Annotated in this window: 53 protein-coding genes (1 of these 53 only partly in view); 31 read left to right on the top strand and 22 right to left on the bottom strand. The window is 57.7% G+C overall.

What is annotated here, in order from left to right:
- Positions 1 to 244: the 3' end of a methyl-accepting chemotaxis protein gene (locus tag AO242_RS10470; protein WP_099268643.1), read on the top strand. It extends 1,238 nt beyond the left edge of the window; only the last 244 of its 1,482 coding nucleotides appear in the window; the start codon falls outside the window, past its left edge; the stop codon is at positions 242 to 244.
- 361 nt (positions 245 to 605) lie between these two features.
- On the top strand, positions 606 to 830 hold the full coding sequence (locus tag AO242_RS10465; protein WP_099268642.1) for a hypothetical protein: 225 nt from the start codon (positions 606 to 608) through the stop codon (positions 828 to 830).
- Positions 831 to 838: 8 nt separating this feature from the next.
- Here the strand turns inward: AO242_RS10465 and AO242_RS10460 are convergent, their stop codons facing one another.
- From AO242_RS10460 to AO242_RS10435, 6 genes are all read right to left on the bottom strand, one after another.
- Positions 839 to 1,633 (bottom strand): acyl-CoA thioesterase, encoded by a 795-nt coding sequence (locus tag AO242_RS10460; protein WP_099268641.1) that lies wholly within the window; start codon positions 1,631 to 1,633, stop codon positions 839 to 841.
- Positions 1,634 to 1,903: 270 nt separating this feature from the next.
- Positions 1,904 to 2,668 (bottom strand): CHAD domain-containing protein, encoded by a 765-nt coding sequence (locus AO242_RS10455; RefSeq protein ID WP_099268640.1) that lies wholly within the window; start codon positions 2,666 to 2,668, stop codon positions 1,904 to 1,906.
- Between the two features lie 10 nt (positions 2,669 to 2,678).
- The gene (locus AO242_RS10450) at positions 2,679 to 4,691 is read right to left on the bottom strand and encodes a transglutaminase TgpA family protein (RefSeq protein WP_099268639.1); all 2,013 of its coding nucleotides are present in this window, start codon (positions 4,689 to 4,691) and stop codon (positions 2,679 to 2,681) included.
- Positions 4,688 to 5,644 carry a DUF58 domain-containing protein gene (locus tag AO242_RS10445; protein WP_099268638.1) on the bottom strand — a complete coding sequence of 319 codons (957 nt, stop codon included), beginning with the start codon at positions 5,642 to 5,644 and terminating at the stop codon, positions 4,688 to 4,690. The genes AO242_RS10450 and AO242_RS10445 overlap by 4 nt, the downstream gene beginning before the upstream one ends.
- Positions 5,641 to 6,558: an AAA family ATPase gene (locus AO242_RS10440; RefSeq protein ID WP_099268637.1), complete on the bottom strand. Its 918-nt coding sequence runs from the start codon at positions 6,556 to 6,558 to the stop codon at positions 5,641 to 5,643. The genes AO242_RS10445 and AO242_RS10440 overlap by 4 nt, the downstream gene beginning before the upstream one ends.
- Before the next feature lie 221 nt (positions 6,559 to 6,779).
- Positions 6,780 to 7,058, bottom strand: coding sequence for a hypothetical protein (locus AO242_RS10435; RefSeq protein ID WP_027901763.1), 279 nt, complete (start codon positions 7,056 to 7,058; stop codon positions 6,780 to 6,782).
- Positions 7,059 to 7,244: 186 nt separating this feature from the next.
- On the opposite strand from AO242_RS10435, the gene AO242_RS10430 reads away from it, so the two are divergent.
- The gene (locus AO242_RS10430; protein ID WP_099268636.1) at positions 7,245 to 8,303 is read left to right on the top strand and encodes a patatin-like phospholipase family protein; all 1,059 of its coding nucleotides are present in this window, start codon (positions 7,245 to 7,247) and stop codon (positions 8,301 to 8,303) included.
- Positions 8,304 to 8,473: 170 nt separating this feature from the next.
- Here AO242_RS10430 and AO242_RS10425 read toward each other — a convergent pair whose 3' ends face one another.
- The 6 genes from AO242_RS10425 to kdpF all read right to left on the bottom strand — a co-directional run bounded on the left by AO242_RS10425 (position 8,474) and on the right by kdpF (position 16,473).
- Entirely contained in the window at positions 8,474 to 9,163 is a 690-nt protein-coding gene (locus AO242_RS10425; RefSeq protein ID WP_099268635.1) for a response regulator, read from the bottom strand.
- Positions 9,164 to 9,194: 31 nt separating this feature from the next.
- Positions 9,195 to 11,855 carry a sensor histidine kinase gene (locus AO242_RS10420; RefSeq protein WP_099268942.1) on the bottom strand — a complete coding sequence of 887 codons (2,661 nt, stop codon included), beginning with the start codon at positions 11,853 to 11,855 and terminating at the stop codon, positions 9,195 to 9,197.
- A 9-nt stretch (positions 11,856 to 11,864) separates the two neighbouring features.
- Positions 11,865 to 12,437 carry a potassium-transporting ATPase subunit KdpC gene (gene kdpC, locus AO242_RS10415; RefSeq protein ID WP_099268634.1) on the bottom strand — a complete coding sequence of 191 codons (573 nt, stop codon included), beginning with the start codon at positions 12,435 to 12,437 and terminating at the stop codon, positions 11,865 to 11,867.
- Positions 12,438 to 12,583: 146 nt separating this feature from the next.
- Positions 12,584 to 14,665 (bottom strand): potassium-transporting ATPase subunit KdpB, encoded by a 2,082-nt coding sequence (kdpB, locus tag AO242_RS10410; RefSeq protein WP_099268633.1) that lies wholly within the window; start codon positions 14,663 to 14,665, stop codon positions 12,584 to 12,586.
- 10 nt (positions 14,666 to 14,675) lie between these two features.
- Complete coding sequence (gene kdpA / locus AO242_RS10405; RefSeq protein ID WP_099268632.1) at positions 14,676 to 16,370, bottom strand: potassium-transporting ATPase subunit KdpA; 1,695 nt, start codon at positions 16,368 to 16,370, stop codon at positions 14,676 to 14,678.
- A 13-nt stretch (positions 16,371 to 16,383) separates the two neighbouring features.
- Entirely contained in the window at positions 16,384 to 16,473 is a 90-nt protein-coding gene (gene kdpF, locus AO242_RS10400) for a K(+)-transporting ATPase subunit F (RefSeq protein ID WP_080237935.1), read from the bottom strand.
- 1,164 nt (positions 16,474 to 17,637) lie between these two features.
- Here kdpF and AO242_RS10395 point away from each other — a divergent pair.
- The 13 genes from AO242_RS10395 to AO242_RS10335 all read left to right on the top strand — a co-directional run bounded on the left by AO242_RS10395 (position 17,638) and on the right by AO242_RS10335 (position 31,328).
- Entirely contained in the window at positions 17,638 to 18,852 is a 1,215-nt protein-coding gene (locus tag AO242_RS10395) for a PepSY-associated TM helix domain-containing protein (protein WP_027902426.1), read from the top strand.
- Complete coding sequence (locus tag AO242_RS10390) at positions 18,849 to 19,391, top strand: hypothetical protein (RefSeq protein WP_027902425.1); 543 nt, start codon at positions 18,849 to 18,851, stop codon at positions 19,389 to 19,391. The genes AO242_RS10395 and AO242_RS10390 overlap by 4 nt, the downstream gene beginning before the upstream one ends.
- A gap of 47 nt (positions 19,392 to 19,438) precedes the next feature.
- Positions 19,439 to 19,741 (top strand): hypothetical protein, encoded by a 303-nt coding sequence (locus AO242_RS10385; protein WP_099268941.1) that lies wholly within the window; start codon positions 19,439 to 19,441, stop codon positions 19,739 to 19,741.
- Positions 19,738 to 20,313, top strand: a complete 576-nt coding sequence (locus AO242_RS10380; protein WP_099268631.1) for a DUF6162 family protein — start codon at positions 19,738 to 19,740, stop codon at positions 20,311 to 20,313. Before AO242_RS10385 ends, AO242_RS10380 begins: the two co-directional genes overlap by 4 nt.
- A gap of 36 nt (positions 20,314 to 20,349) precedes the next feature.
- On the top strand, positions 20,350 to 21,276 hold the full coding sequence (locus tag AO242_RS10375) for a metal ABC transporter substrate-binding protein (protein WP_027902422.1): 927 nt from the start codon (positions 20,350 to 20,352) through the stop codon (positions 21,274 to 21,276).
- Positions 21,273 to 22,037: a metal ABC transporter ATP-binding protein gene (locus AO242_RS10370; protein ID WP_099268630.1), complete on the top strand. Its 765-nt coding sequence runs from the start codon at positions 21,273 to 21,275 to the stop codon at positions 22,035 to 22,037. The genes AO242_RS10375 and AO242_RS10370 overlap by 4 nt, the downstream gene beginning before the upstream one ends.
- A complete protein-coding gene (locus AO242_RS10365) occupies positions 22,037 to 22,936 on the top strand; it encodes a metal ABC transporter permease (RefSeq protein ID WP_099268629.1) in 900 nt (299 codons plus the stop codon). The genes AO242_RS10370 and AO242_RS10365 overlap by 1 nt, the downstream gene beginning before the upstream one ends.
- Positions 22,937 to 23,848, top strand: a complete 912-nt coding sequence (locus AO242_RS10360; protein ID WP_099268628.1) for a metal ABC transporter substrate-binding protein — start codon at positions 22,937 to 22,939, stop codon at positions 23,846 to 23,848.
- A 395-nt stretch (positions 23,849 to 24,243) separates the two neighbouring features.
- Positions 24,244 to 25,773 carry a histidine ammonia-lyase gene (gene hutH, locus AO242_RS10355; RefSeq protein ID WP_099268627.1) on the top strand — a complete coding sequence of 510 codons (1,530 nt, stop codon included), beginning with the start codon at positions 24,244 to 24,246 and terminating at the stop codon, positions 25,771 to 25,773.
- Positions 25,774 to 25,926: 153 nt separating this feature from the next.
- The gene (locus tag AO242_RS10350) at positions 25,927 to 26,208 is read left to right on the top strand and encodes a hypothetical protein (RefSeq protein WP_099268626.1); all 282 of its coding nucleotides are present in this window, start codon (positions 25,927 to 25,929) and stop codon (positions 26,206 to 26,208) included.
- A gap of 303 nt (positions 26,209 to 26,511) precedes the next feature.
- Positions 26,512 to 27,813: an Nramp family divalent metal transporter gene (locus tag AO242_RS10345; RefSeq protein ID WP_099268625.1), complete on the top strand. Its 1,302-nt coding sequence runs from the start codon at positions 26,512 to 26,514 to the stop codon at positions 27,811 to 27,813.
- A 294-nt stretch (positions 27,814 to 28,107) separates the two neighbouring features.
- A complete protein-coding gene (locus AO242_RS10340) occupies positions 28,108 to 29,433 on the top strand; it encodes an MFS transporter (protein WP_099268940.1) in 1,326 nt (441 codons plus the stop codon).
- 125 nt (positions 29,434 to 29,558) lie between these two features.
- Positions 29,559 to 31,328: a sensor domain-containing diguanylate cyclase gene (locus AO242_RS10335; protein WP_099268624.1), complete on the top strand. Its 1,770-nt coding sequence runs from the start codon at positions 29,559 to 29,561 to the stop codon at positions 31,326 to 31,328.
- Between the two features lie 26 nt (positions 31,329 to 31,354).
- Here the strand turns inward: AO242_RS10335 and AO242_RS10330 are convergent, their stop codons facing one another.
- Together AO242_RS10330 and AO242_RS10325 are read right to left on the bottom strand one after the other, a co-directional pair.
- Positions 31,355 to 31,537: a DUF6021 family protein gene (locus tag AO242_RS10330; RefSeq protein ID WP_099268623.1), complete on the bottom strand. Its 183-nt coding sequence runs from the start codon at positions 31,535 to 31,537 to the stop codon at positions 31,355 to 31,357.
- A 92-nt stretch (positions 31,538 to 31,629) separates the two neighbouring features.
- Complete coding sequence (locus AO242_RS10325) at positions 31,630 to 32,139, bottom strand: SgcJ/EcaC family oxidoreductase (RefSeq protein ID WP_231666232.1); 510 nt, start codon at positions 32,137 to 32,139, stop codon at positions 31,630 to 31,632.
- Positions 32,140 to 32,321: 182 nt separating this feature from the next.
- On the opposite strand from AO242_RS10325, the gene AO242_RS10320 reads away from it, so the two are divergent.
- From AO242_RS10320 to AO242_RS10305, 4 genes are read left to right on the top strand one after another with little or no spacing between them, the layout of a single operon-like run.
- The gene (locus AO242_RS10320; RefSeq protein WP_099268939.1) at positions 32,322 to 33,506 is read left to right on the top strand and encodes a sensor histidine kinase; all 1,185 of its coding nucleotides are present in this window, start codon (positions 32,322 to 32,324) and stop codon (positions 33,504 to 33,506) included.
- A complete protein-coding gene (locus tag AO242_RS10315) occupies positions 33,503 to 34,171 on the top strand; it encodes a response regulator (RefSeq protein ID WP_027902411.1) in 669 nt (222 codons plus the stop codon). The genes AO242_RS10320 and AO242_RS10315 overlap by 4 nt, the downstream gene beginning before the upstream one ends.
- The gene (locus AO242_RS10310) at positions 34,168 to 36,480 is read left to right on the top strand and encodes an ATP-binding protein (RefSeq protein ID WP_099268621.1); all 2,313 of its coding nucleotides are present in this window, start codon (positions 34,168 to 34,170) and stop codon (positions 36,478 to 36,480) included. Before AO242_RS10315 ends, AO242_RS10310 begins: the two co-directional genes overlap by 4 nt.
- Positions 36,477 to 36,953 carry a response regulator gene (locus AO242_RS10305; RefSeq protein ID WP_099268620.1) on the top strand — a complete coding sequence of 159 codons (477 nt, stop codon included), beginning with the start codon at positions 36,477 to 36,479 and terminating at the stop codon, positions 36,951 to 36,953. Before AO242_RS10310 ends, AO242_RS10305 begins: the two co-directional genes overlap by 4 nt.
- A gap of 123 nt (positions 36,954 to 37,076) precedes the next feature.
- Here AO242_RS10305 and AO242_RS10300 read toward each other — a convergent pair whose 3' ends face one another.
- The gene (locus AO242_RS10300) at positions 37,077 to 39,881 is read right to left on the bottom strand and encodes a PAS domain-containing sensor histidine kinase (RefSeq protein WP_257153411.1); all 2,805 of its coding nucleotides are present in this window, start codon (positions 39,879 to 39,881) and stop codon (positions 37,077 to 37,079) included.
- A gap of 247 nt (positions 39,882 to 40,128) precedes the next feature.
- Between AO242_RS10300 and AO242_RS10295 the strand changes: the two genes are divergently transcribed.
- From AO242_RS10295 to AO242_RS10285, 3 genes are all read left to right on the top strand, one after another.
- Positions 40,129 to 40,641, top strand: coding sequence for a GNAT family N-acetyltransferase (locus tag AO242_RS10295; RefSeq protein ID WP_099268619.1), 513 nt, complete (start codon positions 40,129 to 40,131; stop codon positions 40,639 to 40,641).
- 431 nt (positions 40,642 to 41,072) lie between these two features.
- On the top strand, positions 41,073 to 42,497 hold the full coding sequence (locus tag AO242_RS10290) for a sugar porter family MFS transporter (RefSeq protein WP_027897872.1): 1,425 nt from the start codon (positions 41,073 to 41,075) through the stop codon (positions 42,495 to 42,497).
- A 122-nt stretch (positions 42,498 to 42,619) separates the two neighbouring features.
- A complete protein-coding gene (locus AO242_RS10285; protein WP_027897871.1) occupies positions 42,620 to 43,825 on the top strand; it encodes a sugar transporter in 1,206 nt (401 codons plus the stop codon).
- Between the two features lie 147 nt (positions 43,826 to 43,972).
- Here AO242_RS10285 and AO242_RS10280 read toward each other — a convergent pair whose 3' ends face one another.
- Genes AO242_RS10280 through AO242_RS10265 form a run of 4 tightly spaced genes read right to left on the bottom strand, consistent with a single transcriptional unit; the run spans position 43,973 to position 46,666 of the window.
- Positions 43,973 to 44,338 (bottom strand): hypothetical protein, encoded by a 366-nt coding sequence (locus AO242_RS10280; RefSeq protein WP_049826681.1) that lies wholly within the window; start codon positions 44,336 to 44,338, stop codon positions 43,973 to 43,975.
- A 10-nt stretch (positions 44,339 to 44,348) separates the two neighbouring features.
- The gene (locus AO242_RS10275) at positions 44,349 to 45,098 is read right to left on the bottom strand and encodes a phosphatase PAP2 family protein (RefSeq protein ID WP_099268618.1); all 750 of its coding nucleotides are present in this window, start codon (positions 45,096 to 45,098) and stop codon (positions 44,349 to 44,351) included.
- Between the two features lie 12 nt (positions 45,099 to 45,110).
- Entirely contained in the window at positions 45,111 to 45,980 is an 870-nt protein-coding gene (locus AO242_RS10270; protein ID WP_099268617.1) for a phosphatase PAP2 family protein, read from the bottom strand.
- Positions 45,977 to 46,666: a histidine phosphatase family protein gene (locus AO242_RS10265; RefSeq protein ID WP_099268616.1), complete on the bottom strand. Its 690-nt coding sequence runs from the start codon at positions 46,664 to 46,666 to the stop codon at positions 45,977 to 45,979. Before AO242_RS10265 ends, AO242_RS10270 begins: the two co-directional genes overlap by 4 nt.
- A 322-nt stretch (positions 46,667 to 46,988) precedes the next feature.
- Between AO242_RS10265 and AO242_RS10260 the strand changes: the two genes are divergently transcribed.
- Both AO242_RS10260 and AO242_RS10255 read left to right on the top strand, forming a co-directional pair.
- Positions 46,989 to 48,629, top strand: a complete 1,641-nt coding sequence (locus tag AO242_RS10260) for a phosphoethanolamine transferase (RefSeq protein WP_099268937.1) — start codon at positions 46,989 to 46,991, stop codon at positions 48,627 to 48,629.
- Between the two features lie 61 nt (positions 48,630 to 48,690).
- Positions 48,691 to 49,365 carry a response regulator transcription factor gene (locus AO242_RS10255; protein ID WP_027897862.1) on the top strand — a complete coding sequence of 225 codons (675 nt, stop codon included), beginning with the start codon at positions 48,691 to 48,693 and terminating at the stop codon, positions 49,363 to 49,365.
- Positions 49,366 to 49,394: 29 nt separating this feature from the next.
- On the opposite strand, the gene AO242_RS10250 is transcribed toward AO242_RS10255, so the two are convergent.
- Positions 49,395 to 49,661: a hypothetical protein gene (locus tag AO242_RS10250; protein WP_141562204.1), complete on the bottom strand. Its 267-nt coding sequence runs from the start codon at positions 49,659 to 49,661 to the stop codon at positions 49,395 to 49,397.
- Between the two features lie 286 nt (positions 49,662 to 49,947).
- Here AO242_RS10250 and AO242_RS10245 point away from each other — a divergent pair, with 286 nt between their 5' ends.
- The gene (locus tag AO242_RS10245; protein WP_241154042.1) at positions 49,948 to 50,661 is read left to right on the top strand and encodes an ABC transporter ATP-binding protein; all 714 of its coding nucleotides are present in this window, start codon (positions 49,948 to 49,950) and stop codon (positions 50,659 to 50,661) included.
- Positions 50,658 to 51,452, top strand: coding sequence for an ABC transporter permease (locus AO242_RS10240; protein ID WP_099268614.1), 795 nt, complete (start codon positions 50,658 to 50,660; stop codon positions 51,450 to 51,452). Before AO242_RS10245 ends, AO242_RS10240 begins: the two co-directional genes overlap by 4 nt.
- Before the next feature lie 198 nt (positions 51,453 to 51,650).
- On the opposite strand, the gene AO242_RS10235 is transcribed toward AO242_RS10240, so the two are convergent.
- Positions 51,651 to 52,532, bottom strand: coding sequence for a LysR family transcriptional regulator (locus tag AO242_RS10235; RefSeq protein ID WP_257153410.1), 882 nt, complete (start codon positions 52,530 to 52,532; stop codon positions 51,651 to 51,653).
- A gap of 119 nt (positions 52,533 to 52,651) precedes the next feature.
- On the opposite strand from AO242_RS10235, the gene AO242_RS10230 reads away from it, so the two are divergent.
- Positions 52,652 to 53,500: an SDR family oxidoreductase gene (locus tag AO242_RS10230; RefSeq protein WP_099268613.1), complete on the top strand. Its 849-nt coding sequence runs from the start codon at positions 52,652 to 52,654 to the stop codon at positions 53,498 to 53,500.
- Positions 53,501 to 53,561: 61 nt separating this feature from the next.
- Complete coding sequence (locus AO242_RS10225; protein ID WP_141562203.1) at positions 53,562 to 54,335, top strand: hypothetical protein; 774 nt, start codon at positions 53,562 to 53,564, stop codon at positions 54,333 to 54,335.
- A 167-nt stretch (positions 54,336 to 54,502) separates the two neighbouring features.
- Here the strand turns inward: AO242_RS10225 and AO242_RS10220 are convergent, their stop codons facing one another.
- Positions 54,503 to 55,087, bottom strand: a complete 585-nt coding sequence (locus tag AO242_RS10220; RefSeq protein ID WP_099268934.1) for a TetR/AcrR family transcriptional regulator — start codon at positions 55,085 to 55,087, stop codon at positions 54,503 to 54,505.
- 213 nt (positions 55,088 to 55,300) lie between these two features.
- On the opposite strand from AO242_RS10220, the gene AO242_RS10215 reads away from it, so the two are divergent.
- Positions 55,301 to 55,978 carry a type 1 glutamine amidotransferase domain-containing protein gene (locus tag AO242_RS10215; RefSeq protein WP_099268611.1) on the top strand — a complete coding sequence of 226 codons (678 nt, stop codon included), beginning with the start codon at positions 55,301 to 55,303 and terminating at the stop codon, positions 55,976 to 55,978.
- A 139-nt stretch (positions 55,979 to 56,117) separates the two neighbouring features.
- Positions 56,118 to 57,254, top strand: coding sequence for an alkene reductase (locus tag AO242_RS10210; protein ID WP_099268610.1), 1,137 nt, complete (start codon positions 56,118 to 56,120; stop codon positions 57,252 to 57,254).
- Positions 57,255 to 57,435 lie beyond the last annotated feature (181 nt).

The raw sequence follows: 57,435 nt of genomic DNA, 5'->3' as shown, positions 1-57,435 counted from the left end.
GGCAGGCGAAGCGCTGGCGGCCATTGCCGATGCGGTGGCGCAAATGCGCGAAAGCAACACCCAGATTGCCGTGGCCGCACAGCAACAAAGCCAGGTCGCCGAGGAAATGAACCGCGCCGTGGTCAGCATACGCGACGTGACCGAGCGCACCGTCAATCAGACGGTGGACTCGGCGAGTACCAGCGACGAGCTTGCGACCTTGGCGGGTGAACTGAGCAAAGCGATTGGGCAGCTTAAGCTTTGAAGCGGACTCGCTGCCCCTTCATTTGCCCAGGTCCTGTGCCATACCAGACTCTGTGGGAGATTCTATGTTGGCCTGCAAACAAAAATCCGTGGGAGCGAATTCATTCGCGAAGGGGCCGGTACATTCGATGTATCCGTGCCGTCAGGAATGCCGCCTTCCCGAATGAATTCGGCCCCACCGGGATCAGCGCTTGCAGGCAACCATAGAATCTCCCACATGTGGATCGCATTCCAATCCACAAACGGGGTTTTGAAACTTAATAATTTAGCGCCTATCACACCGATAGTCAGACTTGATTCGCCGCCACTGCGAGTCGGGCCTACTCTTCAGGCATTCATAGTGTTTGAAGAGGAATGCAGTCATGGCCAAGCGCTTACTCAATCTCCACATAGGGCAATGGCGCGGCAACGCGGAAAATCATAAGCGCTCGACCCAGCATATGATCGCCGTACCGTTATTACTTCTGGCTACGCTGCTGATTCTGGACGGGATATTTTCCATGAGCGTTATCTCGTTGGCCGTTGGCATCATCGGGATGATCGCCGCGTCGGGCATTGAGCGTCACGGGCAATCGCTAGCGGCGTGACAACGGGCTCATCCAAACACCGTCACCGTCTGCCGACTGATCGCAATCAGCTCCCCTGTCGACGACCATAGCATCGCGGCGGTATGTCCGTAACCATCGCGAGCATGCTCGATCACCGCTTTGTAAGAACACCAGTCATGCGTGCTCAAGACAGGCATTGGCTGGACAAACTCAATGGTCCACGTCAGTGAACTGCCCGGCGCGGGTTTGTTCAGGTGAGGCAACAGCGCCGGTGGCCAGGCGTCGACCAGCGCCAGCATGTGGGCTTCGCTGGAAGGCCCTTCTTCGATATCGCGAAACCGCACATAACCGCCAATGGCCGGGGAAGGCGTGTTGCTGAAGGGCAAACCGCCCAACGCCCAACGCAGCTCCATAAAGCGCAGGTACTCGGGCATCATGCCGCTGACGAAGGGCAATTGCGGACACGCTTCCAGCGGCTTGAGCGTTGGCGCGGGATCAGCCTTGACCGAAATCACCGACTCACGGGACGCACCGAAGCTGCCCTGAATCAGCGTCATCACCTGACCATTTTGCGTGGCTCGCCCCAGCAACTGGCTGACGGCTTTGCCCTCGCGCAATACCTCTACTTCGAAAGCAATCGGGACGCCAGGCTCGGCCGGGCCGACAAAGGTGATCGCCAGTGAGCGCACCGGCCTTCCCTCAGGCACTTTGGCGCGCATCGCTTCATATTGCAGCGCTGCCATCAAACCACCAAAACTGGCGCGGCCTTGCGCCCATTCAGCCGGGATAGTCACGGCCAGCGGGTTACGCTGCACCGCGTCGATCAGCTCGGAAAACTTCATGTATACCCCGTAGTACCGGTAATAAAAAACCCGCGCGGTGGCGAGTCAGCAAACAGGTGTTGATCTTAACCAGCCATCATGGATAGCGCATACGTCATATTGGCCATATTTGCGGCCGGATCAACGCCATGATGCCTCTAAGCGAATATTGAATCTGTAGGAGCTGCCGAAGGCTGCGATCGCGGTATCACAGGATGAATGCTTCGCAGCCTTCGGCAGCTCCTACAGAAAGTGCATTCAATCTGTGATTTATGTGTTCCGTTATGCGCGTCAACCGAAGCAGGTCTTGCTCAAACGCAGCAGCGCAACGTCAGCCTTCTTCTCGGCACGTACGATGCCGGTTTGCCAGGCGGCGATGCAAGGCGCCAGATCGCGCTCCTGTCCGGCCTGAGCCAGCCATTGCAGATGATCATGCCAATCGCCCAGCGCACCTTGAGCGGCCTTCAGACGCGACTGCATTTTCTTCGGCTGATGACTCAACTCGGGATAAGCGTCCGCGGCGTAGCGCACGCGTTTGATCAACAAGCGCAGACGATGCCGGTCATGAGCCGGATCGGCGATGGCTTCGCGAAGTTTTTTCCACTGCTTGTCCATGCCTTTCTCGATGGTCTTGCGCAGGCCTCGCAGCAATTGCTGGCGTTGTTGCACCCGCAAAAATCCCGGAAACTGGTCCAGGGTGCTGAACAGTCGAGCGAGCTCAGCCGATGTCGCAACCTGCCCGTAAGCTTTGCTGACCTTATTGATGCGCACGGACGCAGCCTCGGCCAGGCCCTGCTCGGCCAAGTGTGCGGCAAGTACTTCCATGTCCAGCAGCGGCGTGGTCAATTCCCCTACCGCCTTGGCTGCCGCTTCCAGCTGCTCGACACCTGATACGCCGCGAAGGGGGCGCAACAGGCTGCGCAGACGCCGGACCGTGGTGCGCAGGTCGTGCAACGCCTCGGGGTCGGTGGACGCGGCAAGGCGCGCCTGACAAGCCAGCAACTTGACGTGCAGGCCCAGGACTTGTGCGACCAGATGGTCAACCATCGATGACATGAACTCATCCTTATCGTGAATCGTGGGTTTCTTTGACTGGCGATAAACGCCATGGCAAACGTCGCCGTAATTGCTTCAAACGCCGCCGCAGTTCGGCCGGTGAAGACGAGCTACCCGCATAACGCTGAGCCTGAAACTCTAGGGCGAAGGCGACAATTGCGTCGGCATGCCCCGGCAATACCAGCGCAGCACGACGCGAGAACTCCTCGGCGCCCTCCCCCGGCAAACGCCGCAGGCCATGACGTGCCAGCAGTCTTTCGAACGCGCCGAACAGGCGAAGTTGCGAATCACTTTCGCGCTGCCAGGGTTTGAACACCCATAACGCGATCAACCCCATAAACACGCACAGACCCACGATGAACGCCGGAGCCTCCAGGCCGGAGAACCAGCGATTCAGCACCCGCAACTGCTCTTGCCCCTGATAGCCAAGCACCCACCGCTGCCAGCCGTAATTGAGATTATCCCAGCTGAGGCGCAGCGAATTGAGCCACGGTACATGGCGATAGCGCAGCGCCGACATGGGCGAGTCCGCTAGAAACGCCTCGTCCGCCGCCAACGCCTGCTCCAGTCCTTGTTCTATACGTTGCGGCGCCACCGCGGCGGTGGGATCGACGCTGCGCCAGCCAACACCGGGCTGCCAGTACTCAACCCAGGCGTGAGCATCAAACTGGCGTACCGTCAGGTACTGGCCGTCCGGATTGAGTTCGCCGCCCTGATAACCGGCCACCACCCGCGCCGGAATACCCGCCGCACGCAACACGAAAGTCATCGCCCCTGCGTAATGCGCGCAAAAACCACGGCGGCTTTCAAACAGGAAGTCATCAATGCTGTCTGGTCCCAGCGTCGGTGGTTTGAGGGTGTAGTGATAAGGCTCGCGGGCAAAGTAATCGAGCATCGTCTGCACCAGCTCATCGGGCTGTGGATGACGGCGCAACAGATCGCTGGCCCACTGCCGTGCCTGAGGGTTGCCCTTGGCGGGTAATTGCAGGTCCTGTCGCTGAATGTTCTCGCTGAGTTGCGCCTCACGGGTCGCGTCCGGCCAGGAGATGACGTTGTAGAGCAACGACTGCTCCACCGGCCGACGTCGCTGCAAGCGGAAATCGTTCATCTGGCGCACATCACCCAGATTGCTTTCGGCTACGTCCAGGCTCGACAACCAGGGTCGGCCGCTGGGCTCCATGACGATGCTGTAACTCAGGGAATCACCACGTTTCTGCCATTGCGGCATCTGCACGGTTTGCGCGCGCGGCGACTGCGACCAGCGTCGCCCGTCAAATTGTTCAAGGGTCAGGGAGCGCCAATACAGCTGATTCCGAGCCGGAATCGGGCCGTCAAAACTGGCACGAAATACCAACGCCGCTGACTTGCTCAACTCAGCCATGTCCCCCGGCGCCATGTTGTCGGAAAGCCCCGTCTGGCCTTTATTACTCGGCTGCGGCAATGACCAGAGCGGCTCCAGACGCGGGAAGAACAGGAACAGCAGAAGCATCAGCGGCACCGCCTGCACCAGCAATTTGAGCGCCAGCTTGAGGCTGCCGGGCTGACTGCTGGAATGACTGGATGACTGCAAGCCGATCAACGCCGCCAATAATGTGCTGACGGGTAACAAGGTGAACGCCGCCCACAGCAGGTTGTCCTCGAACAAGTAGCCGACCGTGATGCAAAAGAAGCCGAGGAAGATCAATACCAATGCATCACGCCGACTCTGCATCTCGAGCATTTTCAGCACAAAAGCCGCCACCAACAGCGCAGCGCCCGCCTCCAGCCCGACCAGGCTGCCACGGGCCAGATACACCCCGCCCGCCGTGCCCACCAGCAGCCCGCCTTTTATCCATGCACCGGGATGGCGAGCACGCATGCGGAAGATCTGCACGCGCCATAGCATGCAGGCCAGCCACAAAATGATGATGGTTCCAGGAATGTGCTGAATAAACGGCACGATGACCAGCGCTTGTGCCAATAGCAGCCAAAGCAGACTGGTACGCGGAATCGGCCCGCTCAGGCCGGACGCGACGGCGCTCATTGCCGCACGCCATACAACGCAAGTGCCCGAAGGCAGGTTTCACGATGTAGATTGCCACTGTCCACGGCTGACAGATAACCCGGCAAACGCAACGCAAACGGTTGCTGACGCTGGGACAGAATCACCACCCAGTAGCACAGGCGCGACAGCCGCTCTTCGATATCACCGCCCAACGCCATGAAATCCAGGCAAAAATCCTGGCCACTCAGATCAGTGAAGTCTTTGAGCAGCAGCCCTTGGCCCCTTGAATACGCCTTCCAGTGCAGGCGTCGCCGATTGTCTCCGGGCTGATAAGTACGCAAGCCCTGGTAGTCATCGACGCCGGGGCCCTGAGTGGCCACGCCGTGATCTTCGGCATGAGGTTGAACGCCCTTTAGCAGTGGCATTGCACCCGCCACCGGCCGAGGGTAAATCAGCGCAGTCTGCTCCAGGTCCAGCCAGCTCCAGGTGCGCAAAATGCTTAACGGAAAGACGCTTTCAACCCGCAGCCTTGGCGCCCGCAGCCAGCCTCGATTATGCGCAGGCAAGCTCAGCTCAACCTCGATCCGCGCCTCGGAAGCAATATCGACCTGCTGTAACTGCTCGGCGTCCCAGCCCAGCGAGATCGCCTGATGAGCGTGATGATCACTTTCCAGGCGCAGGCTCAGATGCACGGTCTCACCGACAAACACCGGCCGCGCCGTGCCTGCGCTAATCACCAGACCACTCAAGTTTCGGTAGGTGTGCAGTATCCCCAGAATAGCCATCGACAGCAGCAGGAATGTCAGACCATACGCCAGGCTGTTCTGATAATTGATCGCCACCAGCAACATCAAAAACAGCACCAACGCGAAACTGCCACCCGTGCGGGTGGGCAGAATGAAAATGCGCCGGTGGTCGAGTTTGACCCGCGACGCGGGGGGTATACGTCGCGCTAGCCAGCGCTGCCAGAACGGTTTGAACTGTTCGATCAAAGCGCCGGCACCTCACGCAACAGCCATTGGACCAAGGCCCCACCGCCGTGCCCGGTGGGATCGGTCCGCTCACGAAGACGATGGCCGACCACCGAGGGCAAAATCGCCTGCACGTCTTCGGGGATCACATACTCGCGTCCCGCCAGCAAAGCCCAAGCCCGCGCTGCACTTAGAATCGCCAGACTCGCCCGTGGCGACAACCCATAAGCGAACTGCGGCTGGGCACGGGTTGCGTCCACCAGCCGCAAGACGTAATCCACCAACGCATCACTGACCCGCACTTGCCGGGCCTGCGCTTGCAGTGCGCCCAGCTCGGCGTGATTAAGCAGCGGCTGTAAACGGGGTAACAGGTCCCGACGTGATTCGCCCAGCAATAGGGCTTTCTCGGCAGAGCGTGCGGGATACCCCAGAGAAAGACGCATCAGGAAACGGTCCAGCTGCGACTCGGGTAACGCGAAAGTGCCGCCTTGGCTGAAGGGGTTCTGGGTGGCGATGACAAAGAATGGATCCGGCAACAGACGCGTCGCGCCTTCGATAGTGACCTGCCCTTCTTCCATGGCTTCAAGCAAGGCGCTCTGGCTCTTGGGCGTGGCGCGATTGATTTCGTCGGCCAGCACCAGCTCAGCAAAAATCGGCCCCGGATGAAAGGTGAACTGCCCGGTTTCCCGATCGAACACCGAGGTGCCGAGAATGTCACCTGGCAACAAGTCCGAGGTGAACTGAATCCGCTGAAAGCTCAGGCCCAGCACCTTGGCCAAGGTATGGCTGAGAGTGGTTTTGCCCATGCCGGGCAAATCTTCGATCAACAAATGGCCGCCACCGAGCAGGCAGGTCATTGCCAACCGGACTTGCGGCTCCTTGCCTAACACCACCTCATTAATGGCGTTGAGGCACTCATCGAGTTTTCTGCCCATCGAAAACACTCTCCAGGCGACTGCCTATGGCTAAAAACAGGACTGCTGTGCAGTCACAATAAAGTTAGCGTAGGTGTTTTCGCCAGAGAGAAGAGGAAATTGCTTAGGTTGAATCGACAGATAAAGATCTGTAGGAGCTGCCGAAGGCTGCGAAATCGATTCGCCTGAACAGACGGCTTCGCAGCCTTCGGCAGCTCCTACAGGGGAGTGGTGGGAATTAATCAGCGACCTGCGCGGGATTCGCGAATATAGAAGCGGGCTTTTTCGGCTTTCTCGGTGCAACCTTCGAAGGCTTCGAATTGTTGCTGGGTCTTGGCGCCGGTCAGCAAGGACAAGGCCTTGGAGTAGCTGACAGTGCCGGCGAAGCCTTCAGCCTTGGCCAGATCGAGCTCCTTCCAGGCCGAATCAAGCTGCGTCCCGCAACTTTCGCGATAACCGGTTTTACCCGCGCAACCAGTGAGAACCAGAGCAAACAAGGGCAGGACAATCCAGGCTTTCATCGGTGTTACCTCAAGAAGAAATATCAATGGTGCAGCTTTGACGGTGTCACTTGCTGAAAGTGCCATCACCGGGGCCGCAAGGGTAACTGTTTTTTTGCTGAATCAGAGCCTTCACATCGCGCAAATGAACGATAAAAATAGCCCGATTCAAGCGTATGGTGGATCAATCTGATTCGGAGGTCGTTCATGAAAAAACGTATAGCACTGGTGCTCGGTTCTGGAGGCGCTCGGGGTTATGCGCATATCGGTGTCATTGAGGAGCTGGAGCGCCGCGGTTACGAGATAGCCTGCATTGCGGGTTGCTCCATGGGCGCAGTGGTTGGCGGTGTCTATGCGGCAGGGAAACTCAGGCAATACCGGGAATGGATTGAGAGCCTGGACTATCTGGATGTGCTGCGTCTGGTGGACGTCAGTTTCCGCCTCGGTGCGATTCGGGGCGAGAAGGTATTCGGTCAGATCCGCGAGATCGTCGGCGAAATCAACATTGAAGACCTGCGCATCCCCTACACCGCCGTGGCGACCGACCTGACCCATCAGCAGGAAATCTGGTTTCAGGAAGGCTGTCTGCATCAGGCCATGCGCGCCTCGGCGGCAATCCCCAGCCTGTTCACGCCAGTGATGCAGGGTAATCGCATGCTGGTGGATGGTGGCTTGCTCAATCCGCTGCCCATCGTGCCGGTGGTGTCCAGCCATTGCGACCTGATCGTGGCGGTCAATCTCAACTCGACCACCCAAGGGCATTATCAATTACCGGTGATCGAGCGTCCGCCTGCGGTGAAACGGCGCTTCGATCACATGATCAGTTCACTGGGTTCGCGCCTGCCGTTCCGTCGCAAACTGGACGCCGCTGGCAACGAGGTGTTGCACCTGCCGCAGAACAGCCCCAAGGCCAGCGCGGCGATGATTGACAATCCGTGGCTGGAATCTGCCGACCCTCAAGGTCAGCAACCCGCTGCAGCCCCTCAAGGCGAGAGCGCGCCAAAGTCCGCCACAGGATCAGTGATCATCGACAACGTCGGCCCGGCATCACTGCTGGACCTGATCAACCAGAGTTTTGAGGTGATGCAAACCTCGCTGGCGCAGTACAAGATAGCCGGGTATCCGCCGGATATCCTGATCAATGTGCCAAAACGCGTGTGCCGTTTTTTCGAGTTTTATAAGGCACCGGAACTCATCGCTCTGGGCCGGGAAATCGCCAGCGATACGCTGGATCGGTATGAGGCGGAGCATCGAAGCGGCAGTTGAAATGTAGATTTTGAGCCTGGCGCACCGTCAATATTCAGGATCGTAACTCTCGTTGGAGCGAGGCTTGCCCGCGAAAGCGTCAAGTCAGTCGATACATGTGCTTGCTGAAAGGACGCATTCGCGGGCAAGCCTCGCTCCAACAGATATATATTCCAATTACAAAAAACTGTTCAGCTCTCCCGCAACCGGTCCCCCCCCCCCGCCTCTGTCACGATAAACCTTGGTGCAGTTGGGTCATCCGCCAGCTTCTGGCGCAGGTGACCGACCACAATTCGCAGGTAATGGCTGTCTTCGGTGTGGGTCGGGCCCCATATATCCTTGAGCAGTTGCTGCTGGGTGATAACCCGTCCCGGATGCCGCGCCAGTTGGGCCAACACCGCGTACTCCTTGCGGGTCAAGGCCACTTCTACTCCATCCAGCAGCACCCGGCGATACGCCAGATCCACGGTGAGCGGACCGAACACCAATGCCGCGCCCTGCTGTTCGCCCGAGGGAGCCTGACGCAACAAGGCGCGAATACGAGCCAGAAATTCCTGAATACCGAACGGTTTGGTCACGTAGTCATTGGCACCACCATCCAGCGCCTCGACCTTCTGTGCTTCGCTGGCCCGCACCGAAAGCACCAGCACCGGCACGCTGGACCACTCGCGAAAATCGCGTAGCACTTGCTGGCCATCCATGTCCGGCAAGCCCAGGTCCAGCACCAGTAAGTCGGGTTTGTTCAGCGCGGCCTGATTCAGGCCTTCAACTCCGGTCCCGGCCTCCAGCACCTTGTAACCTTGAGACGCGAGGCTGATGCGCAGAAACTTGCGAATCTGCGGCTCATCATCGATCACCAGAATGGTTGCGGTCTGACTCATGATCACCCTTATTCTTTAACGTAAAACGGAATCAAGACAGCAGTTCCGCTTCGCTTTCGCCTTGAGGCTGGGCCTGCAACGGTAAATATAAAGTGATGCATGTGCCATGGCCATCAATCCCCTGACCAACACTGATCCGGCCACCATGCGCGCCTACCATGCCCTGACAGATGGCTAACCCCAATCCCGTGCCCTGCCCGCCGCGATCACCTCGTGCCGCGGTATAAAACATGTCGAAAATCTTTGCCCGCTCTTCTTCCGGGATGCCCGGTCCTTCATCACTGACGGCGAAAAACAACTCGCCATCGATGGCCCCGGCTTCCAGTTCAAGCCGCCCATTCACGGGCGAAAAGCGCGCCGCGTTTTCCAGCACGTTGACCAGTGCCTGCTCGATCAACGCGGCGTGCACATAGAGCAGCGGCAGTTCGCCGGGCAGCAAGGTCTGGACTTGCAGCGGCGCCATCACCGCACGCAGCCGGTTCAGGGCACTGCCGACGATATCCCCCGGCGAGACCCAGTCCCGCGCCAGTTTCAACGCGCCGTGACCAAGGCGGGTCATGTCCAGCAGGTTCTGAATGTAGCGATCCAGACGTTCGGCTTCGTCGCGAGTGCCTTCGAGCAGTTCCCGCCGATCTTCAAGGGGAATGGCTTCACCCAGTGCCAACAGACTGTCGATGCTGCCGCGCATGGCGGTCAGCGGCGTGCGCAGATCATGGGACACAGACGCCAGCAATGCGCTGCGTAACTGTTCGGTTTCGCCATGTAACCGCGCCGCCTCCAGATCATCCGCCAGCTGCGCCCGCGCCAGGGCCTGGGCCAGCGGCTGGGTCAGCGCGATCAATAGCCGACGCCTCTGCGCGCTAAAATCTTGGCCTGCCCGCGCACTGACGCCCAGCAAAGCCAATGGCCCCTCTTCGCCTGACAAGGGGTACCACCACCAGCGACTGGAGGGCAGCGTGCCGGTGCCCTGACCCGCTGGCTGATCATGTTGCCAGGCCCAGTCAGCCGCTGCGCGCTCGGGCTCGGAAAGCCGCGCGATACCACTTTGTACCTTCCAGCCATTCGCGCCGTCACGGTCTAGCAGGCAAATTTCCAGTTCCTGCCAGCCGCTCAGGTGCTGCTCGGCAGCGCTGATCACCGCCTGGCGATCAGTGGCCGCAGTCAGCTTTCGCGACAGGTCGAGCAGTTCACTGGTTTCTTCCTGTGTTTCGCGCAAGGCCTGCATCTGTCGGCGCTGGCGGGCCGCAAGGTTGCCGGTCAACGCTGACATCAGCAGGAAAAACAGCAGAGTCAGCACGTCTTCTTCGCGCTGGATACTCAGGGAAAAGCTCGGCGTTATGAATAAAAAGTCATAGGCCAGAAACGACAGAATTGAAGAGGCCAGCGCCGGTCCCGTGCTGGTCCGTACGGCCACTAACAGCACGGCGGCCAGAAACACCAACGAGATGTTCGGTAGATCCAGCGCGCTGGACACCACCCAAGCCAGAGCACTGGCCAAAACCGTGGCCACAACCGCAAGTAGATAGTCCTGCCAACGGGCAGGATGCGAAGAACGCACCCGGGGTTGATCCGGCAACGGCTCGCTGTCCAGCACGCTGATTTCAAGACCGTGGGCTTCGCGCAGCAGTCGTTCCGCCACCCCGCCGCCCAACCAGCGACGGCGCAGTCGCGGCTGTGACTGGCCGACCAGCAAGACACTGGCGCGACGTTCACCCGCGTGCTGGATCAAGGTTCTCGCCACTTCACCGGCCCGCAACAGCACCACTTCACCGCCCAGCCGCTCGGCCAGTTGCTGTGCACTCTGCAGGCGAGCGCGATTTTGCTCATCGAACGGCCGACCATTGTCGACATGCACCAGGCTCCACGGCAGATGTCGCCGTTGAGCGACACGGCTGGCGTGGCGTACCAGACGATCGGCGTGCGCATCGCCATCGACGGCCACCAACAGGCGACCGCGAACGGCCGGTGCAGCCTGCCCCAACTGGCGATACCCCTGAGCCAGATCGTCGTCGACCTGGGCCGCAGCGGTCTGCATCGCCAACTCACGCAAGGCGGTCAGGTTGGTCTGAGTGAAGAAAGCGTCGATAGCCGCGCGCGCCTGCTCCGGCACGTACACCTTGCCGTCGCGAAGACGCTCCAGCAGTTCCCGTGGCGGCAAGTCGATCAGCACCAGTTCATAAGCTTCCTGCAACACCCAGTCCGGCAAGGTTTCCCGGACCTGCACGCCGGTGATCCCGCGCACCTGATCGTTGAGGCTTTCCAGATGCTGGACGTTGACCGTGGTGTACACGTCGATGCCCGCGGCCAACAGTTCCTGAATATCCTGCCAGCGTTTGGCATGGCGACTGCCGGGGGCGTTGCTGTGAGCAAGCTCGTCCACCAGGACCAGTTTCGGCTTGAGCCTGAGCAGACCGTCGAGGTCCATTTCTTCCAGGGTCACACCGCGATATTCCGAGCGAACCAACGGCTGCTGCGGCAAACCGCTCAGCAACGCTTCGGTCTCGGCGCGACCGTGGGTTTCGACGACCCCAGCGATCAGCGCCACACCCTGGCGCAATTGAGTGTGAGCAGCCTGCAACATGGCGTAGGTCTTGCCCACACCCGGCGCAGCGCCGAGGAACACCTTGAGCCGACCGCGCCCGTCTCCGGGCATCTCGGCTAGTAACGCATCGGCACGGCCGGAATCACTCATATTGCTCACTCAAAGCTGTGCTTGTTGTTGCGCAGACGTTAACTCATTCAGGCTGCGATTCAAGTTCAAAACGTTAACCACTGGCGGGCCAATCAACGGCCGCGAGGTATTGGCCTCGATCAAACCCTGGACTTTCTCCAGAGGCAGCTTGCGCGCAGCAGCAACCCTTGCAGTCTGGTATGCAACGGCCTCGGGTGAAAGGTGCGGATCAAGACCGCTGCCGGAAGTCGTCAGCAGCGCCAGCGGCACCGGGCCCTGACCTGGCACGACTTCTTTCGCAGCGTCTTCGCTGATCCGCGCAGCGAGCGCCGGATTGCTCGGAGAAAGGTTGCTGGCACCACTGGCGACCGTGGCAAAAGCGCCTGCAGAAGGACGCGAGTGGAACCACTCGTCTCCCGTGAAGGACTGGGCGATCAGCTGCGAGCCGCGAACCTTGCCGTCGGCATCATGAATCAGGCTGCCATTGGCCTGATCAGGGAAAGCGACCTGAGCAACGCCGGTCACAACCAGCGGATAAGCGACGCCGGTGATGAGGGTCATCAAGACCAGAAGACTCAGGGCGGGACGGATGATGGTGGACATGGTGAGAATCCTCTACAAAAAATGTGCGCCGATCCGTAGGACCGGCTTTAGCCGGGAGAGCGATATTCTTGCCAATACAAATGCTGCGAATGAACCGGCCTCCTCCCGGCTAAAGCCGGTCCTACAGACCTCCGTTTTTTCTTCAGTTAAACCAGGTGCAGCCCAACCAGAATCATGTCAATCAACTTGATCCCCACGAACGGCACGATAATCCCGCCCAGCCCGTAGATCAGCAGGTTACGACGCAGCAACTGCGCAGCATTGGCCGCCTGGACACGCACACCGCGCAGGGCCAGCGGGATCAGCACCACGATGATCAAGGCGTTGAATACGATGGCCGACAGGATCGCGCTCTGCGGGCTGGCCAGTTGCATGATGTTCAGCACGCCCAGTTGCGGATAAATCGCGGCGAACAACGCAGGCAATATCGCGAAGTACTTGGCAATATCGTTGGCAATGGAAAAAGTCGTCAGCGCACCGCGGGTCACCAGCAACTCCTTGCCGATCTGCACCACGTCCAGCAACTTGGTAGGGTCACTGTCGAGGTCGACCATGTTGGCCGCTTCCCGGGCAGCTTGCGTGCCGTCATTCATCGCCATGCCGACGTCGGCCTGAGCCAGTGCCGGCGCGTCGTTGGCACCGTCACCACACATCGCCACCAGACGGCCGTCGTTCTGCTCGGCACGAATGCGCTCAAGCTTCTTCTCCGGCGTGGCTTCAGCCAGCACATCATCAACCCCGGCTTCAGCGGCAATCGCCGCAGCGGTCAGCGGATTGTCTCCGGTCACCATCACAGTACGAATGCCCAGCTTGCGCAGCTCGGCAAAGCGTTCACGGATGCCTGGCTTGACCACGTCCTTGAGGTGAATTGCGCCGATCAATTTCTTGTCGACACACACCAGCAGCGGCGTACCGCCAGTCTTGGCGATGCCGTCGATTTCCCGGGCCAGCGACGCGGGCAAATCACTGCGTTGCATGTCGACAAAAGCCAGCAGCGAATCCACTGCGCCTTTGCGATACACACGGTTCTGATAGTCCACGCCAGACAAACGGGTTTCAGCGCTGAACGGCACACCGGTAACGTCGGCAGGTTTTGGCTCAACCATCGGGTGCAGATTGCGCAGGTACTCGACGATGGATTTACCTTCCGCCGTGTCGTCGGCCAGGGAAGCCAGCAGCGCGGCTTCGCTGAGTTCTTTCGGGGTGACGCCCGGAGCGGCATACAGCGCACTGCAACGACGGTTACCGAAGGTGATGGTGCCGGTCTTGTCCAGCAGCAGCACATGCACGTCCCCCGCCGCCTCCACGGCACGCCCGGATTTGGCGATCACGTTAAGCCGCACCAGACGATCCATCCCGGCAATACCGATGGCCGACAGCAGGCCGCCAATCGTCGTCGGAATCAACGTAACCAGTAGCGCCACCAGAAACACCAACGGTAAGCTCCCGCCCGCAAAATGGGCGAACGGTTGCAGGGTTACTACCACCAGCAGGAAGATCAGCGTCAGGCCGATCAGCAGGATATCCAGCGCCACTTCGTTGGGGGTTTTCTGCCGTTTGGCGCCTTCCACCAGAGCGATCATGCGGTCCAGCGTGGATTCGCCAGGGTTGCTGCTGATGCGCACCAGCAACCAGTCCGAGACCAGCCGGGTATTGCCGGTAACCGCCGAGCGATCACCACCCGACTCACGAATCACTGGTGCGGATTCACCGGTAATCGCCGCTTCGTTGACCGCAGCAATACCTTCGATGACCTCGCCATCGCCGGGAATCATTTCCCCGGCCTCGACTCGCACCACATCACCTTTACGCAGGGCGCTGGCATTGACTTCGCTGAAACGCCCCGACTCATCACGACGGCGCGCTTTCAGGCCTTCACTGCCCGCTTTGAGACTGTCTGCTCGTGCCTTGCCGCGACCTTCCGCCAAAGCCTCGGCGAAGTTGGCGAACAGCACGGTGAACCACAACCACAAGGCGATCTGTACCGCTACGCCAGTGGAAACAGCCGGATCGGGAATCAGGCACAGCACGGTGGTAAGGATCGCGGTCAGTTCCACCACCAGCATGACGGGCGAGCGTGCCAACTGCCGAGGGTTCAGTTTGACGAACGCCTGAATCAGCGCCGGGCGCCACAAGGCGGAGAAACCGGTTTTCACCGTCTCGGGGGCTGGCTGTGCTTGCACAGGCTTTGGTTCGGGCGATGCGGGTTTAGCGATAGGCATATTCATGGTCGGCTCCTCAGAAACCCAGACTCAAATGTTCGGCAATCGGTCCCAGTGCCAGGGTCGGCAGGAACGTGAGGCCGCCGACAATCAGGATCGTCATGGTCAGCAGGGTGACAAACAGCGGGCCGTGGGTCGGGAAGCTGTTCAGGCCCAGTGGCGCGCTCTTCTTCATCGCCAGGCTGCCAGCCAGTGCCAGCACCGGCAGGATGTAGCCGAAGCGGCCGATGAACATCGCGAGGCTGAGCATCAGGTTATGGAACACAGTGTTGGCGCTGAAACCGCCAAATGCCGAGCCGTTATTGGCCGTCGCCGACGTGTAGGCGTACAGCAACTGGCTGAAACCGTGCGGGCCGGGATTACTTACCGACGCTATCGAGGCAGGCAAACTTGCCGCGATGGCACCCAGCACCAATACGCCGACCGGCATCACCAGCAACGTAGCCACCAGCAACTTGACCTCATTGGCCTGCAGTTTTTTACCGAGGTATTCGGGGGTACGGCCGATCATCAATCCGGCGAGAAACACGGCGATCAGCACGTTGAGCAGCATGCCGTTCAGACCAACACCGACACCACCGAAGATCACTTCGCCGACCATCATGTTGGCCAGCGCCACCATCCCGCTCAGCGGGTTGAGGCTGTCATGCATGCCATTCACAGAACCGTTGGACGCGGCCGTAGTTGCGGTCGCCCACAACACGGTGCCGGTGGTACCGAAACGACTTTCCTTGCCTTCCAGCGGAGCGGTCTGTTCCACATTGGCGACATTCAGTGTCGGATTAGGCTGATATTCGGCCCACATCGACACCGCACCGCCAATGATCAGCAAGGTCAGCATGCAGGCCATGATTGCCCGGCTCTGACGCATGTCTTTAACGTAATGGCCGAAGGTGAATACAAGAGCCGCCGGGATCAACAGAATCGACGCCAGCTGAAACAGGTTGCTCCACGCGGTCGGGTTCTCGAACGGGTGCGCCGAGTTGACACCGAAGAAGCCGCCACCGTTGGTGCCCAGTTGCTTGATCGCGATCTGGCTGGCAGCCGGACCCATGGGCAGGCTTTGATCAGCGCCTTGCAGGGTCAGCGCATCAATGTAGTGAGCGAAGCTTTGCGGCACGCCCTGCCAGACCAGCAACAACGCCAGCACGATGCACAATGGCAGCAAGCCATAAAGCGTGACGCGGGTCATGTCGGTCCAGAAGTTACCGAGGTTCTGTGTCGAGCGACGGCTGATGCCACGGCAGAGCACCAACAGCACGGCGATACCAGTCGCGGCGCTGACGAAGTTCTGCACGGTCAGGCCGACCATCTGGCTCAGGTAACTGAGCGACGCTTCACCGCTGTAGGCCTGCCAGTTGGTGTTGGTGACGAAGCTCATGGCGGTGTTGAACGCGAGTGACCATTCCATGCCCGGCAATTGTTGCGGGTTAAGCGGCAGAGCGCCCTGCCCCAGAAGCATCGCGAACAGCAGGACGAAACCGGCGAGGTTGAATGCCAGCAAGGCCCAGAGGTAGGTTTTCCAGTTCTGCTCGACAGCCGGGTCAACGCCCGACAGGCGATAGCAGAGGTTTTCCACCGGTCGCAGAACCGGCGTCAGCCAGGTGCGTTCACCTTCCACCACTCGGTAGTAGAAACGCCCTAACAATGGCGCGGGCAGCAGCACCAGTACGAGGAAGGCCAGAATCAATAGATAGTCATAGCTGTGCATGGCGACTCCACTCCTAGTTCTGGCCAGCGCGTAATAGCGCAACCAGCAAATAGATGAATAACCCTGCGGCCAATAACAGTGATACCCCGTCTACAGCGCTCATCGAATTACTCCGTCTCTACGGCGATTGCCGTGTGTGGAGTAATTGTCGTGAGAGTGGGTGTAAAGGAACGAGAGCGAGGGGTGGGGAGCGGCGTAAAGATGGCGTAAAGATGGCGGTTTTTGTGTGTATATCCGTTGTCGGGTAACGGCTGGTATTGGTTGCGCTTTTACAGCGCCTCACTTTTGTTCCGGAAGCCGGCCCAGCCAAAAGTAAGCAAAAGGCTCTTGCCCCACCACTAGGTGCCTCGCTGTCGCTCGGTGTACCCGCCCGCAGATCCTGAACCGTGGGCCGCCGCAATGGGCCATCCATGGCCCGGTGCGGCTAACCCGGCGTCCTGCCGGGTTGCCCACGCTTCAGATCTGCGTTCGGCCAGCGTGGTTTAACGGGTCGCCCAAGATCAAAATCAAAAGCGCGGCGGCCTGACAGCCGACCTGATTGTGTGGATTTGCCGGGCATCTGTAGGAGCTGCCGAAGGCTGCGAAGCGGTGTGTCAGACGAAACCTGTGTTGGATGTGCTGACGTCTCGCGAACAAGTTCGCTCCTACCGGTCCGAGGCGCTATCGCCGTTTTCGCTCTGCTTTTGATCTGCTTTTGATCTGCTTTTGATTTTGATCTTAAGCGCCCCGTTAAACCACGCCGGCCGGAATTCGATATTGCTGTGTGGGGTGAACCGGCAGGGATGCCGGTTTAGCTGCCTCAGGCCATGGATGGCCGGTGGCAGCGGCCCCGCGCAGCAATGTCGGATTACGGGTATGCCGAGCGACAGCGAGGCACCCAGTGGTGGGGCAAGAGCGTTTTGGTTACTTTTGCGCTCCATCAAAAGTGACGCGCTGTAAAAGCGCAACCAATATCAGCCTTAAACGCGGTAACGGATATGCACACATAAATCATTAATGTACAGATACCTATGCTTTTGCCGTCCTACGCCCCCCGCAACTGCCGACATCCCCACATCCCCCAGCCATCCTTACCCACTCAAGAAAAACACATCCAGATACATCTTTTAAATATGTAATGAGAATTAACACTGGGAGTATTTGATTCTCATCCGTCCTAGTAATATGCAGCAGTCCCGATGGCAACAGCCATAACTGCTTTTTATCGACACCCCTAGCCCTAAAGATAATCGGGCTGCTCCACACCGTGAATCGAGACCGTTACTCCATGTCCAAGAAGTCCCGTTCAAAAATCTGGTTTCTCGTCCACAGCTGGCTGGCCCTGCCCATCTGGTTCTTCGTCCTGATCGTCTGCTTCACCGGGACGCTGGCAGTGGTGAGCAAAGAAATCATGTGGCTGGTCAACCCGGAAATGCGCGCCAACCCACCGTCCGCGGATGCCCCGCGCCTGAGCTTCGAAGCAGTCAAAGCGACCATAGAGCGTAACGACCCGCAGATAAAAGTCGGCAGGATCTCGGAACCCGATGGTGACTACTTCGCCTTGAACGTTCGCGCCACTTATCCAGGTGGCCGCGCCGTTGTCGCCTATGCCAACCCGTACACCGGGGTGCTTCAGGGGGTTGCGCCGTCGTTCGACTTCCCGGCCTTCACCCGTGCCCTGCATGGCTGGTGGCTGGTGCCCTTCACCAACGGCTTCTCCTGGGGCTGGTACATGGTGTCGCTGTTGAGTATTCCGCTGCTGGCCTCATTGGTGACCGGCCTCGTGGTCTACAAGAAATTCTGGAAAGGCTTTTTCAAGCCCACCCTGCGCATTAGCCAGGGCGCGCGTATTTTCTGGGGCGACTTCCACCGCCTCAGCGGAATCTGGTCGATCTGGTTCATCGCTGTCATTTCCATCACGGGCATGTGGTTCCTGATTCAGGCCATCCTGTTCGATAACCAGATCAGTATTTCCAGCCAGTCGCCCATCGCCTCGGTCATTCCCCACGCCAGCGTGCCGCTGACGGCAGACGGCAGCCCGGCGCCCATGATCAGCCTTGATAAAGCTGTGGAGATTACCCGCGAGAAGATTCCCGGCTTGGAACCCAGTTCCATCAGCATGCCGCTCAACGCCTACAGCAACATCAGCGTGGCAGGCCGCAGCTGGTATCCGTTGATGTTCCAGACTGCGGAAATCAACCCCTATAGCGGTGAAATCGCCACCTCGCACCTGTTGTCGGATCGCTCGGCCCTGGAATTTGTCACGGAATCCATGCGTCCTCTGCACACCGGAGATTTCGGCGGTATCTGGATCAAGCTGATCTGGACCTTCTTCGCGCTGATCCTGAGCATGATGGTCCTCAGCGGCCTGCTGATCTGGACCAAACGTACTGCTCAGGCCACCGTCAACGCCCTCAAACGCAGTGAAAAACTCGAACGTGCCAGCCCCCGGCAACAAACGCTCGGACCCGTGGCCACCAGGATTCCGGAGAACACCCTGTGAGCAAGGCTACCGTGGCAACACAACCGTCGACCCTGGGCCGTTTCTGGCACAAATGGCGTTTTCACATAAACATCTTGCTGGTGCTGATCCCGTTGGGATTCATGCCCAAGTACTTCACCGAAATGGCCCTGTTCCGCGGTGACAGCGGCCTTGGCCAGCGCGAGATCGGCGAGGTTCAGGTCGGTCCGTGGAGCATCCGCATGGCGGAGTTCTTCGATGAAGCGCCGCGCCTGGAAGGTGCCTCCGGTTACACCAAAACGTTTAACGCCGCGCTCTGCGCCGAATGTGCGAACAAGGTCAAGGCGACCTATCTGCGCATCGGCAAGCCACGCAGCCTGCGTGCCGCCGGGGTGATTTTCTTTGGTTCGCCCTATCGCATGAGCGCCTTTATGCAGATTCCTGAACGCACCGACCCCGACGCTGACCTGTGGATCACCATGGAAGGCTGGGACGGTTCGATGCATCAGGCGTCCATTCCGTTATCACAGGCGTCCCCCGCGACCGTCGCCTGGCTGAAAAAACAAGGAGTCAAACCATGATCGGCAGACCTTATCTGCGCTGGCTGGGTGTCAAAGCACTGCCCTTGATGACAATGGGCCTGATTGGCCTGGGTCTGAGCAGCAATGCGCTGGCCCATAACCCGATGTGCGAGTGCAAACAGATCGATAACGAACAGATTCGCTGCACCGGCGGCTTTTCGGATGGCAGCGGCGCGCCGGGCGTGACCCTTGACGTGATCGGCTACGACGAAACCATTCTGGTGCCCGGCAAGCTGGGTGAAGACTCGACAGTCACCTTCAAAAAACCCGCTTCCGAGTTTTATGTCCTGTTCGACGCGGGCCCTGGTCACGTGGTGGAAATCGACCAAGCGGATATCGAAGCCCCATGAGTACGCCGACCCATCAAGTCGTCCGTCCGGCAGGGGCCGGTCACGAAACGCTTTATGTATTGGCGTTGTGCCTGATCATTCTGCTGGTTGCCGGGACGGTCATAGGCTGGCACGGGGAACGCCAGGACGTGCAAAGCGTGGCAGCCCATGAGCTGGATGCCCGGCGAGACCTGACGGCGTCCGAACAAGGTATCTATGCCGACCTGCGCGTCACGCTGGACGAAATTCGCCTGTTGGCCCCCGAGCAAGTCACGCCGGTGACGCCGCAGCAACTCAGCGAGGAAGGTCTCGCCCCGTTTGTCGAGGACGCGAGTTCGGTCAGCCGTGGCGGTCATGCCTGGCGAATGATCGACAAGTCTTACCTCGGATTGAGCCAGAACCCCACCGTTGCAGGATCTTTTCTGTTGCGTATCGGAGCGACTGACGATGCTCAAGCTGACATCTGGATCAATCGCAGTCCTTCGTTGAGCCAGGACATTACCGATGTCAGCGACAAGGCCCTGATCGCTTCGGGCTGGAAGCAAGTCGTCGCCCAGTTCGATGCAGGCGTGACTCGCCAGCACAAACACTGACCCCCTCGCACTCATTTGAAAGAAGACTGCTTGCCCATGCCTATTTCTCTGAAACGCCGCCCACTGCTGCGCGTGGTACTGGTCGGCCTACTAGCGACCCTCCTCTCGCCACTGGCCCATGCCGACGCGAAGCGCTTGCGCATTGGTATCACCCTTCATCCTTATTACAGCTATGTCGCCAATATCGTGGGTGACAAGGCCGAGGTCGTGCCATTGATTCCGGCAGGCTTCAACCCACACGCTTACGAACCACGTGCCGACGACATCAAGCGCATCGGTTCGCTCGACGTGGTGGTGCTCAACGGCGTAGGTCACGATGATTTCGCCGACCGCATGATCGCTGCCAGCGAAAAACCGGATATCCCGGTGATCGAAGCCAACGCCGACGTGCCGTTGCTGGCCGCAACCGGCGTGGCTGCTCGGGGCGCCGGCAAAGTGGTCAACCCGCACACCTTCCTGTCCATCAGTGCGTCCATCGCGCAGGTCAACAACATTGCCCGGGAGCTGGGCAAGCTTGACCCCGACAACGCCAAAACCTACACCACCAACGCCCGCGCCTACGGCAAACGCCTGCGCCAGATGCGCGCTGATGCACTGGCCAAACTGACCAAAGCACCCAACGCCGATTTACGGGTGGCTACCGTGCATGCCGCTTACGACTACCTGCTGCGTGAGTTCGGTCTGGAAGTGACCGCAGTGGTTGAACCCGCTCACGGCATCGAGCCGAGCCCGAGCCAGTTGAAGAAAACCATCGATCAACTGCGCGAACTGGACGTGAAAGTGATTTTCTCGGAGATGGACTTTCCGTCCACCTACGTCGAAACCATCCAGCGCGAGTCCGGTGTAAAGCTCTATCCGCTTTCGCACATTTCCTACGGTGAATACACCGCCGACAAGTATGAGAAGGAAATGGCAGGCAATCTGGATACCGTTGTGCGCGCCATTCAGGAGTCCGGGGCATGACCGCTGCTGAAAAAATCACGCTTACCGGCAACGGACCGGGCGTGGAGTTCGCCGATGTCAGCCTGACCCTGGGCCGCACGGTGATTCTCGATCGCGTCAGTTTCAAGGTCAGCCCTGGCAGCATTCATGCACTGGTTGGCCCGAATGGTGGCGGCAAAAGCTCGCTGATCAAAACCATGCTCGGCCAGATGCCCCACCAGGGACAGTTGAGCCTGCAATGGCCTGGCTCGCCGGGACTGATCGGCTATGTGCCCCAAGCACTGGAGTTCGACCGCGGCCTGCCGATCACCGTCGATGATTTCATGGCCGCCATGTGTCAGCGTCGTCCGGCGTTTCTCGGTCTGTCGAAACATTACGCAGCGGCCATCGGTGAAGCGCTGGAGCGGGTCGGCATGCAAGACAAACGCAAGCGACGCATGGGCGCGCTGTCCGGTGGTGAACGCCAGCGCGTGCTGCTGGCTCAGGGCCTTATCCCGGCGCCACAACTGCTGGTGCTCGATGAACCCATGTCAGCTCTGGATGAAGCGGGCATTCAAGTGTTCGAACGTCTGCTGGGTGACTGGCGCAAGGCAGGTATCACCGTGCTCTGGATCGAGCACGATCTGGAAGCGGTGAAACGGCTGGCGGATAACGTCACAGGCCTGAATCGCCGGGTGCTGTTCGACGAACCGGCAGCCACCGCGCTGACCCCGGATCGTCTGCTGACCCTGTTCTCTGCCCATCCTCGCGCTGTTGAAACAAGCAAAGGGAGCGCTGCCTGATGGACTACGAGCAGTTTCGTCTTTTCATTCAAGGACTGGCGTCGTCCGGTTATCTGCCGGAAGCATTGGCCTACGGCTTCGTGGTCAACGCATTGCTGGCCGGGTTGTTGATCGGTCCGGTCCTCGGTGGTCTGGGTACGCTGGTGGTGGTCAAGCGCTTCGCGTTTTTCTCCGAAGCCGTGGGCCATGCTGCGCTGACCGGTGTCGCCGTCGGTATCCTGCTGGGTGAACCCTACACCAGTCCGTACGGCGCGCTATTTGGCTATTGCCTGTTGTTCGGCATCGTCCTCAATTACTTGCGTAATCGCACCGGTCTGGCACCGGATACACTGATCGGCGTGTTCCTCTCGGTATCGCTGGCCTTTGGCGCCAGCCTGCTGTTGATTCTGGCAGGCAAGATCAACATCCATATTCTGGAGAACGTGCTGTTCGGCTCGGTACTGACCGTCAACAGTGGCGATCTTCTGGTGCTGGCGGTGGTGGGTTCACTGGTCATGGGCCTGAGCCTGCCGCTGTACAACCGGATCATGCTGGCCAGCTTCAACCCGCAGCTCGCGGCGGTGCGCGGCGTTGCCGTCAAAACGCTGGATTACCTGTTTGTGATTCTGGTGACGCTGATTACCGTCGCCGCAGTCAAGGTCATCGGCGCAATTCTGGTGGGCGCATTGCTAGTGATCCCGGCCGCTGCCGCCCGCCTGCTCAGTCAGTCGCTGAAAGGCTTCTTCTGGATATCGGTGGCCATCGCTACCGTCAGTACCTTGTGCGGCATTCTGTTGCCGATCATTTTCGACCTGCCTGTACCGTCCGGCGCGGCGATCATTCTGGTCGCCGGTATGGCGTTCGCTCTGGCTGCCATCGCTCGCGGCACGGTACCGAGCCTCAAAGGGAATATTGGATAAATGTTGCGTAAATTGACCCTGGCACTCGCTGTTACCGGCCTGTTTGCCGCCAACGCTCACGCCGCATCCACTGCGCCTGAGAATCAGAAACCTGTGCGCGTGCTGGCCAGCCTGCCTATCACCTTTGGCCTGGGGCAGATTCTGCTCAAGAACAGCGGCGTGGTACTCGAACGCGCCGCAGCAGCCAACCTGCCTGGCTCACGCCAGACGGCGTACTTCACCGGTCGCGGTGTCGAGGCATTGCGTAAATTGTCGGTGGATGCCGATGCGGTGATCGGTCTACGTTCGATCTGGGCCGATGATCCGCTGTATCCCAATGCACGACGCAGCAATATCCGCATCGTCGAAATCGACGCCGCACGCCCAGTGGACGGCGGCTTGCCGGGTATTGCCGTGCAGCCGGGCCAGGGCGTGGATGGGCTGAACAGCCAACCGTGGCTTTCCAGCAACAATATGGGCCGCATGGCGGATGTCATGGCTGCCGATCTGGTGCGCCTCGCCCCCGCCGCCAAACCGCGCATCGAAGCCAATCTGTCGACCCTGAAACAGCAACTGCTGAAACTGACTGCCGATAGCGAAACGAGCCTGGCCAGCGCCGACAACCTCAGCGTGGTCAGCCTCTCCGACCATTTGAGCTACTTGATCAGCGGCCTGAACCTGGAACTGGCTGGCACGCAAATACTGCCCGACGATCAATGGACACCCGAAGCCCTGAAAAAGCTGACCGACACCCTTAAGGACAACGATGTGGCATTGGTTCTGGATCATCGCCAGCCGCCGGAGCCGGTGAAAGCTGCCATCAGCGAGGCAGGTAGCAAGTTGTTGGTCCTGACTCTGGACGGTGAAGACCCACTGGCCGAGTTGCAGGGCAATATCGGGCAGGTGACGCAGGCGTTGGCCGGGAAAAAATAACGGTTCGATATATCTGCAATTTTGAGGGATTGAAGTACGTTTTATGTAGGAGCTGCCGAAGGCTGGGATGCATTTATTCTGACATACCGCGATCGCAGCCTTCGGCAGCTCCTACAAATCCAGTGCTTGCCAAGCGAACGCAACCTCCACACCCAAACGTTTCCAGCCGCCCCAAAGCCGGGCATCCCGCACCAGTCGATGCCACCTTCGGTGACAGGCACGCCGCAGCCCACCGATACAAATCCTCTACAGTCCAACAAAACCGGGAACATATTTGCTTGGCCCGGCTTTTGCCTTATCTTGTATATACAGGATGATATAACTCACGTATCCGACCTCGGGGATAATTCCGGGCCGGTTCGGCAAAAACTACAACTCAAGCAGGAAAGCGCACCATGCCAGCAGCACTTCTACTCAAGCCAGGTCAGTTCAATCTCGATCAGTTGCGCGCCATTTATCAGCAGCAAAGCCCTTTTGAACTTGATCCATCTGCCCGTGAAGTGGTCGACGCCAGCACCCGCACTGTGAACGAAATCATTGCCAACCAACGCACCGTGTATGGCATTAACACGGGCTTTGGCCTGCTGGCACGCACGTCGATTCCCACCGAGTCATTGGCCAGACTGCAACGTAATCTGCTGCTTTCACACTGCACCGGTACCGGGCCGCTGCTCGATGACGCCAGCGTGGCGCTGATCATGGCGCTGAAAGTCGGCTCCCTCGCCCGAGGCTTCTCCGGGATTCGCTGGGAAGTCATCCAGGCGTTGAGCGCGCTTTACGCTGCCGGGGTTTATCCATGCATCCCGTCGCAAGGCTCGGTGGGTGCCTCAGGGGATCTGGCACCGCTGGCGCACATGTCAGCCGTGCTGATCGGGGTGGGTCGGGTACGTCATCAGGGTCGCGAAATGGACGCGGTCGAAGGTCTCGCGCTGGCGGGCCTCGAGCCCATGGTACTGGGCCCGAAAGAAGGTCTGGCGTTGATCAATGGCACCCAGGTCTCCACCGCTCTGGCCCTGCGTGGCCTGTTTGCCACGGAAAAGCTGTTCACCGCAGCCGTGGTCGCCGGTAGCCTGAGTGTCGAAGCCTTGAAAGGCTCCGACGTACCGTTCGACCCACGTATTCAGGCGGTACGCGGTCAACCCGGCCAAATCGACGTGGCAGTCTTGTATCGTGAATTGTTGGCTACCAGCGAGATACGCAAGTCGCACGTGGATTGCGGCCGCGTACAAGACCCGTATTCCCTGCGCTGCCAGCCACAAGTCATGGGCGCATGCCTTGATCACATGCGTTTCGCTGCGGGAGTTTTCCTGCGTGAAGCCAATGCGGTGTCGGATAATCCGCTGGTGTTCAGTGCTGATGGCGACGTGTTGTCAGGCGGTAACTTTCATGCGGAACCCGTCGCCATGGCCTCCGATGTGCTGGCCTTGGCGATTTCGGAAATCGGTGCACTTTCGGAGCGCCGTATCGCACAACTGGTAGACCCGGCGTTGTCTGGTCTGCCTGCGTTTCTGGTCAAGGAAGGCGGTCTGAATTCGGGCTTCATGATTGCTCAGGTCACGGCAGCAGCTTTGGCATCCGAGAACAAGACCCTGGCCCACCCTGCGTCGGTCGATAGCTTGCCCACATCAGCCAATCAGGAAGACCACGTATCCATGGCAACGTTTGCTGCGCGGCGCTTGCTGGATATGGCGGGTAACAGCAGCGCGGTGGTAGCGATTGAACTGCTGGGAGCGGCGCAAGGCGTAGACCTGCACGCACCGCTGCGCACCTCGGAAAAACTCAGCGAAGTGCTGGAGATGATCCGTAGTGAAGTCGCCCACTACGATGAAGATCGCTATTTCGCCCCGGACATCGCGGCGGCACGTGCCTGGGTGGAAGAAGGTGCATTTGCACGCTGGTTGCCGTTCGAGCGTCTCTACGGCTGACTCCGATTGAGTTGTTAACTGAGCGCCATCCGCAAGAATGGTGCTCATTCATAACGAATCAGTTGCCGGTCGTCATATTGATCGAACGACCCCGTAACGACGTCCTCAGATTTTTGTAAGCCATCGCAGCTGAACAATAATCAGAGGTGAACAATGAGCGATCAAAATCAGGATCCAGTCGACCGCAACGACCCGGCAATCAAACCGGACAATGCCCCCGATACACCGACCCAGGAGCAACAGACTCAAGGGTACGACTCTCAATCCCAAGGCAGGCCGCAGGGTCAGCCTGACACCCAGTTTGAGCAGAATCAGGAATCAGGTGGTAACACGTACACGCCTGATTACGAGCCTGAAGAAAAACCGGAAAAAGTCCCCAACAACCTGCATCCAACGCAAGGCAAGGACGCAGATATTGATACTGACGGAGGCTAGATCGGCGATTTCTGTGTCATGGACGGCATCCACCCAGACATATTGACGTGGAACCGGCTTTAACCGGGAAGGCGGCTTTTTTACGATACAGATGCGTCATCTGTATCGGCCTGTTTCCGGCTAAAGCCGGTCCCACGTCGAACCTCATATGTCACGTTCTGCAAACTTACCTAACGTTGCAATCTCTACCCTCTCCAACCGAAACATCTGCACACACTCCATCAAAAATCTGATGTTGTACGACGTCTGACGTTATGTTCGACTTGCATCCGTCTCACTAAAAATAACAATGGGGATACTCCTATGACGAGCACCAGCTCAGTCGATAAAAAAGCTACTGCTGCGCGTGAATCGGTTTTTGCCAAAGTCACCAAGCTTCTTGGCCCCGGCATTATCGCGGTGCTGTCATGGCTGGGGGCCGGTGATCTGATCACCTCTTCAGTGGCAGGCGCCAACTACGGCTACGCCATGATGTGGGTGCTGGCGGTTTCGCTGCTCCTCAGATTCCTCATCGTCAACATTATTGCCCGCTTCCAGCTCTGCAATAACAAGGGCATGAGCATCCTCGAAGGCTACGCCCAGCTCCATCCCGTCTTTGCCTGGTTCATGCTCGGCTACGCCTTGCTCATGGGGCATTTGATCAATGCTTATATGATCAAAGGCGCAGGCGAAGCACTGGCCATGCTGCTGCATATCAATCAACCGTTGCTGTGCTCTTTCGCGGTAGTGATCGCGGTCTGGTTGCTGGTGGGACGCAACATCTACAACATGATTGAAGGCGTCATGAAGGGCTTGCTGGCACTGATGACCCTGGCGTTTCTGGCACTGGCAATCATGTCCAAGCCGGATATGGTCGGCATTCTCAAAGGCACCATAGGTTTCAGCATTCCACCGGATGAAGGTGTACACGGCGCACTGCTGGTGGCGGTTTCGGTGATCGGTGCAGTTGCCGGCTCCATCGCCAACTTCGTACACCCATATGTGATGCGTGAAAAAGGCTGGATAGGCCCCCAGCACAAACGCATGCAGCGTAATGACCTGCTGTTTGCGGTATTCGTCGGCATTATCATCAACCTGGCTATCTGGGTTGTGGGTGCAGAAATTCTGCGTCCGAACGGCATTCAGGTGACCAACTTGCAGGACTTGGGCAAAGCCCTGGAAATGTTCTTCGGCTCGGCGGGCTGGTACATTTTCTTTGTTGGCGTGTTCGCAACGCTATTCGCCAGCATCGCGGGCAAGACAACGGCCTTCCCGATGCTGATCACCGATGCGTTCCAGCACATCCTCCCGAAACGTCGCGAGAAATACGGGAAGGAGTTCCACAAAGACCCGATGCACAAATGGTTCATGTTGTTCATTCTGGTCACTCCACTGGTGTGGTCGCTGCCCGGCATGCCGGACTTCGTGACCCTGACCATCGGCGTGAATGCACTGAACATCATTGGTCTGCCAATCATTTCTCTGGGCCTGCTGATCATGTCCAACCAGAAAAAGCTGCTCGACAAGCAATACCGCAACAACCTGTTCGAGAACATTGCTCTGGTATTCGCGACAGGTCTGGCGTTGTGGGTAGCGTTCCAATTGGGGACTGATTTGCTGAGCTGAGGGACAAAATGGCTCTTCTGATCTGAACCCATTCCTCCAGGAGTGGCCGGGGTGGCGATCGCGGTTTACCTGACAAACTGCATCGCTGCCTTCGGCTACTCCTACAGCTGATGTGCCTTTAGCGTTGAAAACATTTTGCAACAAACCGTTGCACAGCAGCCGTGTAAAACAGCAGGATCACTCTAGCGTCTGCATAGCGCAGGCATCCCTGCTCGAATATACGGAGCCCTGCTGGTAATGGATCAAGCCTCTTCGCCCACTGCCACCCGGCTGACATCTCGTGAGTTTCGCGGGATGGTCGCCATTCTCCTGTCTATTGCCCTCGCCACGCTGGATACGGCCATCGCCAATACAGCATTGCCCAGCATCGCAGCTGACTTGAATGCATCGCCTGCCGCTTCGGTATGGGTCATCAACGCCTACCAGCTCGCCGCTGTGGCGACTTTGCTGCCATTTGCCGCGCTAGGCGGCGTCATCGGCCATCGCAAGGTTTATCTGGGCGGACTGATTCTTTTCGTGTTGTCTTCGGCGCTGTGTACCTTTGCCTGGTCGCTGCCGTCCCTGACCATCGCCCGAGTCATGCAGGGGCTGGGAGCGAGCGCCATCATGGCGGTCAATGCGGCGCTGATCAGTTCGATCTTTTCTCACGAACACCTGGGCCGAGGGCTCGGCATGAACGCGCTGGTGGTGGGCACTTCATTTGCAGCCGGTCCCACCATCGCCTCTTTAGTATTGTCGGTCGCCAACTGGCCCTGGCTGTTTGCAATCAACCTGCCGCTCGGAATCTTCGCCCTGGTATTCGCCTGGAATTCTTTACCCGCCAGTAAGCCTGGCACCCTGACTTTCGATCGTCTGACCGCCGTGCTCAACGTGATTACTTTCGGCGGACTGATATACGCTCTGGGTGAAGCGGCCCAATTGGGCTCAAACACCAGTGTATTGATCGCTCTGGCAGCCTTTCTGATCGCGGGCGCATTGATGTTGCGCCGCGAAGCCGGTCACCCGGCGCCGATGTTCCCGCTGGATTTGCTCAAGCGGCCGATGTTCGCCCTCTCCGCCCTCACCGCTTTCTGTTCATTTGCCACCCAGGGGCTGGCCTTTGTCTCGCTGCCGTTCTTTTTCGAAACCGTTCTGGGCCGCGACCCGATCCAGACCGGATTTCTGATGACTCCATGGTCGGTGGTCGTGGCTATGATCGCGCCCATTGCCGGACGCCTGTCAGACCGCTATGCGCCAGGGATGCTGGGCGGTATCGGGTTGGCGATTTTATGCGCGGGGATGATTTCGCTGACGATGATTCCCGCCGACGCCAGTGCGTGGGAAATCGGTATTCGCATGATCATCTGCGGGCTCGGTTTCGGGTTCTTCCAGGCGCCAAACCAAAAGGCTCTGATGACCAGCGCTCCAAAAGAGCGAGCCAGCGGTGCCAGTGGCACGATCGCTACCGCACGCCTGATCGGGCAAGCGACAGGCGCAGCACTGGTCGCATTGAGCTTCGGTATCAGCGGCGAACATGGACCGGTTCTGGCGCTTGCCATTGGTGCCGGTTTTGCGGCTGTTGGCAGCATTTCCAGCGCATTGCGGCTGGTTACAGGCAAATCCCCCGCTGCCGCAAGCTGAACGAACCTCACATAAAGTGAAAATAGTGCCGTTCGTAGGAAACCTTCTGCAGAGTAAGCCGTCCCAGCTATGATGGCACAAGGCCTCTCAATACCGAGACCACTCTGCGGCTGTCCGGAACGTCTATGCAATTATCATTACAAGCCGAAAAACAACGTCTCGCGGCGATCCGCGCCATCCAGTGGCTGGAAACCGCCGCTGACGAGAACTTTGATCGCATCTGCCGACTGGCTTCAGCCTATTTCAACGTACCCACCGTGTTGGTGTCGCTGGTAGAGAAGGATCGTCAGTGGTTCGCGGGCAGAGTCGGCTTTCCGAAGCCGCAAACCCCTATTCATCAGTCTTTCTGCGCGCACACGATAAAGCAGGAAGGCGTCATGCAGGTCGTTGATGCCTGCGCTGATCCACGCTTCATGGATAATGAGCTGGTGACGGTTGATGGCGGCATCCGTTTCTACGCCGGAGCCCCCCTGATCACGCGTGACGGGCATGCAATAGGCAGCCTGTGCCTCATCGACAAATTTCCTCATCAACTCAGCCATGCCGAAACACTGGTCCTTCAGGATCTGGCCGAGATGGTGATTTCGCAGATCGAACAGCGACAACAGACCAGCATGTGCAATGCCACAAGCGGTCTGCCCAATCTGCGCCAGTTTCTGACCGACAACGCAGGTCCATGGCTGGATGCTGAGGCTTCAACACGGGTACTGATGGTTGTCGAGATTCTTGAAAGCCAGTGGGCTCATGGCTTTGCGCTTGAACAAGACTCCGGACTCATTGATGCAAAGGCGAAGGACATCACCGCTCGCCTTAGCCAGGCGCTGGGTGAACAGCTGACGGCTTACCATATCAGCGAGCGCCACTTGTGCCTGTTGATTCCTGCCAGACCTCAGGATCAAAGCGAGTTGATCCTTACCCTCAGCACAATGGTTTGCGAACCCTGCGCCGAAGATTCGATATCCACCTTGCCCGGTCTTCGCATAGGTATTGCCGCATGCGGGGACGGAAAACAATCAATCGGCGACCTGCTGCGCAAAGCACGGGCTGCAGCGGACTCAGCTGCCCGGGACGGAATTGACTGGGCTGTCTGGGATGAAGACCCGAATAGCGCGTCTCGTCGTTCCGACGCCCTGATCCACGATGTGGCTGGCGCGCTTTCCAGAGGCGATATTTCGCTGGTATTCCAGCCACGCTTCAGACTTGAGGATGGCCGTCAGGTCAGCGCCGAAGCATTGCTTCGATGGAATCACCCAGTTTTCGGACCGGTATCCCCCGCTGAGTTCATCCCGCTTATCGAACGCTCCGGGCAAATCAGCATCGTGACGCGGTGGGTTATCGACAATGCCCTGGCTGCCGCTGCTGGCTGGACCGACAGCGAGGCCAAAGTCTCACTCAACCTTTCAGCCCTGGACTTTCAACACATTGATATCGCCCAGGCGTTGAAGGCGGGCTGCGAAAAACACAATATCGGGCCGCATCGCGTCGAGGTTGAGATAACCGAAGGTGAATGGATAAGGGCCAGCAACAATGTGCTGGCCCAATTGGCGGAGATTCGCGCGCTTGGCGTGGATGTCGCCATCGACGACTTTGGTACAGGCTACAGCAACTTCGCTTACCTGCATGAAATCCCGGCAAACGTGATCAAGCTGGACAAGTCGATCATTACCGATCTGGAAAACAAACCACGCAACCGCATCATTGCTCAATCTGTTTTTCAGCTGGCGCATCAGTTGGGCTATCGAACCGTTGCAGAGGGAATCGAAACCTTCAAGTGCATGGATCTGGTCAGAGGCTACGGTTGCCATGAGGCACAGGGCTTCTTTCTGAGCCGACCGCTTTCAGCCGAACAGATCATGCTGACAATGATGGGCAGCCCTTTCCTTTTGAGCGCCTGACCTTCACTAACTCGTGTGTGCGAGAGTTACTCGCCGCTCTTATAGGGCGGGTACTTGTCGTCGCCATTCACGCGTTTGTCCTCGTCCAGGTCATGCCCATCTTCAGGAGACTCTGCTGGCCCCACCGGATCGACCTGCGGGTCTGCCAGGTCAGGAGAGTCCGGGTCAAAACCCAGATCCTGCTCGGGGTCACGCTGATTGGTCGCCATACTCACCTCCTGGTAAATGCCCAACGGCGTTGGGCTACTCACTTAAGAAGCAGGGCAGCTCGCAAAGTGCAGCGTAACTGACGAGCGGGCCCTCATCCCTGCTGTGGCATGGCCGAAGAGTGATGATTCAGGATCAGCCATTCACCATTAATCTTCTGATAGAGGTAGGTATAGCGTGCCTGCACCTGACGTTTGCTGCCGTCAGCCTCGGTAAGCGTGAAGGTATACACGCCGGTGTCCAGCGCCTTGTTTTCATTCAGGCGACGAATCTCACGGAAGTTGACGACCCCGACTGGTTTCAGCACCAGGAAGTGGTCGAAGTAATCCTTGATCTCCGCAGGTGTAGTGCGCACTTTATTGGATACAGTGGGCTGCAGGATTGCGTTCTTCGCGTAAAGAGCGGTTACCTTGGCGGAGTCACCCGTCTGCAGCGTACGATTCCAGCGCTCGAATAGAGCGGCGATTTCACGATCTTTGACATCAGTCGGTTGCGGGGCGATCTCCGTGTAGGAATGCGGTTTGACCGGCGCAGTGTCGACAGCATGGACCAGGGGCGTTGCCAGAATAGCGATCAGTGCCACAGCAGAAATTTTTATGTTCAGCTTCATTTACGGTATTCCTATCGGCTTTTGGTGGAGCTACTGTGCCGCGTCTCGAACGTGCGGCAATCAGCCGATTGGTGCGATCTGTCTATGCCATTTGGCAGATAGCGGCACCACACCGGAAAAGGTCTAATGGCGCCACTTTTTGCCGAATGGATCCGGCCCCTGTGTTGGAGCAGTACATGCACAAGCCTTCCGATGATCCGGCCAGCGCGCTCAATCTGCGCAGTCAGTACCGTCAATGGGAAAGTCGTGCCGCGCGATTGAGATTGCTCGTCGACACCGGCCACGAACTGACCCGCCTTTCGCCCTCCTCCATGCGCCAACGCGCAGTACAGAGAGCCTGTGCATTTCTGGCGCTGGATCAGGGCATTCTGCTTGAATGGACCGGCGAGACGCCCTCGAGGTTGAGCGCCAGCCATGGCAATCCACAACGCTTTCAGACACTGACGACACTCCTCGACAGGACCATCCTGACGCCGGAATGGCGAGTTCAGCCTTGTGCAGAAATCCCCTGCGTATTGCATCTACCCCTACTGGGGGCCGACGGCGAGCCCTTCGCGGCCCTGCTGCTGGCCAACAGCGCGAACATTGCAGCGCCTGATACCGAAGACCTGCAGTCTCTTCAACTGCTGGCCACCCTGCTCGCGGCACATCTGGAAAACAGTCGTTTGCTCGATGCGCTGTCGGCACGCGAGCGGGCCATGTCCGAGCTGGTTCATCGTTTATTCAGTGCTCAGGAAGATGAGCGCAAACGGGTCGCCTACGACCTGCATGACGGGCTGGCACAAACCCTGGCAGGTCTTCACCAACGCCTGCAAGGTTTTGCCAGCCAATGCCCTGACCTCTCTGAGCCTTTGAGTCAGGAGCTGTCAACGATTCTGCAACTGGCGCAACGCTGTGTCGGCGAGGGTCGACAACTCATCGGCGGCCTGCGTCCGGTTGTGCTGGATGACTTCGGTCTTCTTCAGGCCATAGACAAGGAGGCGGATCGCTTGCGCGAAGCGGGTCACGCCGTGCAATGGACGGCCAAATATGCCGAGCGATTGCCCGATGTCATTGAAATCACCTTATTCCGCATTGCACAGGAAGCCATCAACAACGTCCTCAAGCATGCCGGTCCCTGCAGTGTCAGGCTTGCCCTGCAAATGCGCGGCGCAGAAGTTGCCGTGCTGATTGAAGATCAGGGTCGAGGGTTTGCAGCCCGGCAAGCATCGAGAAATGGCTCGACGGAAGGGTTGGGACTGACGGCCATGCAGGAGCGCACTCACCTTGTCGGTGGCCGGTTTGAATGTGCCAGTCAGCCGGGCAAAGGTACACGTTTGAGTGCCATTGTCCCGCTGGGCAACAACGAGGTCCCGGCATGAACAGAACAATAAGACTGGTCATGGCAGACGACCATGAAGTGACCCGCGCAGGGTTCATCTCGCTGTTGGCTGGACATCCGGAGTTTGAAGTCGTGGGGCAAGCCAATGATGGTCAGGAAGCCCTGGAGCTTTGCGAACGCCTGCGCCCGGATATCGCCATCCTTGATGTGCGCATGCCGATCCTCAACGGCCTCGGTGCCGCACGCCTGCTGCAACAACGCATGCCGGAACTGAAAGTGGTGATGTTCACCATGGACGACAGTCCGGATCATCTGGAAGCGGCTATTGCAGCCGGGGCTGCTGGCTATCTGCTCAAGGACGCCAGTCGCGAGGAGGTCATCAATGCTCTGCGTCGGGTCGCAGCCGGAGAGGACGCGCTGAACAGCGCGATGAGTGCACGTCTGCTGAGACGTATCGCCACCCGCCGGGCCGCCGGTTCAGCGCCTCGGGAAAACCTCACCGAACGAGAGCGTCAGGTTTTGGGACTGGTTGCCGGAGGATTCAGTAATCGTGAGATTGGCGAAAAACTGGGTATCGCCACCGGCACCGTCAAGGCCCATGTCGAACGCGTCATCAGCAAGCTTGATGCCTCTGACCGAACCCAGGCTGCGGTGCGCGGCATAGCCCTGGGGCTGGTTGCCCAGCCTGACGGAAACTGGACATGAGTCGCTGGTCGGATTTGCCACTCAGGGGCAAGGCGCTGATCGCAATCGCCCTGCCGCTGGTGATCCTGTTGTCCTCACTGGTGCTGATTTACCTCGCCGAACGGCAGACCGCTCGTGCCGAAGAAGATGTCCGCCGGGTGCTGCTGGTGCAAGGAGATATTCAAACGGTTCACACCCTTCTCGCCGAGGCAGCCGCCAGCGAACGTGGGTATCTGCTCACCCATCGCGAAGACTTTCTGCCAGCCTACAACAGCGCGCGGCCATTGATTGATGCGGCCTTGCAGCGTCTGGATGCCAACGTTCGTGACCCTGAAATTCGTGATCGCCTGCAACTCATCACTCCGCTGATCAACATCAAGCTGGGGGCCCTGGCAAAACTGCGTGAGGGCAACGGTAAAGACCCGGCGCTTGTCACCGATATTCTCGTGAGCAACAAACAGGTGCTCGACACCTTGCGAGAACAGATCAGCGCCATGCGCAACCGTGAAGCCACATTATTGGAAGAACGTACCGCAGCCGCTGCTGAAACCCGTGAGCGGCTGGTGTTCGCCACGTTTCTGGCCGCCTGCTGCGGGGTATTCGCCGCTGTCGCGGCAATGCTTTTGCTGTCCAGAGGCATCGTCAGCCGGGTCGAGCATGTGAAGCGCAACGCGCAATTGCTGGCTGCGGGTCATCCACTGATGCCGCAACCTGCGGAAAAGGACGAAATAGGCCAATTGGGCACCCGTCTGGTGGAGGCCGCGCACCTGCTGGCCCAGCGTGAAGGCGCGTTACGGGATAACGAAGAACGCTTGCGACTGATCATCGACGCGGTCAAGGATTACGGTATTTTCGCCCTGGATGCCAGCGGCCGTGTCACGACATGGAATGTCGGAGCAGAGCGAATAAAGGGCTACAGCGAACAGGAAATCATCGGTCAGCCGTTCTCCGTTTTCTATTTGCCGGAGCAGTGCCCTCAGCGTCCGGAAATGGCTTTGCGAGAAGCCCGAAACAAAGGCTATTTCATGGAAGAGGCCTGGCGACGCCGCAAGGATGGCAGCCGCTTCTGGGCCAGTGTGGTTATCAGCGCCCAGTACGATGCCAGCGGCACCTTGCGCGGTTTTTCCAAGGTCACCCGGGATATCAGCGACCGTCATGCCGCCGAAATCGCTTTGAGCGCAGCCCGGGAAGAAGCCGAGCGCGCCAGCCGCGCCAAAAGTGAGTTCCTGTCACGCATGAGCCATGAGCTGCGCACCCCCTTGAATGCGATTCTCGGCTTTGCGCAACTGCTGGAAATTGATCCACTGCCGACACAGCGTCAGCAGATCGGACATATCCTCAAGGCGGGCCAGCACCTGCTGACCCTGATCAATGAGGTCCTCGACATTGCCCGTATCGAGTCAGGGCACCTGCCGGTCAATCTGGAGCGCATTGCGCTAGGCTCCGTCCTGCACGAAGCGCTGGCGCTGGTTGCACCTATGGCCAGTGAAGCGCGGATCCGTATTGCTCCCCTGCCAGTCATACGCCCCGACGAAGGTGTAATCGCCGACCGCCAGCGATTGATGCAGGTGCTGCTGAACCTGCTCTCCAATGCCATCAAATACAACCGCACAGAGGGTGAAGTGACCCTCCAGGTAGCCCGCAGTGGCCAGATGCTCTCGGTGACGGTATCGGACACCGGCCCCGGCATTGCCAAGGATCAATTGCACAAATTGTTCCGGCCCTTTGAACGTCTGAACGCCGACCATCAGGTTGAGGGCACCGGTCTTGGATTGGCGCTGAGCAAGAATCTTCTGGAAATGATGGACGGCAGCCTTCAGGTACTCAGCGCTACAGATGCGGGATGCAGTTTTATTTTAAGTTTGCCCCACGCCGTCATTCAGCCGGAGACGGCTGTGGTCGCGTCGCAAATCAGCACAGTGATTGATAACCCGGAGCCAACTTCTGCGCCCTATCGGGCCAGTGTGCTGTGTATCGAAGACAACCTGGCCAGCCTGACACTCATAGAAACCTTGCTGCAGCGGCGCTCGGGCATTCAACTGTTCTCAAGCATGCAGGGACAGATGGGCCTGGATCTGGCTACGCGACATGCGCCGGACCTGATTCTTCTGGATATCAATCTTCCTGATATCTCCGGCATCAAAATACTGCGCCGCCTGCGTCGCGCTGTACAAACTGCAAATATCCCGATCCTGATGATGACCGCCGACGCCACGCCGATGACTCACAAGGTGCTCCGCGAAGCGGGCGCTACAGCTATTCTGGTCAAGCCGATCAACGTCCGGATGTTCTACGACCAGATTGATCAGTTCCTCACGGAGCCTGTATGACTCAAGACCTTCGTATCCTGCTGATTGACGATCAACGCGCCAATCTCGAACTGATGGAGCAGTTACTCGCCCGTGAAGGACTGCTTAACGTCCTGAGCACTACCCAGCCCACGCACACACTGGAGCTGTTCAATAGCTTCGAGCCGGATCTGGTAATCCTGGACCTGCACATGCCTGAATTTGATGGCTTTGCCGTGCTCGAACAACTGGGGCGGCGTATCCCGCCCCATGAGTATTTACCCATTCTGGTACTCACCGCCGATGCGACTCGTGATACCCGGATACGCGCTCTGGCTTTAGGCGCAAGGGACTTCATCAGCAAACCACTGGACGCACTGGAAACCATGCTCAGGGTCTGGAACCTGCTGGAAACCCGCGTGCTCTACAAGAGCCTTCGGCAGTTGCTGCCGGCGGAGCAGATTGAATTACTGCAACAGCGGCGTGGGGGGAGCACGCCACGAGAGTTACGTTAGCTGTCCATGGCACTGCGCTGTCGCGCAGCAAACATAGAATCTGTAGGAGCTGCCGAAGGCTGCGATCGCGGTGTGTCAGGAGAAATGCTTCGCAGCCTTCGGCAGCTCCTACAGACAAGTATTTCAGCAACCACCTTGCCGCGCACTTATCTCGTTACGCAGCAGCCGGGCCAGCGCTTCAACCGAATACGGCTTTTGCAGAAACGTAAAGCCCTGGGAGTTTCCCTGAGCCAGAGCGGGACTGTAACCACTGGTCAAAACAATCGGCAGCTGCGGATACAATCTCTGGACTTCAAGAGCAAGTTCCACACCGTTCATGCCTGGCATTACTACGTCGGAAAATACTGCCTGAAAGGTATCAGCCCGCTCTGCCAGTACCGCCAAGGCCTCGACCCCATTCCTGACCCAGTGAATGTCGTAGCCGAGTTCTCGCAACGTCTGGCTGGAAAAATCGCCAATTTCGGGGTTGTCCTCAACCACCAGCAACCGGGCGCCTTCGCCGCTAGTCTGCAGTTCCATATCCAGTGCCGCATATTCCGCACTCGGCGTGGCGATGGACCGAGGCAGATAGAGGGTAAATTTACTGCCCTCGCAAAACTCGCTCTCGACGATTACTTCGCCCCCGGACTGTTTGGCAAAGCCGAAGACCTGTGACAGACCAAGTCCTGTGCCTTTACCGACATCCTTGGTGGTGAAGAACGGATCGAAAATGCGATCCAGCAAGTCCGGTGCGATTCCCGAACCGGTGTCGATCAATGAAACCGCCACATAATCGGCAATCACGGCAGCATGGGTCCGTCGAGCGGGTATATGGCCTACCGGCTCGACACAAATCCTCAACGTGCCCTCGCCGTTCATGGCATCCCGGGCGTTGACCGCCATGTTGATCAGCGCAGTGTCGAACTGCCCGGCATCGGCATTGATGTAGCAAGGCTGCGCTGGAAGCTCGACCACCACTTCGATCCGTGCACCGGTCAGTGAACTGATCATCTCGCCGATGGCCCGGACGCTCTTGCCTGCGTCAAAGACTTCAGGACGCAGGGTTTGCTGACGGGAAAACGCCAGCAGTTGCCCGGTCAGTTTGCTCGCCCGATCAACCGCATTGGAGATCGCGTCGATGTAGCGCCGACGTCGTTCCTCGTCCAGATTACGCTTGAGCAGATCGGTTGAAGCTTTGACCACTGTCAGCAGGTTATTGAAGTCGTGGGCCACACCACCGGTCAACTGACCAACCGCTTCCATCTTCTGCGACTGGCGTAATGCGGCTTCGGTGCGGCGCAATGCTTCTGCTGCCTCGCGTTCGGCCTGAACATCGCGGCCGACGGCATGGATATAGGACTGATCAGGTACAGCCGTCCAGGATATCCAGCGGTACGAACCATCCTTATGCAAATAGCGGTTTTCAAAGCTGGAGAAGCTGATGCCTTGAGAAAGCTTCCCCGCAGCGGCCGCTGTGCTCAGTTCATCATCCGGGTGCAAAAACTCCAGAAACGATCTGCCAACCAGCTCATCTGGAGTCCAGCCCAGCAAATGACTCCAGGCCGGATTAACTGCCGTGATGGCACCTTCAAACTCGGCGATCAGCATCAGGTCAGTGGACAGCCGCCAGATACGGTCGCGATCCTGAGTGCGGGCTTCAACCCGCTCTTCCAGCGTCGCGTTGAGCTTGCGCAAATCTTCTTCCGCAGCACGAGTGGCGGTGATATCACGAGAAATGCAGAGGATCTTCTCCACCGCGCCTGCGGCATCGAACATCGGCGTCACCTGCACATCCCACCACCTCGGCGCGCCCAGATAGGTATTGGCAAACCCCTGAAAGCGCCCAGGCAAACCGGCCTTTGCACGATCAATGGCTGCCTTGGCGTCGATGTGCCCCTGATCTTGCCAGAAGTCAGGCCAAGGGCATCCGCGCACGGCATTGAAATCGCTGATATCCATGACACGCATGCCGCCTTCGCTCATGAACGCAAGATTGCCATCCAGATCAATGACCTTGATGCAGTCGTTACTGCTGGCCAATACCCGGCTGTTGAATTCTTCGGTATCCCGCAACGAGGATTCGATACGACGGGCTTCAGTCACGTCCTTGAACAACATCGCGATGCGGTTCTGGGCGTACTCATGGATCTTGTAGGCGTAAATTTCATACCAGCGCCCGTTGAGGGCAACAGCGGGAGCATTAAAGCCCATCGATTTGCCGCCCAATACGACCCGCGCATAGACCTCAAACCAGGGCACCGGACGCCCTTCGGCAATGTCCCGCAGGCTTTGGCCGATCTGCTGTTTAAGCTCGGTCATGCTCTCGAAGGCAGCGTTTATCTCAACGAGATGGCAGCCCGCCAATGCTTCGTCTGCATACGACACTTCCAGCACACAGAAGCCGATATCAATGTTGCTGAACAGTGCACGGTAACGTTCGTCGCTGGACTTGAGTTGCTGGTCAACGCGCACCGAATGAGTGGTTTCGACGGTGTGGCACAAAACACCCAGCACCGACTCTTCGAGTTCGTCGTAGATCGGCGAAAATGAAAATGTCCACCACGTCTGCTCTTCAACGCCATAGCGCGCCATGCTGATCGGCTGATTTTCGTAACGACTGGATTCGCCAGCAAAAGCAAGCTCCACCACGGGACGTATCTGCTCCCATGCGTCGGCCCATAAAGTGGTGACGCTCTGCCCCAAAGCCCCGTCAAGACGCGGACCGAGAATGGGCCGATAGGCATCGTTAAAAAAGAAATTCAGATCCTGCCCCCAGAGCAGATAAAGGCTTTCAGGGGAGTTGAGCATGATGCTCAACGCCGACCGTATCGGCGCAGGCCAATTCTGCATAGGCCCAAGGGGGGTAGCAGCCCAGTCAATAGCTCTGATGGCTGCGCCGGTCTCGCCGCCGGGAAGCGTGCGTGAAGTCGGGCTGATGAGGGAGGTCATGGGCATTTACTGACTGCTAAGGCGTCACAAGACGAAGATCATCGGCCGAATCAGCGCAAGAGAACCGCTGAGTCTGGAGTGCTGGCAAACAAACGCAATCATCGCAGTTTCTGCGGGTACTGGCTAATTGCAAACAGATTGACCCTTGGGACGCAAAAACGTTCTGCGTTCGCTGAAGAAGCCTATGCAAGCCTTGTTAGACATGGCTGCCGTATACTGACGGGCCGCACCCGCACTTAAGGAATGAATGCCAATGCGCGCCCCGTCCTCTGCCATCGTTGTCGAACGTTTTACCGAGGCCCACGCCGAAAGCGTAACCGCTTTGTACAACGTCCCTGCAGTTGCCCGGCAAGTCCTGCAAATGCCTTATCAATCCGCTGACATCTGGCGTAAACGGCTGGACAGCAGTAACGAACGACTGATCAGCCTCGTGGCACTGCATGAAGGGACCGTGGTTGGGCAAGGCTCCCTGGAGCAGTTTTCCCGCATCCGCCGCAGTCATTGTGGCTCGATCGGCATGGCCGTCGCGCAGGACTGGCAAGGCCAGGGCATCGGCAAACAGCTTTTGACTGCGTTGCTGGAAGTGGCTGATAACTGGATGAAACTGCGCAGGGTCGAGCTGATGGTTTATTCAGACAATCAGGCGGCAGTGATTCTCTATGAAAAGCTGGGCTTCGAAACCGAAGGGCTGCTGCGTGATTATGCCGTTCGTGATGGTCAGTTCACCGATGCCCTGACCATGGCGCGCATTCGGGCCTGACGCAGGACTGCGCAGGACCTGTGGGCCGGGATTGCCAGCGATAATCTGTAAACCCAATCGCGGGCAAGCCCGGCTCCCACAGAACCTACGAAAATCTGCAGGAACTGTTTCAGCCTGAAGGACGTCGGGGTATTCGCTCAATTTTCTTCGGCGGACAAACCGCCCCCCGCCCAATACCGGTCCCACGTCTGCTCTCAAGCTGCTCATTGCTTGCGCCAAAACCCGGCAACGCTACACGCACGCAATCCCGCAGGCTGAAACGATTAACCTTTAATTCAATATGTTTCCGGTTTTTACGGAACTAGCCCGACTGACCACCCCCTAAGCCTTCAAGCCAGCGGTCTGGCAAGGCTATTTTCCGTCAATCTGCACCAGCATCGGAACGTCCCCTGCCCAGCCGCGTCATCGTTCAATCAAAGGATCTGCAGTTCATGTCCTCAAACACGACAACCGCCTCCTTGGGCGGCGATAAAAGCGGGCAGCATATTTCGGCCCGCAGATTGGTATTCATTTCCGTACTCGTTGCAACCATGGGTGCCCTGGCGTTCGGCTATGACACGGGCATCATCGCCGGTGCGCTGCCGTTCATGACGCTGCCTGTCGAGCAGGGTGGACTCGGGCTTAACGCTTTTACAGAAGGGCTAATCACGTCCTCGCTGATTGTCGGCGCAGCATTCGGATCGCTGGGCAGTGGTTATCTGTCCGACCGTTACGGGCGCCGCGTGACCCTGCGCCTGCTGTCACTGCTGTTCATCGCAGGTGCCTTGGGTACCGCCATCGCGCCGTCGATTCCGTTCATGGTTGCCGCTCGCTTTGTGCTGGGCATCGCGGTCGGTGGCGGCTCCGCCACGGTACCGGTGTTCATTGCGGAAATTGCCGGCCCGAAAAAACGTGGCCGACTGGTCAGCCGCAACGAACTGATGATCGTCAGCGGTCAATTGCTCGCCTACGTCCTCAGTGCGCTGATGGCGGCCTTGCTGAGCTCCTCGCACATCTGGCGCTACATGTTGGCTATCGCCATGCTGCCCGGCATTTTGCTGCTGGTCGGTACCTTCTTCGTCCCGCCTTCTCCGCACTGGCTCGCCGCCAAAGGGCGCTTTGACGATGCCCAGGATGTGCTGGAAAAGCTGCGCGATACGCCTGAAGAGGCCAAGCGCGAAGTCGAAGAAATGAGGTCGCAGAAGGAAAACGCCCGCAAGCGTCCGCCTGTTTCCGAGCTGCTGCGTCAGGGATGGATAATCAAGCTGTTGCTTATCGGCATTGGCTTGGGTTTCACCGCTCAGTTCACGGGCGTGAACGCCTTCATGTATTACACCCCGATCATTCTCAAGACCACTGGCATGGGCACTAATGCCGCTCTGACAGCCACCATCGGCAACGGCGTCGTCTCGGTCATCGCAACCCTGCTGGGCATCTGGGCCATTGGGCGTTATGGCCGTCGCCATTTGCTGATGACCGGATTGGTGACAGTGATTCTGGCCCAGATCGCCCTGGGCTGTGTATTGCAATTTATGCCGCAGAACCTGACCCAGAGCTACGCCGCCCTCGCCTGCATCCTGTTGTTCCTGCTGTTCATGCAGATGTGCATTTCGCCGGTTTACTGGCTGCTTATGTCTGAATTGTTTCCTTCGCAGATCCGCGGCCTGCTGACCGGTACTGCGGTGTCCATGCAGTGGCTGTTCAACGCTGCGGTGGCATTTCTCTTCCCGATGGCGCTGGACACACTGGGTAACCCCACGTTCTTTGTCTTTGCGGTAATCAACGTTGGCTCTCTACTGTTTGTGTTCTTCTGCCTGCCGGAAACCAAGGGCAAATCACTGGAAGAGATCGAGAAACACATGAAAAAAGAGCTGTAAACACCTTGGGCCTGCTGCTCTAATCGCAGGAGCTTGCAAGCCTGATACGCTCAATGGCTCAGTAATACACCCGGCGGACGCTCGAACGCTCAAGCGTCCGCCAATTTTTTTTGCGAGGATTCATGAGTACCTCTGCCGACACCCAACAGACCAGCTGGATCAGTGTAGGCGCACTGGCAGTAGCAGCTTTCATCTTCATCACCACCGAATTTGCCCCGGTGGGTCTGCTGTATGCCATTGGCAGCAGCTTCGACATGACCGCTGCACAGGTGGGGCCGATGCTGACGGTCTATGCCTGGACGGTGTCGCTTATGTCCCTGCCCATGATGCTGCTGACTCGCAACGTTGAGCGACGGCTGTTGCTCAAAGTGGCGATTGGCACGCTGATCGTCAGCCACATCGCGCTAAGCCTTTCACCTAACTTCACCATGGTGGTGATCAGCCGGATCGGCATTGCCTTGGCGCATGCTGTGTTCTGGTCCGTCACCGCTTCGCTGGCGGTGCGCCTGGCCCCGGGCGGTAATCGTTCGCGGGCGTTGAGCCTGCTGGCAATGGGCGCTTCGCTGGCTATGGTATTGGGGATTCCCATCGGCCGCGTGCTGGGCGAAAGCATGGGTTGGCGCGCGACGTTTATCACCATCGCAGCCGTCGCAGCGCTGATCTGGTTTCTGCTGGCTAAAAAGCTTCCCCTGCTCCCGAGTCAAAACAGCGGCAGCCTGAAAAGCCTGCCTATCCTGTTCAAACGCCCGGCGCTGGTTTCTCTGTATGGCATCACGGCACTGGTGGTCACCGCCAACTTTACCGCGTACACCTACATCGAGACGTTTGTGCAGTCGGTTGCGGGCTTCAGCGAAGAAACCACCACCTGGATGCTGCTGCTCTTTGGCCTGGCCGGACTGATGGGGTCGATTTTCTTCAACACCCTGTACACCCGCTTCGCCAACCACCTGACCACCATGGCCATCGGCTCGTTGTGCATCTGCCTGACCTTGATGCTTTGGGCTTCATGGAGCATTTACACGTTGGTCGTGGTTTTTGCGCTCTGGGGGCTGGCGATGTTGTGCTTCGGTATTCTGATGCAGTCGCAGGTCATCCAACTGGCACCCGACGCCACCGATGTCGCGTCCGCCATGCACTCTGCCATCTACAACGTCGGCATCGGTGCCGGTGCACTACTGGGCAGTATCGTGGTGCATCATCTGGGCTCGGCGTGGGTCGGCTTCGTCGGCGGGTTCCTGGCCTTGTGTGCCCTGATCATCAGTCGGATAACGAGCCAGCGCTATGGCAGTGCTGAACCGGGACCTGGCACCGTTGACATCATGCACTGACAGGGCCTGCTCAGAAGCCTTCAGTTGAGCCGCCCGGTACGTGATACCGGGTGGCCATGCAGACCAACATCACTGACGCTTCCTGCACTCTGCATAGCGTTTGCAAACGCCATACTGTTTATCCATTTTCGCTATGCGCCTCGTCTTTCAATGCCTGATCGCCCTGCTCCACGCCTGATCCTTGCTGTGCTGCCAGTCCCGATCAGCCTGGCTGTCGATACCGACATGACGCTGAAAGTCGCTGGTGGTAGTGGCCTGACATTGGCGGAAGCCGTCATCCCAGCCCGTGGCGTACTTGCGATCCTCCAGGTAGACGGGCACGTTCTTGCGAAACTCACCGAGGGCGCCAGCCGCTTGCCGACCACTGCCACAGCCGTCGTCAAAGCCACTGGCATACGGCGCTGGATATCCTTGAGCGAGCAGTCGTTCCCGGGTGCTTTCACAGCCTGCCAGCACAGCGACAGACAGAAACAACGACAACACCGCAATGGCACGTCCACCCGAGATTTGCATGTGCATGATGTCAGCCCTTCCCGCCTGCCGCTTCTATGGAGCCAGAGTTGAACGACGTCTGTGCTTGCGGACGATAGAGAATCCAGCGGTAGCAGAGCACACAAATCACCCAGTCAAAAAGTAAAGTCCAGACGTTGTGGGAAAGGAAATGCGCCCCCTGCATCATCCGGCCCACCGACAAAATCACGCCCAACCCGAGCGCAATTCCCAAGGCGATTCGTGCCCCTTTCAGATGGCGGTCCCGCAAGGCAAAGAACAAGGCCAGCAACGAGAAGCCGGTAGAAGCATGCCCGCCCGGCCAGCAGCGGCCAGGTTTGAGGGTGTCCGGGCGCTGGCTGAGCAGTGGCGTGTAAGTCTCGCTGCCTCCAAAATCGCTCAGGCTCCACGGGCATTGCACGGCAGTCACCACTTTCAGCGGCGTAACAATGGCAGTGGTCAATGCAATCGCCAGAACGGTGTAACCCAGCGGCCTGCGCCATTCAGCAAGGCGGGAAGAAAACCAGCTGCTCAGATAAGCAATCGTCAGTACAACGAATAGCACAATCACAGCCTGCTTCACGCGGTCGTGGAGGATGTCTTCCAGCCAGTAACTTTTACGTCCAATAAAGCCCTCGCCCGGCACATAAAACATCTGGGCGATGGAGAAATCCAGAGCCGTTGGATCGAGCAGCAACATCAGCCCCATCAAGACGATGGGGATACCTAATGCGAGTCGAAAATCAAAAGGTCGCGATGCGCGAAGCGGTAGTGCAATAGCCATGGACAGGTTCCGTTATTGGATTACAGATGCAGTGCTTGTTAAGTGTTGGGGCTCTGGGGTTAGCGGTACGGACTCAATCCCGGGCTCTGCGCCGGCTCGTATCGGCTGCTGCAAGGCCGAGCGGCCGTAGAAAAACAGCGCCACCAGCAACGTGCTCAACCAGACAAAAATGCCTGCCCAGAACGTATGCGACAGGTAATGCCAGCCCTGCAAGACCCGCGTTGTGCCGTAGACGAGGCCCAACAGAATCACGCCTGCCAGCAACAACCTGGAGTGCTGCCAACGGTAGCGTCGTGCGACGAAATACACGGCGAACAGGCTGAATGCACTGGAGGCATGTCCCCCTGGCCAGCAGCGACCAGCGCCCGCTTCACGCCACAACGTGAAGTTCTCGAACCATTCCTTATGCAACTGTTTCCCGCCATACAGCGTTGTTTCCACCGGACAATAAATACTGGTGTGGCTTTTGAGGTAATGGATCAGTCCGGTACTCAGGGCAAAGGCAACGATGACGAAAAAGAAATCGAGCCGGTGCCGCTGCAGAAATTTCAGCAGACTTGCCACCCGCGAGCGGGCGATGAATCGGCCGGGGCGTGTTTGACGATAGCGCTCCACACACGGCCAGACGAACGACAGCAATGCACCGATAATGGCTAGCTCACCCGTCCAGTCCGGAATGATCCGGGCCCACTTGTGAGTTACCTGTTCAAAAAGACGACTTTGACCAATGGGGAAAACGCCAGCGGCAGGGTCATAAAAAAGGTTGCTGAACAGCCGGTCGAGATCGGTCAGATCAAAGGCCAGGAACGTTATCAACGCCAACAACAATGGCACGCCCAGATAGCGGGAATAGAAGCGGGATCGGGCACTCAAAGCGTTCATTGATTCACCTGCCCGATCGTCATGTTTTTCCACTGCGCTGCGTCCATTGAACCGATGATGCTCGGCGCATGCTTACCGTCGACACTTACGAACACTGCCTGGGTGTATTCGCTGGAGCGGTCGCCTGCGCGCACGCCCATCTTGCGTTCAAATTGATCGATGCAACCGCTGTGCGTAATCAGCACCAGATTTTGTGCGAGCTGCTTGTGCGCCAGAACAGCGTCCTTGAAACCGCTGTTGCATTCACCGGCCCAGCTCTGGGCCGGTACAACTCGACCCAGAATAAAGTCAGCCGTCTGGCGAGTGCGAGTCAGCGGGCTGGCTATGATCCGGGAGTTTTCAAGACCCATTTGCTGCAAGCCGACACCCACTGCCTGTGCTGACTGGCTGCCTTTGACAGTGATGCCATCAGCACTTCCCAGGCATGGGTTACCAGAGCGATCGCAACGTTCTGCGTGTCGGACCATGACCACCACATCTCCCCGGACCCAGCGGTCATACAATTTAGAATTGTTAAAGTTGTTATTAGTACTTAGATCGACGACGGGAGTCGCTTTATAAAACCAGGCAATTAATACCACAGCAAAAATAGCCGCCGCCACGGACATTACTGAACGGCCGCTGAACATAGCCGTGAAAGAGGTTTTACCGGGAATAACTGATTCATTGATCAGGGTAGTGCTCACGCCTTCGCTCCTGCAAAAAGACCATGGCAACCGTCAGGCGTCGCCCCCTGAAGTTGTCGTACTGTGAGCAAAGCCTAAAGTTAACAACGTGGGAGAGCAGTGAAAACGATGTGAAAAATAAGTCGCAAACAGCCCGCCAAAATGCAGTTATTCAGCCGCCGTTCAGTTGCTAACAATTAGCATTAACTTCTACAAGTACATCCACCTTTTATTGGCATGTTTTTCACAAAAATTTGATCATTCCCTGCCTAGAGTCTGCGCCATTGGAGACACCATGCTCAATCACTCGAGCGACCTCCCTCATTCAGTGAAGCGGAATCACATGTTTAAAATCAAACACCTTCGCCCCGAGGTAGCGACGGCGCTCGGCAGCGCCTTCCTGTTACTCGGATTCAACAGCACCCTTTGGCAACACCTCGTGAGTATTACCGACCACAACGCGATGCTTCGTCTGGCGTTCGGCATCATGTTGTTTGGCGTGTTTAACATCACGCTGACGCTGCTGGCGTTTCGCAAAACATTTAAACCGGTACTGATCACCTTATTCATGATCAGTGCGGGCGTCGCTTATTTCATGAGCCGTTACGGCGTACTGATTGATGCCGGTATGTTAAGAAACTTTGCCGAGACCAACGCAACCGAAGTATGGGATCTACTGTCGCCTAAACTTTTCGTTTATATCTTACTGCTCGGCATCGTTCCGTCTTTACTGTTATGGAAAACCCCAATCAGTTATCGCCCACTGCACCGCGAACTCATCAGCAAGACTCTCGTCACTCTCGGCTGCGCCGCCATGATTGGCAGCGTGGCACTGGTCAACTATCAAGGGTTATCGTCTCTATTCCGCAACCACCACGAGTTACGTTTAATGGTGGTGCCCAGCAACTACGTTGGTGCCTCACTCGGCTACCTGCGTGAACAAGTGGTTACGGCGCAAAAACCTTTTCTGAAAGTCGGCGAAGATGCCACCCGAGACAGTGCCTGGGTACAGCGCCCACGTAAATCGCTCACCGTACTGGTCGTAGGCGAAAGTGCCCGCGCCGAGAATTTCGGGATCCTCGGTTACAACCGGGATACCACCCCGCAACTGCGAGCAGAACCTGGCGTGATTGCCTTTACGGACGTCCACTCCTGCGGGACTGAAACGGCAGTGTCGGTACCGTGCATGTTTTCCAACATGGGACGCAAGAACTACGACGCGCCCACCGCCAAAACCGAGGAAGGTCTGCTGGACGTGCTCAAACGTGCCGGAATAGACGTGATCTGGCGTGACAACCAGTCCGGCTGCAAAGGCACCTGCGACCGGGTTACGCTGCAGGATGTCAGCAAGCTGAAAGACCCTGAGCTGTGCGCCAACAGTGAATGCCGGGATGAAATCCTGCTGCAAGGGCTGCAGAACTTCATTGAGCACCTGGACAAAGACACGGTGCTGGTACTGCATCAAATGGGTAGCCACGGCCCGGAATACTTCAAACGTTATCCGAAGGAGTTTGAGAAATTCACCCCGGTCTGTGAAAGCAATGCGCTGGATAAATGCAGCCGGGACAGTATCGTGAACGGTTATGACAACACGTTGCTCTACACCGACCACGTACTCGCGAGCCTGATTGATATCCTGCGCCGCAACCAGACCAACGTAGACACCGCGATGATTTACCTTTCCGATCATGGTGAGTCGCTGGGTGAATACAACCTGTTCCTCCACGGCACGCCCTACATGCTCGCCCCGGACCAGCAAAAACATGTGCCGATGATGGTCTGGTTTTCGGATAACTATCAGCAGTCTTTTGCCCTTGATACGGCATGCCTGCAACAAACCCGTAATGCGTCTCTGAGCCAGGACAACCTGTTCCATTCGATGCTGGGTTTACTGAAGGTGCATACTCACGTTTACGACCCGTCGCTGGATATGTTTGCCGGTTGCAGAAACGGTACTGCTGACGGCGTATTGGCCAACAAATAACAAACGTCATGTCCGGGACAGCCCCCCCTGTCCCGGTAGACCAGAAAATAATGTGAGCCCGATGCGCATACTTGTTATCGAAGACCATAAAGATATTCTCGCCAACGTTTCGGAGTACTTCACGCTGAAAGGTTGTGAAGTCGTCGGTGCGCTAGACGGGCTGACGGGACTGCATCTGGCGACGACCGGCAATTTCGACGCGATCATCCTCGACCTGATGCTGCCCGGCATGGACGGCAATCTGCTCTGTCGAAAGCTGCGCGAAGACGCCCGCCAGCAGGTTCCGGTCCTGATGCTGACTGCACGTGATCAACTGGAAGATCGTTTGACCGGGTTCAACGTCGGCGCCGACGACTACATCGTCAAACCGTTCGCGCTCTCGGAGCTGTATGCCCGGGTTGAGGCGGTCACGTGGCGCTCAACCGGCATGAAGAAGAACGTGCTCAAGATCCACGACCTGACCTACGATCTGGACTCGCTGGAAGTCAGGCGAGGCGGAACATTACTCAAGCTCAACCCTACCAATATGGTGCTGCTCGAGTTATTGATGCGAAAAAGCCCAATGGTGGTTAAACGAAAGGAGTTCGAACAAGCCGTCTGGGGCAACAATACGCCTGACTCGGACAGTCTGCGCACCAGCCTGTACATGCTGCGCAAGACCATCGACAAACCGTTCGATATCCCGTTGCTGCATACCGTTCATGGCATGGGTTACAAGCTGCAAGGGCCACGGTAGTTCGGCACTTGAGGCAGGGTCGCCAGAGCCTACTCGCGGCCCGCGGGTCTGATCTGAATATAGCGTTGCACCAGCCCCAGACCTGCCAACGGCACACCAACACCCACGATACAAAAGCTCCAGGCAATGCCTTCGATGCCAAAGGCAAGCAGCGCGCCGCCGATGAATGTGGCAGGCAACACCGGGAATACCAATGTGCATATCAACAGTGCATGTGCCCCTAGAAATTTCCTGAGTCGACCTTTGGCGTTGAAAATGCAGACCATCCATAGAACGGCCCAAAATCCGATACTCATCAGGTAAAGAGCCAGATGAAGCAGATCTCCTATCATTCCATAGCCATGCATGTCCTTGGCTCCATGTAAAATAATGCTCGCACCGAGCTTATTGGTTCATGGATAGTCAGTTTGCCTATCCATCCGTTCAAACGTGGGCATGATAGGGATACACGCTGATACCGGATATGTACGCGCCAACAAAGAGAGCTTTCCTACAGCATGAAGCTACAAATCTGACGCGTCCCGCGTGTTGGAAAACTGGCGACCCTCATTGATTAACCCTTTCGCTCATGGAGCAGGTCATTTGTCCTCCCCCGCCTCGCCCGGCACACACCGATTAAAACTGATCGAAACCTGCGGCCTCAGTCGCCAGGATCAGAATGGCGCCTCCCAGCTACTCCACCCCGTGGACTTCATCCTGAGCGGCGGCGACAGAGTGGCGATAACCGGCTCGTCAGGGTCTGGAAAAAGTGTTTTTTTGCGCACCCTGGCGCTATTGGATGCGCCCGATTCAGGTGAAGTACTCTGGCACGGCCAGCCCGTGAATGCCGGGCAGATCCCCTCGTATCGCAGTCAGATTTGCTACCTCGCACAACGCCCGTCGATGATGGATGGCACCGTTGAAGACAACCTGCGTTTTCCCTACAGCCTGAATATCTTCAAACAGAGGAAGTTCGATGCCGAGAAGGTCAAAGCGCTTTTACGTCAGGCAGGAAAACCAGAAAGCTTCCTGGTGAAGGCCGCAGACGATCTTTCCGGAGGTGAGGCTCAGGTTGTTGCACTGATTCGCGCCATTCAGCTGGAGCCGGAAGTGATCCTGCTGGATGAACCTACTGCCGCGCTCGACCCTCAGTCTTCCCGCGATGTAGAAACACTGGTCAATACCTGGTTTACCGGTGGCCTGACGTCCTCACGCGCTTATATCTGGGTATCGCACGATCTCGATCAGGCGCAGCGAATGAGCAACGTCAGATTTGAAATGCACGCCGGTGTGCTGAGCGCGATGGGTAACTCATGATCTATCAAAGCCTGTCGGCTGCAGACATCGCCATCGCCGCGTGCCTGATTCTGATCAACGGGGCGTTATCCCTGGGTTTGAAACTGGGGCTGGAGCGTCAACTGATCTGGGCCTCGGTACGCACGGTCGTTCAGCTACTTGCTATCGGCTACATCCTTGGCTGGGTATTCGAGTTTGCCTACTGGTATGTCGTGCTGCCGCTGATGTGCCTGATGACGTTGATTGCCGGTATGTCGGCAGCGGGACGAGGCAACCGCACTTATGCCGGGCGGCGTCTGGACAGTGTTGTGTCAGTGTGGGGCAGCTCGTGGCTAGTGGCTGCGATAGGTCTGTTGCTGGTTATTCAGATTCGCCCCTGGTACGAACCGCAGTACGCGATTCCGATTCTTGGGATGATTCTGGGCAATACCCTGACCGGTGTGTCGCTGGGAATCGAACGCATGATGCAGGAGCTGTCGTCGGGACGAAGTACCGTGGAAACAATCCTCGCACTGGGCGGTTCACGCTGGGAAGCGGCGCAAATGGCGGCCCGGCAAGCAGTAAGAGCAGGCATGACGCCTACTCTGAATCAGATGAGCGTGGTGGGCATCGTGAGCCTGCCCGGGATGATGACCGGCCAGGTGCTGGCGGGGCAATCGCCCGTAGAAGCTGTCCGTTATCAGATCGTGATCATGTTCCTGATCGCCGCGTCCTCAGCACTCGGCACCGTCTGCGCCGTACTGTTGACGTACCGTCGATTATTCTCGGCTGATCATCGTTTCATGATGCATAAGCTGACCAATAGAGTCTGATGGAGACGCACCAGGCTTACAGACCGCCATCGCAGCCTTCGGCAGCTCCTACAGATCACGCGTTTCGGCACGGCGCGGAGCACACGCGGAATTCATGGCACCACGCGATTTCCTGTAGGAGCCATCGGAGGTTACGACGGTCGCGAAGCGGTGCATCGGGCGAAACACGATAACGGCCTCGCCAACAAGTTGATTCGCTCAGCGCCCCAATGCCTGAATGAAACTGATAAAAGCCCGCAACGGCGCAGGCACATTTCGTCGCCCCGGGTAATAAAGCATTAACCCTGGTTCATCCTGGCACCAGTCATTCAGCAACAATTGCAGTTTTCCGTCAGCCAGACTTTGCGCGACAGCTTGTTCCAGGACAAACGCCACTCCAAGGCCACCTTCGGCAGCCTCTATCATCAGGGCCATGCGGTTGACGGTCAGCGAGCCTGGCACATCCAGCTCGACTCTTTCACCCTGCCGTTCAAACTCCCAGGCATAGCGCTCGCCTCTGGGCATTCTGATCCGGATACATCTATGCGTCTTCAACTCCGCCGGGTGAACGGGACGACCGTATTGCTTAAGATAGCCTGGAGAAGCCACGGGAACGAAACGTGCCTTGCCGCCAAACGGCACGCCGATCATGTCGATCGGCACACTGCTGCCCAGCCGGATGCCTGCGTCACAGCCATCGGCGACGATGTCCACCGGCCGCTCCTCGTGGCGTAGCTCAAGCTCAATGTCCGGATGAAGCGTCATGAACGCTGGCACCACCTCCTTCAACAGATAGCGGGCCGCAGCAAACGGGGTGTTGATGCGCAGCTCACCGCTGATGCTGCCGTCCTGCTGCTGGTTGATTTCGTCGACGGCAACGCGCAGCTCACCGAGTACCGGACGAATTCGGGACAGGAAAGCTTCACCTTCCACCGTCAGCGCGACGCTACGGGTGGTGCGATGGAACAGGCGCAGCTTGAGTGTTACCTCAAGTTCAGTGATTGCGTGACTGAGACTCGAAGGCGCCATTTCAAGCAATCGAGCGGCGCTGCGGAAGCTGCCAGTGTCCGCGACGGCCAACGCCATGCGCAGGCTTTTCAAGCTAAGGTCATGGATTGGTGTCAATTTTCGATCAGCCTGTTCGTGATTGATGGTCTATTCAGAACAGCATGCCAGTCCCATCCTTGATTTGAAATCCACAAACAAGTGAGGACATCAACATGCCTGCATCATGGTTCATAACCGGTGCAAACTCTGGCTTCGGCCGACTCATGACTGAAATGCTGCTTGAACGCGGCGACCGGGTCGCTGCCACCTACCGCAGCGATGGTGTACTGGATGATCTGACGCAACGCTTTCCCGAATCGCTCGTTCCCATTCAACTGGACCTGACCGATAGCGACCGCATCGCCCCAGCCGTCGCTGAGGCTTTTCAGGCATTAGGGCGTATCGACATCGTCATCAGCAATGCAGGTTACGGGACCTTCGGGGCTGCGGAAGAGCTTTCCCAGATGCAGATCAGACGTCAGATCGAGACAAATCTGCTCGGCTCGATCTTTTTCATCCAGGCGCTGTTACCTCACCTGCGCCAACAAGGGAGCGGTCGTGTTCTCCAGGTCAGTTCCGAAGGCGGAAGGATCAGCTATCCAGGCTTCAGCCTCTACCACGCCAGCAAATGGGGTCAGGAGGGATTTGTTGAAGCGGTCGCTCAGGAAGTCGCCCACTTTGGCATCGAGATGTGTCTGCTGGAACCCGGCCCTACGGCGACGAATTTTCTTGCCGGTATCGACAGTGCATCGCCGTCAGGCGCTTATGAAAACAGCCCGGTAAACGCCCTGCGCAATCGCCTTGAAGGTGGCGAGTTCAGCCCGCACATGGGCGACCCGGTCAAGATTGCCCAGCAGATGATCGCCATCGCAGAAGCCGACGCATTACCGCTTCGAGTGCCATTGGGCAGTATTGCCTGGGACAATATCGATGCGAAATTACACGAGCGCCAAACGTTGTTAAGCACTCAAAAAGACCTGGCTTATGGCTGTGATGTCGACAGCAATAAATACCGCGTTTGACTTTATAGAAGGCTGAAGAGCTCAGCCCGGAGCATCCACCACACACATCCGTATCCGGGGTATGAATTTCATCAATTCCGATAATCAACGGAAGCATTTGAAATTATTAATAAAAAGGCGTCCCCTTGCGAACCGCAACTATCAGGTTGCCTCGCAAGTCTGGAGCTTTGGTTTTGCCCCTCATTTTCAAAGATTTAAAAAACGCGTCAGTCATGTTCCTGTTCAAACTTGTATTGACGGGCATCGTTTCGGGATGATCTGGCTGGACATCGCCGTATTTGATACTCAACTGCTGGAGACTTCATTCACTGAAGTCTCTCAGGAAATCATGCTGTTCGCTTGCGCTCTGCTCTTCTGGTTTTCACCTGCTAACGATGGTCAGAAAGGTTTCAAGTCTTTGGTTGCGGGTTTCTTCGCCTGCCTTCTGATGAGGGAGCTCGACGGTCTTTTTGACCCTATCAGCCATAGCGCCTGGTGTTGGCCGTTTTTGCTGATCGCCATCACGTCGCTGACCATCGCTTTCAATTCGACGAATCGTCAGAACACCCTGCAAGCCTTGGCTGCCTTCACCAAAACCCCGGCCTTCGGTACGTTGTCGACCGGATTATGTGTGCTGGTGTTTTCCCGGGTATTCGGCATGGGCTCGCTTTGGCATCTGATTCTGGATGACGGTTATGCACGCCTGGCCAAGACGGCTGTGGAGGAAGGGATCGAATTGATGACCTATGCCATGTGGCTGTCAGCCAGTGTCGGCTACTGGCTGCAACAGCGGTCTGTGGCTGCAGATGTTCCAGGCAGAGTGAGTAACTCAAAACTGCAGACGAGCGCTGTCTGAGTGCCAGGTTAAATCACAACCCGGATCCCTGTAGCTCACCGAGGTTACGAGGCCAGCGACGGCGGAGTGTCAGACAAACCGTGATCGCTGGCCTCGTAACCTCGGTGAGCTCCTACAGGATCGGGGTGCAACCAGAAAAACTATTGCAGCCAGAATCAAACGCTGTCTTAAACGCCCAACAATTGCTTCGTTGTCGTCATCGACGTCTGCAAAGGCTGACCATCGCGCTGTAGTTTGTTCAACAGGCTGGCGCCCAGCCACATCTGATAAAGCGTTTCTGCCAGCTGTCGCGCATCGCTGCCAGGCAGGCACCCTTCGGTTTGCCCTTGCCTGATACATGCCGTCAGCCGCGCCACAATTTGCTCGGCACCGTCACGCAAAGTGATGCGCATCGACTCCGACAAGTCCGACACTTCAGCGCTCAATTTGACCACCAGGCACTCGTTGCCGCTGAAAGGCTCGACACAACGCTGCTGCCAGCCGAGCCAGTAATCCATCAGGCGCTCTCGAGGCGTTAGCCCCGGCAAGGCCAGGCGCCTGTCCATGTCAGCGAGATAGCCAGCAAAGTAATCTTCCAGCAAGGCCTGCCCGTACTGCTCCTTGGATTTGAAGTAGTGATAGAAAGAGCCTTTGGGCACGCCAGCGACTTGCAGCAGCTCACTGAGCCCCACGCTGGTGAAGCCCTTCCCCGCCATCATGCGGTGGCCGGTATCGAGCAAATGCTGGCGAGTGTCGTCATAGGTCGGTTTCATAAGGCGCAAAATACCAAACATTAGACCAGTCGTCTATTTTTTGAACGATCATGCGGGTTGAATGACCAACTTTGTGAACGCGCTTTGAAAAAAAATCTAGACGACTGGTCTATTCCGAGTCTAAGCTTTGTCCATCGGTGACCTGAGGCGCTGGTTTTCCAGCTCCCGCTTCGATCGCCTCATTGCCAGTCCTTCACCTTCAAGGAGTACCTTATGAAAATTCTGATGGTTCTGACTTCGCACGATCAACTGGGTAATACCGGCAAGAAAACCGGCTTTTGGCTCGAAGAATTTGCTGCTCCCTATTTCGCGTTCAAGGATGCGGGTGCCGACATCACTGTCGTCTCGCCAGCCGGTGGTCAGCCACCACTTGATCCGAAAAGCGACGAGCCTGATGCGCAAACCGCTGAGACCGATCGCTTCCGCAAAGACGCTGAGGCTCAACGCGTACTCGCCAACACTGGCCTGCTGTCAGATGTCCGCGCTGAAGACTTCGACGCAGTCTTTTACCCAGGTGGCCATGGCCCGCTGTGGGATCTGGCTGTAGACAAGAACTCGATTGCGCTGATTGAAGCCTTCGACCGCAGCAACAAGCCTCATGGCTTTGTCTGCCACGCACCTGGCGTGCTGATCAACGTCAAAGGCGCAAACGGCAAGCCGCTGATCGAAGGTCGTAAAGTGACTGGCTTCACCAATTCGGAAGAAGAAGCCGTTGGCCTGACAGAGGTGGTGCCGTTCCTGATCGAAGACGAATTCCAGCGTCTGGGCGGGCACTACTCCAAGCTGGGCGATTGGCAGGTCTACGTTGTAGAAGACGGTCAACTGGTCACTGGCCAGAACCCTGCAAGCTCGGCAGCAGTCGCTGAAGCATTGCTGAAAAAACTGGGCTGATTCTCAGGCTTAAGACTTCCTGTAAAACGATTCACCGTGGACGCTGCGCCGAACGGCAAAGCGTCCATTATTTTTAGCTAAAAACTAGTCGACTGGTCTAATAAGCACCAGGACCTTCCATGTCGAACAAGGCAGATCAATGAACAACTCAGTCAAAAACAGCAATTTCTTCACCCCGACTCAATTGGGAAATCACTCTCTCAAAAACCGTATTGTCCTGCCGCCCCTCACCCGGCAACGCAGCAGCCAGCCTGGCAACGTCGCCAATGAACTCATGGCGCAGTACTACAGCCAGCGTGCAGGTGCGGGATTTCTGGTGACTGAAGGTACGCAAATCGAACCTCGCGGTCAGGGCTACGCCTGGACACCTGGCATCTATACGCCCGAGCAAGTCTCTGGTTGGCGCAAGGTGACGGAGGCGGTGCATTCCGAAGGCGGCGTGATCTTCGCCCAGCTGTGGCATGTCGGCCGGGTGTCTCACACCGCGCTGCAACCGAATGGCGACGCCCCCATATCGGCCTCGGCCATTGCAGCGGATCAGGTGAAAGTGTTTATCGAAACCGCGCCGGGCGCAGGTGAACTGGTCAAACCTTCGATGCCGAGAGCGCTGACCACCGATGAAGTCCAGGAGCTTGTTCAGCTCTACATTCAAGCCGCCCGCAATGCGATGGAGGCTGGTTTCGATGGCATAGAACTGCATTGCGCCAATGGCTATCTGGTTAACCAATTCATTTCGGCCCACAGCAACCATCGCGAAGACCAGTACGGCGGCTCGCTTGATAATCGCCTGCGCTTCTTGCGCGAAATCGTTGCGGGTGTTGCCGAGTGCATTGGCAAAGAGAAAGTCGGCGTACGTTTTGCGCCTCTGTTCACGACGACGGATGAAGACCGTACTTACTTGGGGTTGGTAGAAGAAGATCCGCACACCACTTATATCGAAGCCATCAAGGTTCTGGAGAACGTCGGCATCGCTTATCTGTCCATTGCCGAAGCCGATTGGGATGACGCGCCAGCCATGCCTGAAGCATTCCGCCGTGACGTGAGAAGCACCTTCAGCGGGGCCATCATGTATGCCGGAAAATACACGGCACAAAGCGGTTCAGCCCTGCTGGATTCAGACCTGGCGGACCTCGTCGCGTTTGGCCGACCGTTCATTGCCAACCCGGACCTCCCCGCCCGTATTGCTAATGACTGGCCGTTGAATCCGATCAATCCGGCGACGGTGTATGGCGGTACCGCCGAGGGTTATGTGGATTATCCGGTGTACGCTGAGTAGTCATCCAGATACGACGTGACGCTTGCTCGCGATTCAGATATCTGCGATTTGACAGGTAAACCTGGTTGCTCTTGTCGCGGGCAAGTCGGGATGCCGCCCACTCGCTTGTATGGTTAGACTTGAAGGGGTGGTGGGACGAACAGTTCGCATCTGACTGCTGCAACAGTACAGACCGTGGGAG

The organism is Pseudomonas sp. ICMP 561, from assembly GCF_002699985.1.
Classification (GTDB): domain Bacteria; phylum Pseudomonadota; class Gammaproteobacteria; order Pseudomonadales; family Pseudomonadaceae; genus Aquipseudomonas; species Aquipseudomonas quasicaspiana.
This window is presented reverse-complemented; position numbering and strand designations above follow the sequence as displayed.

Excerpts from the sequence above, each read along its gene's own strand:
- AO242_RS10220 (WP_099268934.1), bottom strand. The coding sequence starts at position 55,087 with ATGAAACCGACCTATGACGACACTCGCCAGCATTTGCTCGATACCGGC.
- AO242_RS10240 (WP_099268614.1), top strand. The coding sequence starts at position 50,658 with ATGATCTATCAAAGCCTGTCGGCTGCAGACATCGCCATCGCCGCGTGC.
- AO242_RS10255 (WP_027897862.1), top strand. The coding sequence starts at position 48,691 with ATGCGCATACTTGTTATCGAAGACCATAAAGATATTCTCGCCAACGTT.
- AO242_RS10350 (WP_099268626.1), top strand. The coding sequence starts at position 25,927 with ATGAGCGATCAAAATCAGGATCCAGTCGACCGCAACGACCCGGCAATC.
- AO242_RS10320 (WP_099268939.1), top strand. The coding sequence starts at position 32,322 with ATGCACAAGCCTTCCGATGATCCGGCCAGCGCGCTCAATCTGCGCAGT.
- AO242_RS10450 (WP_099268639.1), bottom strand. The coding sequence starts at position 4,691 with ATGAGCGCCGTCGCGTCCGGCCTGAGCGGGCCGATTCCGCGTACCAGT.
- AO242_RS10380 (WP_099268631.1), top strand. The coding sequence starts at position 19,738 with ATGAGTACGCCGACCCATCAAGTCGTCCGTCCGGCAGGGGCCGGTCAC.
- AO242_RS10385 (WP_099268941.1), top strand. The coding sequence starts at position 19,439 with ATGACAATGGGCCTGATTGGCCTGGGTCTGAGCAGCAATGCGCTGGCC.
- AO242_RS10230 (WP_099268613.1), top strand. The coding sequence starts at position 52,652 with ATGCCTGCATCATGGTTCATAACCGGTGCAAACTCTGGCTTCGGCCGA.
- AO242_RS10250 (WP_141562204.1), bottom strand. The coding sequence starts at position 49,661 with ATGAGTATCGGATTTTGGGCCGTTCTATGGATGGTCTGCATTTTCAAC.
- AO242_RS10305 (WP_099268620.1), top strand. The coding sequence starts at position 36,477 with ATGACTCAAGACCTTCGTATCCTGCTGATTGACGATCAACGCGCCAAT.
- AO242_RS10425 (WP_099268635.1), bottom strand. The coding sequence starts at position 9,163 with ATGAGTCAGACCGCAACCATTCTGGTGATCGATGATGAGCCGCAGATT.
- AO242_RS10460 (WP_099268641.1), bottom strand. The coding sequence starts at position 1,633 with ATGAAGTTTTCCGAGCTGATCGACGCGGTGCAGCGTAACCCGCTGGCC.
- AO242_RS10215 (WP_099268611.1), top strand. The coding sequence starts at position 55,301 with ATGAAAATTCTGATGGTTCTGACTTCGCACGATCAACTGGGTAATACC.
- AO242_RS10300 (WP_257153411.1), bottom strand. The coding sequence starts at position 39,881 with ATGACCTCCCTCATCAGCCCGACTTCACGCACGCTTCCCGGCGGCGAG.
- kdpB (WP_099268633.1), bottom strand. The coding sequence starts at position 14,665 with ATGAATATGCCTATCGCTAAACCCGCATCGCCCGAACCAAAGCCTGTG.
- AO242_RS10335 (WP_099268624.1), top strand. The coding sequence starts at position 29,559 with ATGCAATTATCATTACAAGCCGAAAAACAACGTCTCGCGGCGATCCGC.
- AO242_RS10310 (WP_099268621.1), top strand. The coding sequence starts at position 34,168 with ATGAGTCGCTGGTCGGATTTGCCACTCAGGGGCAAGGCGCTGATCGCA.
- AO242_RS10345 (WP_099268625.1), top strand. The coding sequence starts at position 26,512 with ATGACGAGCACCAGCTCAGTCGATAAAAAAGCTACTGCTGCGCGTGAA.
- AO242_RS10465 (WP_099268642.1), top strand. The coding sequence starts at position 606 with ATGGCCAAGCGCTTACTCAATCTCCACATAGGGCAATGGCGCGGCAAC.
- AO242_RS10435 (WP_027901763.1), bottom strand. The coding sequence starts at position 7,058 with ATGAAAGCCTGGATTGTCCTGCCCTTGTTTGCTCTGGTTCTCACTGGT.
- AO242_RS10395 (WP_027902426.1), top strand. The coding sequence starts at position 17,638 with ATGTCCAAGAAGTCCCGTTCAAAAATCTGGTTTCTCGTCCACAGCTGG.
- AO242_RS10295 (WP_099268619.1), top strand. The coding sequence starts at position 40,129 with ATGCCAATGCGCGCCCCGTCCTCTGCCATCGTTGTCGAACGTTTTACC.
- AO242_RS10375 (WP_027902422.1), top strand. The coding sequence starts at position 20,350 with ATGCCTATTTCTCTGAAACGCCGCCCACTGCTGCGCGTGGTACTGGTC.
- kdpF (WP_080237935.1), bottom strand. The coding sequence starts at position 16,473 with ATGAGCGCTGTAGACGGGGTATCACTGTTATTGGCCGCAGGGTTATTC.
- AO242_RS10225 (WP_141562203.1), top strand. The coding sequence starts at position 53,562 with ATGAATTTCATCAATTCCGATAATCAACGGAAGCATTTGAAATTATTA.
- AO242_RS10455 (WP_099268640.1), bottom strand. The coding sequence starts at position 2,668 with ATGTCATCGATGGTTGACCATCTGGTCGCACAAGTCCTGGGCCTGCAC.
- kdpA (WP_099268632.1), bottom strand. The coding sequence starts at position 16,370 with ATGCACAGCTATGACTATCTATTGATTCTGGCCTTCCTCGTACTGGTG.
- AO242_RS10280 (WP_049826681.1), bottom strand. The coding sequence starts at position 44,338 with ATGCAAATCTCGGGTGGACGTGCCATTGCGGTGTTGTCGTTGTTTCTG.
- AO242_RS10330 (WP_099268623.1), bottom strand. The coding sequence starts at position 31,537 with ATGGCGACCAATCAGCGTGACCCCGAGCAGGATCTGGGTTTTGACCCG.
- AO242_RS10440 (WP_099268637.1), bottom strand. The coding sequence starts at position 6,558 with ATGGGCAGAAAACTCGATGAGTGCCTCAACGCCATTAATGAGGTGGTG.
- AO242_RS10275 (WP_099268618.1), bottom strand. The coding sequence starts at position 45,098 with ATGGCTATTGCACTACCGCTTCGCGCATCGCGACCTTTTGATTTTCGA.
- AO242_RS10420 (WP_099268942.1), bottom strand. The coding sequence starts at position 11,855 with ATGAGTGATTCCGGCCGTGCCGATGCGTTACTAGCCGAGATGCCCGGA.
- AO242_RS10270 (WP_099268617.1), bottom strand. The coding sequence starts at position 45,980 with ATGAACGCTTTGAGTGCCCGATCCCGCTTCTATTCCCGCTATCTGGGC.
- AO242_RS10430 (WP_099268636.1), top strand. The coding sequence starts at position 7,245 with ATGAAAAAACGTATAGCACTGGTGCTCGGTTCTGGAGGCGCTCGGGGT.
- AO242_RS10365 (WP_099268629.1), top strand. The coding sequence starts at position 22,037 with ATGGACTACGAGCAGTTTCGTCTTTTCATTCAAGGACTGGCGTCGTCC.
- hutH (WP_099268627.1), top strand. The coding sequence starts at position 24,244 with ATGCCAGCAGCACTTCTACTCAAGCCAGGTCAGTTCAATCTCGATCAG.
- AO242_RS10370 (WP_099268630.1), top strand. The coding sequence starts at position 21,273 with ATGACCGCTGCTGAAAAAATCACGCTTACCGGCAACGGACCGGGCGTG.
- AO242_RS10260 (WP_099268937.1), top strand. The coding sequence starts at position 46,989 with ATGTTTAAAATCAAACACCTTCGCCCCGAGGTAGCGACGGCGCTCGGC.
- AO242_RS10285 (WP_027897871.1), top strand. The coding sequence starts at position 42,620 with ATGAGTACCTCTGCCGACACCCAACAGACCAGCTGGATCAGTGTAGGC.
- kdpC (WP_099268634.1), bottom strand. The coding sequence starts at position 12,437 with ATGTCCACCATCATCCGTCCCGCCCTGAGTCTTCTGGTCTTGATGACC.
- AO242_RS10360 (WP_099268628.1), top strand. The coding sequence starts at position 22,937 with ATGTTGCGTAAATTGACCCTGGCACTCGCTGTTACCGGCCTGTTTGCC.
- AO242_RS10210 (WP_099268610.1), top strand. The coding sequence starts at position 56,118 with ATGAACAACTCAGTCAAAAACAGCAATTTCTTCACCCCGACTCAATTG.
- AO242_RS10315 (WP_027902411.1), top strand. The coding sequence starts at position 33,503 with ATGAACAGAACAATAAGACTGGTCATGGCAGACGACCATGAAGTGACC.
- AO242_RS10290 (WP_027897872.1), top strand. The coding sequence starts at position 41,073 with ATGTCCTCAAACACGACAACCGCCTCCTTGGGCGGCGATAAAAGCGGG.
- AO242_RS10340 (WP_099268940.1), top strand. The coding sequence starts at position 28,108 with ATGGTCGCCATTCTCCTGTCTATTGCCCTCGCCACGCTGGATACGGCC.